The sequence below is a fragment of the Methylobacterium litchii genome, from assembly GCF_038442315.1.
Classification (GTDB): Bacteria; Pseudomonadota; Alphaproteobacteria; order Rhizobiales; family Beijerinckiaceae; genus Methylobacterium; species Methylobacterium litchii.
In genome coordinates this window covers 169388-225261 of sequence record NZ_JBBXMY010000007.1, presented here as the reverse complement: position 1 = coordinate 225261, position 55874 = coordinate 169388, and the positions used below count along the sequence as shown (strand labels likewise).

The 55874-nt window shown below is 69.3% G+C and carries 56 protein-coding genes (2 of these 56 running past the window's edge); 29 read left to right on the top strand and 27 right to left on the bottom strand.

The window, feature by feature from the left end; translation table 11 throughout:
• Window positions 1-556, bottom strand: partial view of a histidinol dehydrogenase gene (hisD, locus tag AAHF99_RS15110; protein WP_342165223.1) — the start only. It extends 740 nt beyond the left edge of the window; 556 of the gene's 1296 nt are visible here — the first part of the coding sequence; its start codon is at window positions 554-556; the stop codon falls past the left edge of the window.
• Between the two features lie 18 nt (window positions 557-574).
• Window positions 575-1018, bottom strand: a complete 444-nt coding sequence (locus AAHF99_RS15105) for a DUF2948 family protein (RefSeq protein ID WP_342165221.1) — start codon at window positions 1016-1018, stop codon at window positions 575-577.
• Window positions 1019-1207: 189 nt separating this feature from the next.
• On the opposite strand from AAHF99_RS15105, the gene AAHF99_RS15100 reads away from it, so the two are divergent.
• Complete coding sequence (locus AAHF99_RS15100; protein ID WP_412759891.1) at window positions 1208-1513, top strand: hypothetical protein; 306 nt, start codon at window positions 1208-1210, stop codon at window positions 1511-1513.
• A 42-nt stretch (window positions 1514-1555) separates the two neighbouring features.
• Here AAHF99_RS15100 and AAHF99_RS15095 read toward each other — a convergent pair whose 3' ends face one another.
• From AAHF99_RS15095 to AAHF99_RS15080, 4 genes are all read right to left on the bottom strand, one after another.
• Complete coding sequence (locus tag AAHF99_RS15095; protein WP_342165218.1) at window positions 1556-1978, bottom strand: helix-turn-helix domain-containing protein; 423 nt, start codon at window positions 1976-1978, stop codon at window positions 1556-1558.
• Entirely contained in the window at window positions 1975-2259 is a 285-nt protein-coding gene (locus tag AAHF99_RS15090) for a type II toxin-antitoxin system HigB family toxin (protein WP_412759890.1), read from the bottom strand. The genes AAHF99_RS15095 and AAHF99_RS15090 overlap by 4 nt, the downstream gene beginning before the upstream one ends.
• A gap of 76 nt (window positions 2260-2335) precedes the next feature.
• Complete coding sequence (gene murA, locus AAHF99_RS15085; RefSeq protein ID WP_342165217.1) at window positions 2336-3625, bottom strand: UDP-N-acetylglucosamine 1-carboxyvinyltransferase; 1290 nt, start codon at window positions 3623-3625, stop codon at window positions 2336-2338.
• 134 nt (window positions 3626-3759) lie between these two features.
• On the bottom strand, window positions 3760-3996 hold the full coding sequence (locus AAHF99_RS15080) for a hypothetical protein (RefSeq protein WP_342165216.1): 237 nt from the start codon (window positions 3994-3996) through the stop codon (window positions 3760-3762).
• Window positions 3997-4048: 52 nt separating this feature from the next.
• Between AAHF99_RS15080 and hemA the strand changes: the two genes are divergently transcribed.
• The 8 genes from hemA (at window position 4049) to AAHF99_RS15040 (ending at window position 10712) form a co-directional block, all read left to right on the top strand.
• The gene (gene hemA / locus AAHF99_RS15075) at window positions 4049-5344 is read left to right on the top strand and encodes a 5-aminolevulinate synthase (protein WP_342165215.1); all 1296 of its coding nucleotides are present in this window, start codon (window positions 4049-4051) and stop codon (window positions 5342-5344) included.
• Between the two features lie 200 nt (window positions 5345-5544).
• The gene (locus AAHF99_RS15070; protein ID WP_342165214.1) at window positions 5545-6345 is read left to right on the top strand and encodes an inositol monophosphatase family protein; all 801 of its coding nucleotides are present in this window, start codon (window positions 5545-5547) and stop codon (window positions 6343-6345) included.
• A gap of 68 nt (window positions 6346-6413) precedes the next feature.
• Window positions 6414-6959: an adenine phosphoribosyltransferase gene (locus tag AAHF99_RS15065; protein ID WP_342165212.1), complete on the top strand. Its 546-nt coding sequence runs from the start codon at window positions 6414-6416 to the stop codon at window positions 6957-6959.
• A 183-nt stretch (window positions 6960-7142) separates the two neighbouring features.
• Window positions 7143-7277 carry a 50S ribosomal protein L34 gene (rpmH, locus tag AAHF99_RS15060; protein WP_238205808.1) on the top strand — a complete coding sequence of 45 codons (135 nt, stop codon included), beginning with the start codon at window positions 7143-7145 and terminating at the stop codon, window positions 7275-7277.
• 77 nt (window positions 7278-7354) lie between these two features.
• Complete coding sequence (rnpA, locus tag AAHF99_RS15055; protein WP_342165210.1) at window positions 7355-7816, top strand: ribonuclease P protein component; 462 nt, start codon at window positions 7355-7357, stop codon at window positions 7814-7816.
• Window positions 7806-9674, top strand: a complete 1869-nt coding sequence (yidC, locus tag AAHF99_RS15050) for a membrane protein insertase YidC (RefSeq protein ID WP_342165209.1) — start codon at window positions 7806-7808, stop codon at window positions 9672-9674. The genes rnpA and yidC overlap by 11 nt, the downstream gene beginning before the upstream one ends.
• Window position 9675: 1 nt before the next feature.
• On the top strand, window positions 9676-10338 hold the full coding sequence (yihA, locus tag AAHF99_RS15045; RefSeq protein WP_342165208.1) for a ribosome biogenesis GTP-binding protein YihA/YsxC: 663 nt from the start codon (window positions 9676-9678) through the stop codon (window positions 10336-10338).
• A complete protein-coding gene (locus tag AAHF99_RS15040) occupies window positions 10335-10712 on the top strand; it encodes a DUF423 domain-containing protein (protein WP_412759889.1) in 378 nt (125 codons plus the stop codon). Before yihA ends, AAHF99_RS15040 begins: the two co-directional genes overlap by 4 nt.
• On the opposite strand, the gene AAHF99_RS15035 is transcribed toward AAHF99_RS15040, so the two are convergent.
• The 6 genes from AAHF99_RS15035 to tpiA all read right to left on the bottom strand — a co-directional run bounded on the left by AAHF99_RS15035 (window position 10709) and on the right by tpiA (window position 16892).
• Window positions 10709-12226: a S10 family peptidase gene (locus AAHF99_RS15035; RefSeq protein WP_342165276.1), complete on the bottom strand. Its 1518-nt coding sequence runs from the start codon at window positions 12224-12226 to the stop codon at window positions 10709-10711. The two genes, AAHF99_RS15040 and AAHF99_RS15035, sit on opposite strands and share 4 nt — an antisense overlap.
• Window positions 12227-12240: 14 nt before the next feature.
• On the bottom strand, window positions 12241-12693 hold the full coding sequence (locus AAHF99_RS15030) for a DNA polymerase III subunit chi (protein WP_342165207.1): 453 nt from the start codon (window positions 12691-12693) through the stop codon (window positions 12241-12243).
• Between the two features lie 73 nt (window positions 12694-12766).
• Window positions 12767-14395 (bottom strand): CTP synthase, encoded by a 1629-nt coding sequence (locus AAHF99_RS15025; RefSeq protein ID WP_342165206.1) that lies wholly within the window; start codon window positions 14393-14395, stop codon window positions 12767-12769.
• 165 nt (window positions 14396-14560) lie between these two features.
• Window positions 14561-14986, bottom strand: a complete 426-nt coding sequence (secG, locus tag AAHF99_RS15020) for a preprotein translocase subunit SecG (protein WP_342165205.1) — start codon at window positions 14984-14986, stop codon at window positions 14561-14563.
• Between the two features lie 139 nt (window positions 14987-15125).
• Entirely contained in the window at window positions 15126-16040 is a 915-nt protein-coding gene (ppk2, locus tag AAHF99_RS15015) for a polyphosphate kinase 2 (RefSeq protein WP_342165203.1), read from the bottom strand.
• Window positions 16041-16130: 90 nt separating this feature from the next.
• Window positions 16131-16892: a triose-phosphate isomerase gene (gene tpiA, locus AAHF99_RS15010; RefSeq protein ID WP_243955348.1), complete on the bottom strand. Its 762-nt coding sequence runs from the start codon at window positions 16890-16892 to the stop codon at window positions 16131-16133.
• A gap of 196 nt (window positions 16893-17088) precedes the next feature.
• Here tpiA and AAHF99_RS15005 point away from each other — a divergent pair, with 196 nt between their 5' ends.
• From AAHF99_RS15005 to AAHF99_RS14975, 7 genes are read left to right on the top strand one after another with little or no spacing between them, the layout of a single operon-like run.
• Window positions 17089-18990: a peptidyl-prolyl cis-trans isomerase gene (locus AAHF99_RS15005; RefSeq protein ID WP_342165202.1), complete on the top strand. Its 1902-nt coding sequence runs from the start codon at window positions 17089-17091 to the stop codon at window positions 18988-18990.
• On the top strand, window positions 18990-20510 hold the full coding sequence (gene trpE / locus AAHF99_RS15000; protein ID WP_342165200.1) for an anthranilate synthase component I: 1521 nt from the start codon (window positions 18990-18992) through the stop codon (window positions 20508-20510). The genes AAHF99_RS15005 and trpE overlap by 1 nt, the downstream gene beginning before the upstream one ends.
• A gap of 59 nt (window positions 20511-20569) precedes the next feature.
• Complete coding sequence (locus tag AAHF99_RS14995; RefSeq protein ID WP_342165199.1) at window positions 20570-21184, top strand: anthranilate synthase component II; 615 nt, start codon at window positions 20570-20572, stop codon at window positions 21182-21184.
• A gap of 32 nt (window positions 21185-21216) precedes the next feature.
• Complete coding sequence (gene trpD / locus AAHF99_RS14990) at window positions 21217-22254, top strand: anthranilate phosphoribosyltransferase (RefSeq protein ID WP_342165198.1); 1038 nt, start codon at window positions 21217-21219, stop codon at window positions 22252-22254.
• Window positions 22251-23120: an indole-3-glycerol phosphate synthase TrpC gene (gene trpC, locus AAHF99_RS14985; RefSeq protein WP_342165197.1), complete on the top strand. Its 870-nt coding sequence runs from the start codon at window positions 22251-22253 to the stop codon at window positions 23118-23120. The genes trpD and trpC overlap by 4 nt, the downstream gene beginning before the upstream one ends.
• On the top strand, window positions 23117-23605 hold the full coding sequence (gene moaC, locus AAHF99_RS14980) for a cyclic pyranopterin monophosphate synthase MoaC (protein WP_342165195.1): 489 nt from the start codon (window positions 23117-23119) through the stop codon (window positions 23603-23605). Before trpC ends, moaC begins: the two co-directional genes overlap by 4 nt.
• Before the next feature lie 11 nt (window positions 23606-23616).
• Entirely contained in the window at window positions 23617-24846 is a 1230-nt protein-coding gene (locus tag AAHF99_RS14975; protein WP_342165194.1) for a molybdopterin molybdotransferase MoeA, read from the top strand.
• Here AAHF99_RS14975 and AAHF99_RS14970 read toward each other — a convergent pair.
• Window positions 24843-26609, bottom strand: a complete 1767-nt coding sequence (locus tag AAHF99_RS14970; RefSeq protein ID WP_342165192.1) for a hypothetical protein — start codon at window positions 26607-26609, stop codon at window positions 24843-24845. The two genes, AAHF99_RS14975 and AAHF99_RS14970, sit on opposite strands and share 4 nt — an antisense overlap.
• Before the next feature lie 119 nt (window positions 26610-26728).
• Here AAHF99_RS14970 and AAHF99_RS14965 point away from each other — a divergent pair, with 119 nt between their 5' ends.
• The 3 genes from AAHF99_RS14965 (at window position 26729) to AAHF99_RS14955 (ending at window position 31752) form a co-directional block, all read left to right on the top strand.
• Window positions 26729-27928, top strand: a complete 1200-nt coding sequence (locus AAHF99_RS14965; protein ID WP_342165191.1) for a glycosyltransferase family 87 protein — start codon at window positions 26729-26731, stop codon at window positions 27926-27928.
• A 64-nt stretch (window positions 27929-27992) separates the two neighbouring features.
• The gene (locus AAHF99_RS14960; RefSeq protein ID WP_342165190.1) at window positions 27993-29495 is read left to right on the top strand and encodes an NAD(P)/FAD-dependent oxidoreductase; all 1503 of its coding nucleotides are present in this window, start codon (window positions 27993-27995) and stop codon (window positions 29493-29495) included.
• Window positions 29496-29640: 145 nt separating this feature from the next.
• Window positions 29641-31752, top strand: a complete 2112-nt coding sequence (locus AAHF99_RS14955; RefSeq protein WP_342165189.1) for an ABC transporter ATP-binding protein/permease — start codon at window positions 29641-29643, stop codon at window positions 31750-31752.
• A 7-nt stretch (window positions 31753-31759) separates the two neighbouring features.
• Here the strand turns inward: AAHF99_RS14955 and eda are convergent, their stop codons facing one another.
• The 3 genes from eda to AAHF99_RS14940 all read right to left on the bottom strand — a co-directional run bounded on the left by eda (window position 31760) and on the right by AAHF99_RS14940 (window position 35451).
• Complete coding sequence (eda, locus tag AAHF99_RS14950; protein ID WP_342165188.1) at window positions 31760-32389, bottom strand: bifunctional 4-hydroxy-2-oxoglutarate aldolase/2-dehydro-3-deoxy-phosphogluconate aldolase; 630 nt, start codon at window positions 32387-32389, stop codon at window positions 31760-31762.
• Window positions 32390-32403: 14 nt separating this feature from the next.
• The gene (gene edd / locus AAHF99_RS14945) at window positions 32404-34227 is read right to left on the bottom strand and encodes a phosphogluconate dehydratase (protein ID WP_342165187.1); all 1824 of its coding nucleotides are present in this window, start codon (window positions 34225-34227) and stop codon (window positions 32404-32406) included.
• Between the two features lie 114 nt (window positions 34228-34341).
• Window positions 34342-35451: an asparaginase gene (locus AAHF99_RS14940; protein ID WP_342165186.1), complete on the bottom strand. Its 1110-nt coding sequence runs from the start codon at window positions 35449-35451 to the stop codon at window positions 34342-34344.
• Between the two features lie 137 nt (window positions 35452-35588).
• Between AAHF99_RS14940 and AAHF99_RS14935 the strand changes: the two genes are divergently transcribed.
• Window positions 35589-35798 (top strand): hypothetical protein, encoded by a 210-nt coding sequence (locus AAHF99_RS14935; protein ID WP_342165184.1) that lies wholly within the window; start codon window positions 35589-35591, stop codon window positions 35796-35798.
• On the opposite strand, the gene AAHF99_RS14930 is transcribed toward AAHF99_RS14935, so the two are convergent.
• The 6 genes from AAHF99_RS14930 to AAHF99_RS14905 form a co-directional block, all read right to left on the bottom strand.
• Window positions 35795-36718 carry a DMT family transporter gene (locus AAHF99_RS14930; RefSeq protein ID WP_342165182.1) on the bottom strand — a complete coding sequence of 308 codons (924 nt, stop codon included), beginning with the start codon at window positions 36716-36718 and terminating at the stop codon, window positions 35795-35797. The genes AAHF99_RS14935 and AAHF99_RS14930 overlap by 4 nt on opposite strands.
• A gap of 28 nt (window positions 36719-36746) precedes the next feature.
• Window positions 36747-38012, bottom strand: a complete 1266-nt coding sequence (locus AAHF99_RS14925) for an arsenic transporter (protein ID WP_342165180.1) — start codon at window positions 38010-38012, stop codon at window positions 36747-36749.
• A 36-nt stretch (window positions 38013-38048) separates the two neighbouring features.
• The gene (locus AAHF99_RS14920) at window positions 38049-39308 is read right to left on the bottom strand and encodes a metallophosphoesterase family protein (protein ID WP_342165178.1); all 1260 of its coding nucleotides are present in this window, start codon (window positions 39306-39308) and stop codon (window positions 38049-38051) included.
• Between the two features lie 10 nt (window positions 39309-39318).
• Entirely contained in the window at window positions 39319-40629 is a 1311-nt protein-coding gene (locus tag AAHF99_RS14915; protein WP_342165176.1) for an MFS transporter, read from the bottom strand.
• Between the two features lie 134 nt (window positions 40630-40763).
• Window positions 40764-42143: a sigma-54-dependent transcriptional regulator gene (locus tag AAHF99_RS14910; protein WP_342165175.1), complete on the bottom strand. Its 1380-nt coding sequence runs from the start codon at window positions 42141-42143 to the stop codon at window positions 40764-40766.
• Window positions 42128-43588 carry a sensor histidine kinase gene (locus AAHF99_RS14905; RefSeq protein WP_342165174.1) on the bottom strand — a complete coding sequence of 487 codons (1461 nt, stop codon included), beginning with the start codon at window positions 43586-43588 and terminating at the stop codon, window positions 42128-42130. The genes AAHF99_RS14910 and AAHF99_RS14905 overlap by 16 nt, the downstream gene beginning before the upstream one ends.
• 149 nt (window positions 43589-43737) lie before the next feature.
• Here AAHF99_RS14905 and AAHF99_RS14900 point away from each other — a divergent pair, with 149 nt between their 5' ends.
• Complete coding sequence (locus AAHF99_RS14900) at window positions 43738-44067, top strand: Hpt domain-containing protein (protein WP_342165173.1); 330 nt, start codon at window positions 43738-43740, stop codon at window positions 44065-44067.
• On the opposite strand, the gene AAHF99_RS14895 is transcribed toward AAHF99_RS14900, so the two are convergent.
• From AAHF99_RS14895 to AAHF99_RS14885, 3 genes are all read right to left on the bottom strand, one after another.
• On the bottom strand, window positions 44064-45257 hold the full coding sequence (locus AAHF99_RS14895; RefSeq protein ID WP_342165172.1) for a sensor histidine kinase: 1194 nt from the start codon (window positions 45255-45257) through the stop codon (window positions 44064-44066). The two genes, AAHF99_RS14900 and AAHF99_RS14895, sit on opposite strands and share 4 nt — an antisense overlap.
• 298 nt (window positions 45258-45555) lie before the next feature.
• The gene (locus tag AAHF99_RS14890; RefSeq protein ID WP_243955399.1) at window positions 45556-47187 is read right to left on the bottom strand and encodes an ABC1 kinase family protein; all 1632 of its coding nucleotides are present in this window, start codon (window positions 47185-47187) and stop codon (window positions 45556-45558) included.
• 118 nt (window positions 47188-47305) lie between these two features.
• On the bottom strand, window positions 47306-48511 hold the full coding sequence (locus AAHF99_RS14885) for an amino acid aminotransferase (RefSeq protein ID WP_342165171.1): 1206 nt from the start codon (window positions 48509-48511) through the stop codon (window positions 47306-47308).
• A 213-nt stretch (window positions 48512-48724) separates the two neighbouring features.
• Here AAHF99_RS14885 and AAHF99_RS14880 point away from each other — a divergent pair, with 213 nt between their 5' ends.
• From AAHF99_RS14880 to AAHF99_RS14870, 3 genes are all read left to right on the top strand, one after another.
• Entirely contained in the window at window positions 48725-49846 is a 1122-nt protein-coding gene (locus AAHF99_RS14880; protein WP_342165169.1) for a branched-chain amino acid ABC transporter substrate-binding protein, read from the top strand.
• 220 nt (window positions 49847-50066) lie between these two features.
• The gene (infA, locus tag AAHF99_RS14875; RefSeq protein ID WP_238250273.1) at window positions 50067-50342 is read left to right on the top strand and encodes a translation initiation factor IF-1; all 276 of its coding nucleotides are present in this window, start codon (window positions 50067-50069) and stop codon (window positions 50340-50342) included.
• A gap of 1 nt (window position 50343) precedes the next feature.
• The gene (locus AAHF99_RS14870; protein ID WP_342165168.1) at window positions 50344-51300 is read left to right on the top strand and encodes a DMT family transporter; all 957 of its coding nucleotides are present in this window, start codon (window positions 50344-50346) and stop codon (window positions 51298-51300) included.
• Here AAHF99_RS14870 and AAHF99_RS14865 read toward each other — a convergent pair.
• Window positions 51258-51563, bottom strand: coding sequence for a hypothetical protein (locus AAHF99_RS14865; protein ID WP_342165167.1), 306 nt, complete (start codon window positions 51561-51563; stop codon window positions 51258-51260). The genes AAHF99_RS14870 and AAHF99_RS14865 overlap by 43 nt on opposite strands.
• Before the next feature lie 139 nt (window positions 51564-51702).
• Between AAHF99_RS14865 and AAHF99_RS14860 the strand changes: the two genes are divergently transcribed.
• From AAHF99_RS14860 to AAHF99_RS14840, 5 genes are all read left to right on the top strand, one after another.
• Complete coding sequence (locus tag AAHF99_RS14860) at window positions 51703-52308, top strand: sulfite oxidase-like oxidoreductase (protein ID WP_342165275.1); 606 nt, start codon at window positions 51703-51705, stop codon at window positions 52306-52308.
• A 64-nt stretch (window positions 52309-52372) separates the two neighbouring features.
• On the top strand, window positions 52373-53035 hold the full coding sequence (locus AAHF99_RS14855; protein ID WP_342165273.1) for an FAD-binding oxidoreductase: 663 nt from the start codon (window positions 52373-52375) through the stop codon (window positions 53033-53035).
• An 85-nt stretch (window positions 53036-53120) separates the two neighbouring features.
• Window positions 53121-53351 (top strand): hypothetical protein, encoded by a 231-nt coding sequence (locus AAHF99_RS14850; protein WP_342165166.1) that lies wholly within the window; start codon window positions 53121-53123, stop codon window positions 53349-53351.
• 144 nt (window positions 53352-53495) lie between these two features.
• Window positions 53496-53732 carry a DUF6894 family protein gene (locus AAHF99_RS14845; protein WP_342165165.1) on the top strand — a complete coding sequence of 79 codons (237 nt, stop codon included), beginning with the start codon at window positions 53496-53498 and terminating at the stop codon, window positions 53730-53732.
• 225 nt (window positions 53733-53957) lie between these two features.
• Window positions 53958-55685, top strand: coding sequence for a DEAD/DEAH box helicase (locus AAHF99_RS14840; RefSeq protein WP_342165271.1), 1728 nt, complete (start codon window positions 53958-53960; stop codon window positions 55683-55685).
• Between the two features lie 4 nt (window positions 55686-55689).
• Here AAHF99_RS14840 and AAHF99_RS14835 read toward each other — a convergent pair whose 3' ends face one another.
• Window positions 55690-55874, bottom strand: the 3' end of a protein-coding gene (locus AAHF99_RS14835; protein ID WP_342165163.1) for a hypothetical protein. The gene runs 727 nt beyond the window's last position; only the last 185 of its 912 coding nucleotides appear in the window; its start codon lies beyond the right edge, outside the window — the gene reads right to left on this strand; it ends in the stop codon at window positions 55690-55692.

The following is a 55874-nucleotide window of genomic DNA, read 5'->3' as shown; positions in this document are numbered from 1 at the left end:
AGATCTCGTCCACCCCGGCGAGATGCGCGGCGGCGAGCACCAGCGGGTTCAGCACGCCATCGGGGGTGGGCACCACCATGACGATGCGCGGCACGCCCGCCACCCGCGCCGGGACGGCGTTCATCAGCACGGAGGACGGGTAGCTCGCCGTGCCGCCCGGCACGTAGAGCCCGACCGATTCGAGGGCGGTCCAGCGCCAGCCGGACGTGACGCCCAGCGCGTCGGTGGCCTTGTGGTCGGCGGGCTTCTGCGCCTTGTGGAAGGTCTCGATGCGCTCGGCGGCGAGCCGGAGGGCGTCCAGGGCCTCCGGCGGGCAGGCGGCGACGGCGGCCTGAACTTCCTCCGGCCCGATGCGCAGGCGCTCGGCCGAGAAGTCGGCGCCGAGCCGGTCGAAGCGGCGCGTATACTCGACGAGGGCGTCGTCGCCCGTTGCCACCACGTCGGCGATGATCCTGCGGACGGCATCGTCCACATCCTCGGAGATCTCACGCTTCATGGTGAGCAGGTGCGCGAAGGCCTTCGCGAAATCCTGATCCCGGCTGTCGATGCGGACCATGATCGTCCCCCCTCCGTGTCAGGCCGCCGGCCCGGTCGTGTCGTCGTGGCCCGGGCGCCCGCCGGCTTCCCAGACCGGGCCGAGGTCGCGCATCCGCGCCTCGATGCACTCCACCTCAAGGCGGATCGTCCCGTTGCCGGAGAACAGGATCTCGACCTGCCCCGAGGGCGCGTCGCCCGGCGTGAAGGTGATCGCCAACAGGCTCAGCGGCATGGCCTCCGGTCCCTGCTCGAGTCCGCGCGTGCGCACCGCCAGCACCCGCTCGAAATGCAGCCCGCTCAGCCGCCGCTGGGGCGGCGCCTTCGGACCCGCAGACCAGTCGAACCGGCGCAGCACCAGGGCGAAGCGCTTCTCGCCCTTCAGATAGGTCAGATCCTCCGGCCGCAGGATCGCGTCCTGCAGATGGGCCGAGATCACGGTGAGGTCTTCGGCGTCCAGGGCTGCGAGCTTCAGAAGCTCCATCGAGGGGTTCCGGTCGGGTGAGGGTGCCCAAGTCGGGGCGGCATGGCGTCAGTAGCGGCGCCGGCTTGTCCGGGCAACGCCGCTATGGTCGGATCGCACCGCCTCATGCACCGTTCATGATGGCACGCCTAAGTTGCAGGCGACCGTGGCCGCCGGAACGCGGCCGAACGATTGAGCAGGACGATGACGGTGAAGCGCATCACGCTGGCGGTGTTGACCGCCCTCGCGCTCGCTCCGGCGCTGGGTACGCCGGCGAGCGCGCAGTATTACCGCGACGAATACGATTACCGCCCGCGCCGGCCCCCGCCGCCGGATTACTATGACGACCGCCCGCGCCGCTTCCAGCGCGACGATTACGATTACGGCCCGCGCCGCTTCGGCCGAATCTGCGTGACGGCGCGTGGCAATTGCCCGACCCGTCCGGGCCCGTTCAATGCCCCCTGCGGCTGCGAGATCCCCGGGTTCGGCCTCAAGCGCGGCGCCATCGGCGGCTGACGCGACAGCGGTGGCGGGCGGCTCGGGCCGTCCGTCGCCGTTTCAGGCCGCGTCCCGATCCAGGCGATAGGGCGCCGCCAATGCCGCCATTGGCAGATGCCACGCTTCGCTGATCAGACGGATCTGCGCGAGGGTGAGGTGCCGCTTCCGGTTCAGGATCTCCGACGCCCGCGCCCGCGATCCCAAAAGCTCCGCCAGCCCGGCCTGCGAGCGACCCATGTCCTCGATGGCGAAGTGCAGCATGTCGACCGGGTCGGCCACGGGGATGGGATAGTGCTCGCTTTCATAGGCGGTGATGAGCGCCACCAGAACAGCGAAACGATCACCATCCGGCGAGCCGATTTCGGGTTCGTTCTCGAAATAGTGGCTTGCCTCCGCAAGCGCCCATTGATGATCCGCATCGGTCCGCAAGGCCCGAATGTTGTGAACGGTCCGAGCGGCGCTGGAGATTGTCATCTCATTCATTTGCGGGCGATCTCCACGGTAAGAGGATCGATCTCATCGTATTCGCGATGCGTTCCAACAAACTTGATCTGACATGATTTGAATTTGTAAGAGAAGTGGACGATGAGGCGGTACTTGTTGCCGCCGATGTCGAAGATCGCGCGATTATCGCCAATGAAATCAACGGTTGTACCAAAAGCGCGCTCGATCTCCTGCGGGCCAGTCCATGTCTCGCGTGATGCGAGAAGGTACCACGCCTGCAGGGGGCCTTCCGATCTCGGATGACGAGACCAGAAAGCCACGAGACTCGAGCGCGCAATGACATTCACAAACGAACGATAGCGTGTTCCCAATCCGGGAACAAGCCTAGTGAAAGACTTACCCCCGCACGCGTTCGATCTGCGCGCCGCAGCGGTTGAGCTTGGCTTCGAGCGCTTCGAAGCCCCGGTCGAGGTGGTAGACGCGGTTGATCTGCGTCTCGCCCTCGGCAGCCAGTCCGGCGATGACGAGGGAGACCGAGGCACGCAGGTCGGTCGCCATGACCGGCGCCCCGCGCAGGCGGTCGACGCCTTCCACGATCGCCATGTCGCCGTCGAGGCGGATCTTCGCGCCGAGGCGGGCCAGCTCCTGCACGTGCATGAAGCGGTTCTCGAAGATCGTCTCGCGGATGTGCGACTGGCCCTTGGCCAGGGTCATCAAAGCCATGAACTGCGCCTGGAGATCGGTCGGGAAGCCGGGGAACGGATCGGTGGTGACGTCCACCGCTGCGATCCCGCCGCCGTTGCGGCGGACGCGGATGCCGCCATCGACCGGAGTGATCTCGGTGCCCGTCGTCGCCAGGATGTCGAGGGCCGAGTGCAGCAGATCGGCGCGGGTGTCCTTGAGGATGACGTCGCCGCCGGTCATCGCCACGGCCATGGCGTAGGTGCCGGTCTCGATCCGGTCGGGCAGCACCTCGTGGCGGGCGCCGCCGAGGCGGGCCACGCCCTCGATCTCGATGCGCGGCGTGCCCGCGCCCTTGATCCGCGCGCCCATCTTGTTGAGGCATTCGGCGAGGTCGACCACCTCCGGCTCGCGGGCGGCGTTCTCGATCACGCTCGTGCCGTAGGCGAGGGCAGCGGCCATGAGGGCGACATGCGTGCCGCCGACCGTGACCTTCGGGAAGGACACCTGCCCCCCGCGCAGACCCTTCTTCGTCTTCGCAATAACGTAGCCGCCGTCGATCTCGGTCTCGGCGCCGAGCTGCTGCAGGGCCATGATGAGCAGATCGACCGGCCGGGTGCCGATGGCGCAGCCGCCGGGCAGCGAGACCTTCGCCTCGCCGAACCGGGCGAGCAGCGGCGCGATCACCCAGAAGCTCGCCCGCATGGTCGAGACGAGGTCGTACGGCGCCGTCGTGTCGATGATGTTCGAGGCGGTGAGGCGGATGGTCTGGCCGGTCTCCGAGGTCTGGCCCGGCCGCTTGCCGACGACCATCTGGTCGACGCCGTGATTGCCGAGGATGCGGAGCAGGGCGGTGATGTCGGCCAGACGCGGGACGTTGATGAGCTCCAGCGTCTCGCCGGTCATCAGGCTGGCGATCATCAGCGGAAGCGCCGCGTTCTTGGCGCCCGAGATCGGAATCGTGCCGTTGAGCGGCGCGCCGCCGGTAATGTGGATGCGATCCATCGGGTCCGTCCTGGCGCCCCCGCAGCGGCGGCGGGAGCTTGAAAACTGTATCGGGCGGGGAACGCCCAGGCTTAAGTGAAGCCTGCTATAGACCGGATTTGTCGGAATCGGGACCGCGAGCCGAGAATGACGGCTCAGCTTCGCTCGCGCGACGCATCGTCCCGCTCGGTGGTCGGCTTGTCCGGCGCCGCACGGCCACGCTCCTGAGCCTTGCGCCGACGCAAATTCGCTCTGAGCGCCGCCTTCAAACGCTCTTCCCGCGCCGCCGGTTTGTCCTCGTTCATCGATCTGGATCCAGGGAGGGTTGCAGGGCGCAATGGGCCGACCTTCGACTTGTAGCGGTTCCAGAGCGGCGGGAAGTCGGTATACATCGCCCGACCTTACGACAGCCAACCGGCGGCGACCCCCTCAGAAGGACGCGCGATGCCTGCTCACCGGAACCTCGACAAGACACTCTCCCCCGTGGCGGAGGTGCGGGCGGGTGCCGGCTACGACTCGTATTTCCGTAAGGCTTTGGACGGCCTGCACAGCGAGCGCCGCTACCGCGTCTTTGCGGACATCGAACGCATCTCCGGTCGGTTCCCGGTGGCGAAGTGGCGCCGCCCCGACGGCTCAGTCACCGAGATCACCGTGTGGTGCTCGAACGATTACCTCGGCATGGGCCAGCACCCGGACGTAGTCGGCGCCATGACCGAGACCGCCGCGCGCTGCGGCGTCGGCGCGGGCGGCACCCGCAACATCGCCGGCAACACCTCGCCGCTGGTCGATCTCGAGCGCGAACTCGCGGACCTGCACGGCAAGGAGGCGGGCCTCGTCTTCACCTCCGGCTACGTGTCGAACCAGGCCGGCATCTCGACCATCGCCAAGCTGATCCCGAACTGCCTGATCCTCTCGGACGCCTTCAACCACAACTCGATGATCGAGGGCGTGCGCCATTCCGGCTGCGAGAAGAAGATCTTTCGCCATAACGACCTCGCCCATCTCGAGGAGCTGCTGCGCGAGGCCGGCGACCGGCCGAAGCTGGTCGCGTTCGAATCGGTCTACTCGATGGACGGCGACGTGGCACCGATCGGCCGGATCTGCGACCTCGCGGAACGCTATGGCGCCATGACCTATCTCGACGAGGTCCACGCGGTGGGCCTCTATGGCGAGCGCGGCGCCGGCATCGCCGAGCGCGACGGCGTGATGCATCGGGTGGACGTGATCGAGGGCACGCTCGCCAAGGGCTTCGGCTGCGTCGGCGGCTACATCACCGGCTCGGCGGCGCTCTGCGATGCGGTGCGCAGCTTCGCGGCGGGCTTCATCTTCACCACGGCACTTCCGCCCGCCGTCGCGGCGGCGGCGACAGCCTCCGTGCGCTACCTGAAGCACTCCAACGCGGAGCGCATCGCGCATCAGCGTCAGGCCGCCGCGACCAAGGCGGCCCTCGATGCGGCCGGTCTGCCGCTGCTGGAGACCCAGACCCACATCGTCCCGGTGATGGTGGGCGATGCCGAGCTGTGTAAGGCGGCGGCCGACCATTTGCTCGAACGGCACCGGATCTACATCCAGCCGATCAACTACCCCACCGTCCCGCGCGGGACGGAGCGCCTGCGCATCACCCCGTCGCCGTTCCACGACGCCGCCCAGATCGCGCGCCTCACCGAGGCGCTGAAGGAGACCTGGGCGACGCTCGGCCTGCCGCGCGCGGGCACGGTGTTCGTGGAAGCGGCCGAGTAGGAAGCCTTTCGGTCTTTCACCCACGCCGTCATTGCGAGCGCAGCGAAGCAATCCAGGGCAGCGGAACGCGTCATGGCGAAGCGCATCCCTGGATCGCTTCGCTGCGCTCGCGATGACGGTCCGCTGTCGATGGCCTCGCCATCGCAGCCTCCTGCCTGTAACCACCGTCGCAAATCCGCGACGCAAGAGTCCAAGACGCTATGATTTCCTCGCCCCTCATGACCGTGATGGTCGATGCCGCGCGCAAGGCCGCCCGCAGCCTGCGGCGCGACTTCGGCGAGGTCGAGAACCTCCAGGTCTCGCGCAAGGGGCCGGGCGACTTCGTCTCCGCCGCCGACCGCAAGGCCGAGGAGGTGGTGCGCGATGCGCTGTTGAAGGCGCGCCCCGGCTACGGCCTCGTGCTGGAAGAAAGCGGCATCATCGAAGGCACCGACAAGAGCCACGTCTGGCACGTCGATCCCCTCGACGGCACCTCGAACTTCCTGCACGGCGTGCCGCATTTCGCGGTCTCCATCGGGCTGGAGCGCGAGGGCGTGATCGTCGCGGGCGTGGTGTTCGATCCAATCAAGGACGAGCTGTTCGTCGCCGAGCGCGGCAAGGGCGCCTACCTCAACAACCGCCGCATCCGGGTCGCGGCCCGCACCGAGATGGCGGATGCCCTCGTCGGCTACGGCACGCCCTATCTCGGGCGCGGCAGCCATCCGCGTCTGCTGCGCGAGATTTCCGCCGTGATGGCGGTCTCCGGCGGCACCCGCCGCATGGGTTCGGCGGCGCTCGACCTCGCCTATGTCGCCTGCGGACGCCTCGACGCCTACTGGGAGCGCGATCTCCAGACCTACGATTTCGCCGGGGGCGTCGCCCTGGTGCGAGAGGCCGGCGGTTTCGTAACCTCGGCGGACGGCGCGGCCGAGCCCCTGGCTCCCCGCTCGGTGTGCTGCGGCAACGAGAGCCTGCAGCGCGACCTGCTGGCGATCCTGAAGAAGGCCCAGGGCGCCGGCTGAGGGGCGCCAACTGGCATCGCGCCAACCCATCTGCTTTAACCGCCCCGTTCGTCAGGGAAGATCGCCGCATGGAAGCCCGCCGCCACGTCGCCCTGAAGGAATCGATTCGCTCGATTCCCGATTATCCGAAGCCCGGCATCATCTTCCGCGACATCACCACCCTCCTGTCGGACCCGCGCTCCTTCCGGCGGGCGGTGGATGCGCTGGTGCACCCCTATGCCGGCGGTGGCATCAAGCAGGTGGCGGGAATCGAGGCGCGGGGGTTCATCCTCGGTGGCGCCATCGCCCACCAATTGTCCTGCGGCTTCGTGCCGATCCGCAAGAAGGGCAAGCTCCCGCACAAGACCGTCTCGATGGCCTACGCCCTCGAATACGGCACCGACGAGATCGAGATCCACGTCGATGCCGTCGGCCCCGGCGACCGGGTGCTGCTGGTGGACGACCTGATCGCCACGGGCGGCACCGCCATCGCGGCGATCAACCTGCTGCGCAAGATCGGCGCGGAAGTCGTGGCGGCCTGTTTCGTGATCGATCTGCCGGAGATCGGCGGCGCCAAGCGCCTGCGCGACCTCGGCGTGGACGTGCGCACCCTCATGGAGTTCGACGGACACTAAGGAATGGCCCGAAGGGGGCTGCAAAACGTTGACTTGTGCCGACCCTTCCGCCATAAGCCGGCCACCCGCGACGGGGCGCCCCACTTGGGCGCCCTTCGTGTTTGCGAGACATGCAGGACGCGTGAAGGTCGGGAGCGGCATAGCCGCCCGCGAGCGCGCCTCGACCTTTGAAGGCCATTCGTCATGAAGAGAACCTATCAGCCGAGCAAGCTCGTCCGTAAGCGTCGCCACGGCTTCCGTGCGCGGATGGCCACGGCCGGCGGTCGCAAGGTGCTGGCCCGTCGCCGCGCCCACGGCCGCAAGCGCCTGTCGGCCTGAGCCCGGCGGGTCGAGACCCGCCGCCGCGCCCCTGGCGCGGCCCCTTCCGGGGCACTGAAGCCGGGATCGAACGGTCGATGGCGACGATCGAACGGCTCAAGAAGCGGCCCGACTTTCTGGCCGCTGCCGCGGGCCGCCGTTTTCATACCGAACGGATGACGGCGCAGGGCATCCTGCGCGCTGAGGAAGCCGGTGGCCTGCGCCTCGGCTTCACCGTCACCAAGCGCGTCGGTCACGCGACCGAGCGCAACCGCATCAAGCGGCGGCTTCGTGCCGTCGTTGCCGAGGTCGCCGCCGGCTTGCCCGCCGACCTCGCCGGTCGCACCGCCGACATCGTGCTCGTCGCTCGCCGCCCCGCGCTCCATGCGGATTTCGCGGCCCTCGCTGACGATCTCCGCAAAGCGATTCCCGCGGTGGCCCGCGCCGGCAAGCCGGAATCCGGCGGCAGGCCGAATCCCCCTTCATCCCGACGCGGAAAGCGCCCTCCGGCGCCGCCCGCCTCCCCGAACAAAGGCCTTGGTGTCCCCAATGGGCAATGACAAGACCAACATGTTCGTGGCCATCGGCCTGTCGCTGCTGGTGCTGCTTGGTTGGCAGTACTTCGTGGCCGGGCCGCGCCTCGAGCAGCAGCGCCAGATCGAGGCCCAGAACAAGGCGGCGCAGGCGCAGACCCAGCCGCCGGGCGTGACGCCGGACGGCGTGCCCTCGCCCTCGCCGAAGGAGGGCGGCCCGGCCGCCCCGGCCCCCGGCACCGCGCCGACGCCTCCCGGCGGCCCGGTCAGCCGTGAGGCGGCGCTCGCCCGCGCTCCTCGCGTGAAGATCGAGACCCCGGCCATTTCCGGGTCCATCAACCTGAAGGGCGCCCGCATCGACGATGTGGCGCTGAAGAACTACCACGAGACCATCGACCCCAAGAGCCCCGAGATCGTCCTGTTCTCGCCGGCCGGGACCGAGACGCCCTATTACGCCGAGTTCGGCTGGGTCGGCGCCAACGCCAAGCTGCCGAACAGCGAGACGGTGTGGACCTCCGACGGCAAGACGCTCTCCCCGGGCATGCCCGTGACCCTGACCTGGGACAACGGCGAGGGCCTGACGTTCAAGCGCATCGTCGCGGTCGACGACAAGTACATGTTCACCGTCCGCGACTCGGTCGAGAACAAGGGGTCGGGGGCGGTCACGCTCTATCCGTACAGCCTCGTCTCTCGCTGGGGTAAGCCGCACACCCAGGGCTATTACGTCCTGCACGAGGGCATGATCGGCTATCTCGGCGACGACGGCCTGCAGGAGATCACCTACGACAAGCTCGCCAAGGAAGGTGCCTATGGCGGCGCCAACACCAAGGGCAAGGCGTTCAGCAACGTCACCGGCGGCTTCCTCGGCATCACCGACAAGTACTGGGCGGCGGCCGTCATCCCCGAGCAGAACGCGCCCTATACCGGCGCCTTCACCGACCGCACCGACGGCGCGACCAACGTCTATCAGGCCAGCGCCCGTGGCGACGCGGTGAACCTCGCCGCCGGAGCTTCGGCCACGACCACCCAGCGCCTGTTTGCGGGCGCCAAGGAGGTCAACGTCATCAATGGCTACCAGAAGGAGTTCGGTCTCCGGCACTTCGATCTGATGATCGATTGGGGCTGGTTCTGGTTCATCACCCAGCCGATGTTCCGGGCGCTCGACTTCATCTACCGCCTGTTCGGCAATTTCGGTGTCTCGATCCTGATCGTGACCCTCGGCCTGAAGCTGCTGTTCCTGCCGATCGCCAACCGCTCCTACGTCTCGATGGCCAAGATGAAGGCCGTCCAGCCGGAGATGACCTCCATCCGGGAGCGGTACAAGGACGACAAGGTCAAGCAGCAACAGGCGATGATGGAGCTGTACAAGAAGGAGAAGATCAATCCGGTCGCCGGCTGCTGGCCGGTGCTGATCCAGATCCCCGTCTTCTTCGCGCTTTACAAGGTGCTGTTCATCACCATCGAGATGCGGCACGCGCCGTTCTTCGGCTGGATTCACGACCTCGCGGCGCCGGATCCGACGAGCATCGTAAACCTGTTCGGCCTGCTGCCCTTCACGCCCCCGGAATACATCCCGATCCACCTGGGCGTGTGGCCGATCATCATGGGCATCACGATGTTCGTGCAGATGAAGATGAACCCCGCGCCGCCGGACCCGGTCCAGGCGCAGATCTTCACCTTCATGCCGATCATCTTCACCTTCATGCTCGGCTCGTTCCCCGCCGGACTGGTGATCTACTGGGCGTGGAACAACTCGCTGTCGGTGCTGCAGCAATACGTCATCATGCGCCGCAACGGCGTGAAGGTGGAGCTGTGGGACAACCTGCGCGGTACGTTCAAGCGAGGCTCCAAGACACCGGCCAAGACGGCGCCGACCAAGGGCTGACGTGACCACACCCGATACGACAGACGACGAGACGGCCGGCCTCACCGAGGCCGGCCGTCTGCTGTTCGCCGGCAGCGCCGACTTCTACGCCGCCGCGCAGACCCTCGACCGGCTGCCGCCGATGGAAAGCCTCGAGATCGCCTTCGCCGGGCGCTCGAATGTCGGCAAGTCGAGCCTCATCAACGCCTTGACCGGGCGCAACACCCTGGCGCGCGTCTCGCACACGCCGGGCCGCACGCAGCAATTGAACTTCTTCCGGATCGGCGACCGCCTGTCCCTGGTGGACATGCCGGGCTACGGCTACGCGGCCGTCGAGAAGGCCAAGGTCGAGGCCTGGACGAACCTCATCCATTCCTACCTGAAGGGCCGCGCCAACCTCGCGCGGGTCTTCGTGCTGATCGATTCCCGCCATGGGCTGAAGAGCATCGACACGGATGTGCTCGACGGGCTCGACAAGGCGGCGGTGAGCTATCAGGTCGTGCTGACCAAGGCCGACGCCCTCAAAAAGAGCCAGATGGAGGCCCGCCTCGCCGGTATCCGCGAGGCCCTGGCCAAGCGCCCCGCCGCCTATCCCGAGGTGATCCTGACCTCCAGCTGCGACGATTACGGCGTGGCCGACCTGCGGGCGGCGGTGGCCCGGCTGCTCGCCGAGCGCGGCCAGTGAGGCTGGCGCCGCCGGACCGCGCGCTCGGCGCCTTCGCCTGCCTCTGCGGCCTCCTCGGCGTCGCGGCGAGCGCGGCCGCAACTCATATCCCCGGTGCCGATTCGCTGAAGACCGCCGCGCAGTTCCTGCTGTTCCACGCCCCCGCCATCCTCGCCCTCGTGGCCTTGGGCGCGGCAGGGCTGGTGCGGGCCCCGCTCGCCCGCATCGCGGCCGCGTTGCTTGCCGTGGGGCTCTGCCTGTTCTGCGGCGATCTCAGCCTGCGCGCGTTGGCAGGCCACGCTCTGTTCCCGATGGCCGCCCCGAGCGGCGGCTTCGCCCTGATGGGCGGCTGGCTGCTCGGGATCGTCGCGCTGCTCGTCCCGGCGCGGGCCTAGCGGTCCTTCAGCGCCGCGCCGTAGAGCGCGGCGGCATCCTTGTGGAAGGCCGCCCGCGAGGCATCCCGCCCGTAGAACATGTGCCCGCCGGGATAGACGGATAGGTTGAGCCGGCCGCCGCCGTAGGGGGGCACCTGCGCGATCTGCAGCTTCGACGCGAAGTAGGGCGTCACCAGATCGGTCGCGCCGTGGACCACGAGCACGCGGAATTTGCCGTCCAGCGCCAGCGCACCCTTCAGGGCCGTCAGGGCCTCCGGCGCCTGCCGACGCGAACCCCAATTCCAGCCGCTGTTCACCGCACCGTTCAGCAACTCGTAGCGCATGTTCGGCACCGGCCATTTCAGTGTCCGGGCGTAGAGGTCGAGCATCGCGCTGGTGAGCGGCGCGTGCATCGCCGTGAGTTGCGGATCCTCGAAACGGGACGAGAGCGAATCGGGCTCCGGGTCCCAGCCGGTGATGCCGGTGTCGTAGAGGCTCGTCACCCGGCCGTTGTCGCGGCCGTATTCGCGCTGCACGCCCCGCCCCGAGGGACGGCCCGCCTGTCGGCGCAGGAACTCGCGGTCGAGCCCGGTGAGGGGTGCGAGCCGGTCGGCCATCCGGTCGACGGCCTGCGTGTCGCCCGGCCCTTTCAGCAGGTCGGCGAAATAGGCGCCCGTGGCGTAAGCCTCGGCGTCAGCGAGGGAGGCCGAACTCGGGTCCTTGCCGCCGCGTTCCTGCGCCGTCGCCGCCAGGGAGGGCAGGCGCAGCACGAAGCCCCAGGGATCGGTGCGCGGCCGTTCGAGCGACGCGAAATCGAGGACCGGCGAGAGCAGCACCATGCCCGACAGCCCGACGCCGATCTCTTCCTGCAACTTGGCGGCGATGAGCGGCCCCCGGAAACCGCCGTAGCTTTCGCCGACGTAGAATTTCGGACTCGCCATGCGGTTGTTGACCCGCAGGTAGCGGGCGATCACCGCCGAGAGGATCGACGCGTCCGAATCGACCGACCAGTACTTCTTCGGATCGCCATCGGTGGCGCGGCTGTAGCCGGTGCCGATGGGGTCGATGAAGACGAGGTCGGTGAAATCGAGCCACGTCCCGTCGTTCGGCACGACGGAGACGCCCTGCGACGGGCTGATGCTGTCCTTGCCGAGCGGGAGGCGCCACGGCCCGATGGCGCCGAGGTTGAGATAGGCCGACGACGCGCCGGGGCCGCCATTGATGGCGAAGGTGACGGGCCGCTCGCGGCCCCCTTCGGCGGGGCGGGTGAAGGCGATGAAGCCGATCTCGGCCTGAAGCTTCCCGCTCTCGTCCACGATGGGCAGGCTGCCGGCGGTGGCGGTGAAGTCCAGCTTGCGTCCGTCCGGGAGGGTGAGGCTCTGGCTCGTGACCGAATCGGCCGGCAGGCGCCGGCCTTCGGGGCCGGAGGATTGCGCGCGGGGCGGCGGGCCCTGATGGGCCTCCTGCGCCGCGAGCGGCAGGGGCAGGGCGAGGGTCAGGAGGAGGGCGCCCGCGAGGCGGCCGGCTCTGTGCATCGTCATGGAGGGCGTCACGCCTTCTTGTTCCAGCGGCCGGATTCGTCCTGCTGCCAATAGGCGACCGTGTGGCCCGCCTCCTTGGCCTGCTTCCACTGCTCCCGGGCGCGCAGAAGCGCCTCCTGATCGGTGCCGTCGAACAGGATGCAGATGCGGGCATACGCGCCGGCATCCGCCGGGAGGTCGGCGCCTTCCACGAGGAAGCGGATCGAGGCCGCGTTCGGGTTCGCGTCCTTGAGGGTCAGCACGACGGGCTGGCTCGCCGCATCCGGCTCGCGGTCCGTGCCATGCGGCAGGAAGCTCTCGTCGGCATAGGTCCAGAGCTGGTCGTCGAGGGCAGACAGCCGTTCCTCGCTCGCCGCCTGGATGGCCGCCTGCCAGCCGCGTTCCAGCGACCGCTCGACGAGGGTCGGCAGCACCCGTTCGAGGGGCTGGTGCTGGAGGTGGTAGAACAGGATCTCTGTCACGGTCAGCGTAAGATAGGGCTGCGCCGTCCCTCAGCGAAGGACGGCGGCAGGATCACGCAGCGCGACCGATCCATCACACGAGGCGGCTCTGCTCGATGGCCGCGCCGACGAAGCCCTTGAACAGCGGGTGCGGATCGAACGGCCGGGACTTCAGCTCCGGGTGGAACTGCACGCCGATGAACCACGGGTGGCCGACATGCTCCACCGTTTCCGGCAGCAGCCCGTCCGGCGAGAGGCCGGAGAAGCGCAGGCCCTTGGCCTCCAGCCGCTCGCGATAGGCCATGTTGACCTCGTAGCGGTGGCGGTGGCGCTCGGAGATACGCTCCGAGCCGTAGATCTGCGCGATCTTCGATTCGGGGTTGAGATGTGCCTCGTAGGCGCCGAGCCGCATCGTGCCGCCGAGATCGCCCTCCGCCCGGCGGCGTTCCAACTCGTTGCCGCGCAGCCACTCGGTCAACAGGCCGACCACCGGCTCGGCGGTCTCGCCGAACTCGGTGGAGTTCGCCTGCGGAATGCCGGCGAGCGAGCGCGCCGCCTCGATCACCGCCATCTGCATGCCGAAGCAGATGCCGAGATAGGGAATCTTCTTTTCGCGGGCGTAGCGGGCCGCGCGGATCTTGCCCTCGGCGCCGCGCTGGCCGAACCCGCCCGGCACGAGGATGCCGTTGAGCCCTTCGAGGAACGGGGCCGGGTCCTCACGCTCGAACACCTCGGCCTCGATCCACTGCAGGTTCACCTTCACCCGGTGGTTGATGCCGCCATGGGTCAGGGCCTCGATCAGCGACTTGTAGGCGTCCTTCAGCCCCGTGTACTTGCCGACGATGGCGATGGAGACCTCGCCCTCCGGGTTGCGCACCCGCTCAGCGATGGTCCGCCACCGGGCAAGATCCGGCTCGTCGCCGTGCTCCAGGCCGAAATGGCCGAGCACTTCCCGGTCGAGCCCGGCGGTGCGGTAGGAGAGGGGAACCTCGTAGATCGAGGCCACGTCGCGCGCCTCGATCACCGCCGTCTCGCGCACGTTGCAGAACAGGGCGAGCTTGCGCCGCTCCTCCACCGGGATCGGTCGGTCGCAGCGGCAGAGCAGGATGTCGGGCTGGATGCCGATGGAGCGCAACTCCTTCACGGAGTGCTGCGTCGGCTTAGTCTTCAGTTCGCCCGCGCTGGGGATGTAGGGCAGCAGCGTCAGGTGCACGAAGGCGGTGGTGCCGCGCGGCAGTTCCTGGCCGAGCTGGCGGATCGCCTCGAAGAAGGGCAGGCCCTCGATGTCGCCCACCGTGCCGCCGATCTCGACCAGCACGAAGTCGAACGCATCGTTCCCTTCGAGGACGAAGTCCTTGATGGCGTTGGTGACGTGCGGGATCACCTGGATCGTGGCGCCGAGATAGTCGCCCCGCCGCTCCTTGGCGATGATGTCCTGATAGATGCGGCCGGTGGTGATGTTGTCGGCCCGCGAAGCCGGCACGCCGGTGAAGCGCTCGTAATGCCCGAGGTCGAGGTCGGTCTCGGCGCCGTCGTCGGTGACGAAGACCTCGCCGTGCTGCGTCGGGCTCATCGTGCCCGGATCGACGTTCAGGTAGGGGTCGAGCTTGCGCATCCGCACCCGGTAGCCGCGGGCCTGAAGCACCGCGGCCAATGCCGCCGAGGCGAGCCCCTTACCGAGGGAGGAGACCACGCCGCCGGTGATGAAAACGTACCGCGTCATGGGCCTCGATCCATAAAGAAGGCAGCCGCGTTTGCCAAACGGAGAACCGTCGCAGACCGGCGGTGGCTGGGGATGAAACGCGAAACGGCCGCGGGTTCGGAACCCGCGGGCGTATCCGTGCGAAACTCGGGCGAGACGCGGGCCGTGAACGACCCGCGCAAGACGTCAGCGCGACTGCGGCGCGGTCGGGACACCGGATTCCGGCGCTGGCGAGGCGGGCGCCTGCTCGGGCGCCCGGTCCTCCGCCCTGCGCAGCGTGTCGAGGAGGTTGTCCGCCCCCGCCGGAGCCTTGGCGGCCGGAGCGCCGGGCACGGCCGGGGCGCCCGTGTCGAGGATCGACTTCGGCGCCGCCGTCCCGTGCGACATGACCGCGAGGGTCATGCTGGTGACGAAGAACATGGCTGCGAGAATCGCGGTGGCCCGCGTCAGCGCGTTGGCCTGGCCGCGGCCGGTCATGAACCCGCCGACGCCGCCCCCGCCGCCCCCGCCGCCCCCGCCGAGGCCAAGGCCGCCCTCGGACCGCTGCAACAGCACGACGCCGATGAGCGAGAGGACGATAAGAAGGTGGACGACGATCAGGACGGTCTGCATCGGGGATCCGGTTCACTCGCCCACGCCGACCGGGTGCGGTCTAGGCAGGGGCGCGGGGCGGCGTCCGGCGCCGCTCCATCGAGAAGCACCGGGCCTTACACTATGCGGGCGCCAGCGCCAACCACGCCCGCGTCGCGTCTCAGTAGCGATCCGGCACGTGCATCTCGGGCGGGATCGGCGCGCGGAGGTAATCGGCGTGCCGCACCCGCGCCGGCAGATGGACCGGCGGGTGCTCCACCTCGCCGTAGGGGATCTGGCCGAGGAGGTGGCTGATGCAGTTGAGCCGCGCCCGCTTCTTGTCCACCGCCTCGACGACCCACCAGGGCGCCTCGGGGATGTGGGTGCGGGCCAGCATGTCCTCCTTGGCGCGGGTGTAATCCTCCCAGCGCCGCCGCGATTCGACGTCCATCGGCGAGAGCTTCCACTGCTTCAGCGGATCGGTGATCCGCATGGTGAAGCGCAGGGCCTGCTCCTCGTCGGTGATCGAGAACCAATATTTCAACAGGACGATACCGGAGCGCACCAGCATGCGCTCGAACTCCGGCACCGAGCGGAAGAACTCCTCCACGTCGGCCTCGGTGCAGAAGCCCATCACACGCTCGACGCCGGCCCGGTTGTACCAGGAGCGGTCGAACAGCACGATCTCACCCGCCGCCGGCAGATGCGCAGCGTAGCGTTGGAAGTACCATTGCGTCCGCTCGCGCTCGTTCGGCGCGGGCAGCGCCGCCACGCGGCACACGCGCGGGTTCAGCCGCTGGGTGATGCGCTTGATGACGCCGCCCTTGCCGGCCGAATCGCGCCCCTCGAAGATGACGACGACGCGCAGCTTGTGGTGCTGGACCCAATCCTGCAGCCGGACCAGTTCGTGCTGAAGGCGCAGGAGTTCGCGGAAGTAGAAGCGCCTGTCGAGCGCCCCGTGGCTTTCGGCCGGGCCGAGGGCGTCCAGGCGGGATTCCTCGAGATCCTGCTCAAGTTCCTCGTCGTAGCTGTCGAGGATCTCCCGGCGGATCATCTCCACCAGGGCGGGATGGGCGGAACTCAGATCCTCGGACATGGGGCGCTTTCGGACGGGACTCTCCCGCCCTCAAGACCAAGTCAGTGTGACACCCATGCGAAGCCCGGGGCGTGGCGCCCCGGATTCGTCTCAGGCGTAGGCTTTGCAGATCCCCAGGAAATCGTCCGCCACGAGGCTCGCACCGCCGACCAAAGCGCCGTCGACGTTCTCGACGGAGAGGATTTCGCGGGCGTTGCCGGGCTTCACCGAGCCGCCGTAGAGGATGCGGATCTTGTGCGCTTCCTCGCCGGCCAGCTTGTCGAGCATGTCGCGGAGCGAAGCGTGGACCTCGGCGATGTCCTTCGGCGTGGGCGTGCGCCCGCTGCCGATGGCCCAGACGGGCTCGTAGGCGATCACCGTGTCGGCCGATGTCGCGCCCTTGGGCAGGCCGATGGCCAACTGCGCGCGCACGATGTCCAGGGCGCGGCCCTGCTCGCGCTCCTCGATGGTCTCGCCGACGCAGATGATGCCGCAGAGCCCGGCGCGGCGGGCGCCGAGCGCCTTGGCGTGGACGCCGTCATCGGTCTCGTGGTGGTAGGCGCGCCGCTCGGAATGGCCGACGATCACGTATTTCGCCCCGAGGTCGGCCAGCATCTCGGCCGAGATCGAGCCGGTGAAGGCGCCGCTCTCGCGGGCGTGCAGGTTCTGGCCGCCGATGGCGATGTTGGACCCGTAGGCCGCCGCCACGCAGGACCCGATCAGGGTCGAGGGCGGGCAGATCAACACGTCGATCCGGGAGCACAGATCGGGCGACAGGCCGTCGCGAATCTGTTCCACCACCGCGATCGAGGACCGCGTGCCGTTCATCTTCCAGTTGCCAGCGACCAGGGGCCGCCGCCCGCCCTGCGTCATTCCCCGCCCCACTCCTCACCGCTGCGTGATCCGGCGGCCGTACCAGAGCAAGCTTAGGCGCGCAAACCGCGCGCGAGCCCTTTCCCCACGCGGCGCGCGGGGATGGTGACGCGAGCGAGCCTTTGTTTCACCGCGCGAATGGTCTATCGCGAGCCGCGACGAAGCATTTTCCAGACCGGCGTTTCCAAGACACACCATGCTGCAGGGCATCCGCGCCGCCACCGAGCACTGGCTCGGCAAGATCGTTTTGGCGATCATCTTCTCGCTGCTGATGTTCGGCATCGGCATCTACGGCGTCGAGGATCTGATCCGCGGCGGCGGGACGAGCTCCGTCGCCACGGTGGGCAACACCAAGATCTCGTCCGAGCAGGTTCGGCAGGCCTACCAGAACCAGCTCGAGCGCTATCAGGTGCAATTGAAGCGCGCCCTCTCGCCCGAGCAGGCGCGGGCGCTCGGCCTCGACCGGCAGGTGATGTCGCAGCTCATCACCGAGGCAGCCCTCGACCAGAAGACCCGCGACCTCGGCCTCGCCGTGCCCGACAGCGCCGTGCTGCGGGCGATCCACGAGGAGAAGTCGTTCCAGACCGCGCAGGGCCAGTTCGACCCTCAGCTTTTCTACCAAACCCTTCAACGCGCCGGCCTGAACGAGCAGCGCTTCGTCAACGAGCAGCGCTCGGTGATCGCCCGCATCCAGTTGGCCGAGGCGGTTTCCGGCGGGATCAGCGTGCCGACGGCCCTCCGCGAGTCGGTGCATCGCTACACGACCGAGCGGCGAGCGGTGTCCTTCCTGTTCCTGCAGCCCTCCGATGCCGGCCAGATCCCGGCCCCGACCGACGAGGAGCTGAAGACCTGGTACGAGGGCAACAAGGACAAGTTCCGCGCCTCCGAGTACCGCACGGTGAACTTCCTCGTGGTCGATCCCGAGACGGTGGCGCAGTCCGAGCCAGTCTCGGACGAGGACGCGCGTAAGGCCTACGACCTCAACAAGAGCCGCTACGGCAGCCCCGAGAAGCGCACCATCCAGCAGATCGTCTTCCCCGACGCGGCCTCGGCCGAGGCGGCGCGCAAGGAGATCGAGGAGGGCGCTAAGACCTTCGATCAGGTCGCCGAGGCACGCGGCACCAGCGGCAACGAACTGACCCTGGGAACGCTCTCTCGCGACGAATTGTTCGACAAGACCGTGGCGGAGGCGGCGTTCAGCCTGCCCGAGGGCGGCGTGAGCCAGCCGGTGAAGGGCCAGTTCGGTCAGGTGTTGCTGCGCGTCACCAAGATCGAGCCCGGCACGGTGAAGCCGTTCGAGGAGGTCTTGGGCGAGATCCGCAAGTCCCTCGCCCTGCAGCGGGCGAAGGACAAGATCGAGGACATCCGCGACGCCATCGAGGACCAGCGCGCCAGCGCCAAGTCGCTCGCCGACATCGCCGCCGAGCGCAAGCTCAACCTCGTGGCGGTGCAGGCGGTGGACGGCCAGGGCAAGGCGCCGGACGGCACCCGCATCGGCACCATCCCCGATGCGGACACGACCCTGCCGGCGGTGTTCCGCGCCGAGATCGGCGGCGACAACGAGCCCCTGCGCACGAAGAGCGGCGGCTACATCTGGTACGACGTCACCAAGATCGACGGCGCCCACGACAAGCCGTTCGACGAGGTGAAGGACGCGGTGAAGGCCGGCTGGATGCAGGCCGAAACCGCCAAGCGCCTCCAGGCCAAGGGCCGCGAACTGGTCGAGAAGCTCGACAAGGGCATGAGCATCGAGGACGCGGCCAAGGAAGTCGGCGTGAATCCGCAGGAGACGTCGGACCTCGCGCGCAACCAGCCGAAGGACATGCTCACCGCCGACGTGGTGAACCTGATCTTCGCGACGCCGGTGGGTAAGTCCGGCAGTGCGGCGTCGGGCGATTCGCGTGCCGTGTTCAAGGTGACGTCGGCGACGATGCCGGCCTTCGTGGCCGACAGCCCCAGCGACAGGACCGTCACGCAGAACTTCCAGTCGGCCATCGCGGACGACGTGCTCTCCCAGTACATCACGGACGTGCAGAAGAACGCTGGTGTGAAGGTCGATCAGGCGGCGCTCCGCAAGGTCTTCGGCGGCGAGTACTGATGTCGGACCTGCCCGATTTCGACGCCTTCCGGGTCGCCTACGAGGCCGGGCGTCCGAGCCTGATCGAGATCGCCCTGGTGGCCGATCTCGAAACCCCGGTCGCGGCGTTCATGAAGCTCCGCGCCCGGCATGCCGGGCCCGCCTTCCTGCTCGAATCGGTCGAGGGCGGGGCGGTGCGCGGGCGCTACTCGATGATCGGGCTCGACCCCGATCTGATCTGGCGCTGCCGCGACGGCGAAGCCTCCCTTGCGCGCCAACCCGATCTCACCGCGTTCGAACCCGATGAGCGTCATCCCCTCGCGAGCCTGCGCGGGCTGATCGCCGAGAGCGCCATCGGCGCCGACGAGGACCGCGACCTGCCGCCGATGGCGGCGGGGCTGTTCGGCTATCTCGGCTACGACATGGTGCGCGCCATGGAGCGCCTGCCGGCCCCGAACCCGGATCCGCTCGGGGTGCCGGACGCGATCCTGATGCGCCCGCGCCTGATGGTCGTGTTCGACTCGATCCGCGACGTCATCACCGTCGTGACGCCCGTTCGCCCGGCCGAGGGAACCTCTGCCCGTGCCGCCTACGAGGCCGCTCTCGCGCGGATCGACGGCGTCGCGGCCGCCCTGGAAAGCCCGCTGCCCATCGAGGCGCGGATCGATCTCGCGACGGTCGCCGCGCCCGAGCCGGTTTCGAACACCACGCCCGAGGAGTTCGCCGCGATGGTCGCGCGGGCGAAAGAGTACATCGTCGCGGGCGATGTCTTCCAAGTGGTGCTGTCGCAGCGCTTCGAGGCGCCGTTCACGCTGCCGGCCTTCGCGCTCTACCGCTCGCTCCGCCGCACGAACCCGGCGCCGTTCCTCTGCTACCTCGATTTCGACACCTTCCAGATCGTCTGCTCGTCGCCGGAAATTCTCGTGCGGGTGCGCGAGGGCGTCGTGACGATCCGGCCCATCGCCGGCACCCGCCGCCGGGGCGCGACCCCGGCCGAGGACCGGGCGCTTGCGGAGGAACTGCTCGCCGATCCCAAGGAGCGGGCCGAGCACCTGATGCTGCTCGATCTCGGCCGCAACGATGCCGGGCGCGTCTCGCGGATCGGCAGCGTGCGCGTCACCGATCAGTTCTTCATCGAGCGCTACAGCCAGGTGATGCACATCGTGTCGAACGTCGAGGGCGACCTCGACACGCGGCACGATCCCCTGGACGCGCTCACCGCCGGCTTTCCGGCGGGTACCGTCTCCGGCGCGCCGAAGGTACGGGCCATGGAGATCATCGACGAGCTGGAGAAGCAGAAGCGCGGGCCCTACGCCGGCTGCATCGGCTATTTCGGCGCGGGCGGCGAGATGGACACCTGCATCGTGCTCCGCACCGCCGTTGTGAAGGGCGGGCGGATGCACGTCCAGGCGGGCGCGGGCATCGTCTACGATTCCGACCCGGCGTCCGAGCAGCAGGAATGCGTCAACAAGGCGAAGGCGTTGTTCCGCGCGGCGGAAGAGGCGGTGCGCTTCGCGGCGCAGGCGCGGCGCGGGCAATAGCGCGCCATTGACCCGCCCGCCCCGACGCGCCACACCGCGCCAGGGTTCGGATCCGCGCCATGTCCAAAGTCCTCGTCATCGACAATTACGACAGCTTTACCTTCAACCTCGTCCATCTGATCGGCCCGCTCTGCGACACGATCGAGGTGGCGCGGAACGATGCGCTGTCGGTGGCCGACATCCGCGAGAAGGCGCCGGACGCGCTGGTGCTCTCGCCGGGCCCGTGCAGCCCGAACGAGGCCGGCATCTGCCTGGACGTGGTGCGCGACCTCGCGGGCGAGATCCCGATCTTCGGCGTGTGCCTCGGGCTGCAGGCCATCGGACAGGCGTTCGGCGGTGACGTGGTGCGCGCGCCGATCCCGCTTCACGGCAAGGTCTCGACCATCCGCCACGGGGCGAGCGGCCTGTTCCGGGGCATCAACGACAGTTTCGAGGCGACGCGCTACCACTCCCTGGTGGTGGACCGGGCGACCTGCCCCTCGGCGCTCGCCGTGACCGCCGAGGCGGATGGGCTCATCATGGGCCTGCAGCACGAGGCGCTGCCGGTGCACGGCGTGCAGTTCCATCCGGAGAGCATCCGCTCGCAGCACGGCGCGGAGATCGTGAAGAACTTCCTCGATCTTGCCAGGGCCTGGAACGCGCAGCGTGACAGGCCCGCCGCCGACGTGCATTGACGCCGGCAGCCCCGCTTCTCGCGACGATTCCGATGGACAGCTTCAGACCGCTTCTCGCCAAGGTCGCCGGGGGCCAGCCCCTCGAGCGCGCCGAAGCGCGTGCGGCCTTCGACCTGCTTCTGTCGGGGGAGGTGACGCCCGTCCAATCCGCCGCCTTCCTCACCGCCCTGAAGATGCGCGGCGAGGATGTGGAGGAGATCGTCGGCGCCGCCGAGGCGATGCGGGCGCGGATGGTGCGCGTGACGGCGCCGGCCGGCGCGGTCGATGTCGTGGGGACGGGCGGCGACCATTCGGGCAGCGTCAACGTCTCGACGCTCGCCGCCATCCTCGTCGCAGCCTGCGGCGTGCCGGTGGCCAAGCATGGCAACCGCGCCGCGACCTCGCGCTCCGGCGCGGCCGACGTGCTCGCGGCGCTCGGTGTGGCGCTCGGGCTCGATCCGGCGGGGCAGGAGCGCTGCCTCGCGGAAGCCGGCCTGTGCTTCCTGTTCGCTCAGACCCATCACGGCGCGATGCGCCACGTGGCGGGGGTGCGGGCCGAGTTGCCGGTGCGGACGATCTTCAACCTGCTCGGGCCCTTGTGCAATCCGGCGGGCGTCACCCGCCAGCTCTTCGGCGTCGCGGATGGCGCCCGCGCCGAGCCCCTGACGCGGGTATTGGCCGAACTCGGCAGCGAGCGGGTCTGGACCGTGCACGGGTCGGACGGGCTCGATGAGATCACCGTCACCGGCCCGACCGGCGTCGTCGCGCTGGAGGACGGCCGGATCACGCGGTTCACCATCGATCCGCGCGATGTCGGCCTGACCCTGCGCGCCCCGGAGGAGCTGCGCGGCGGCGATCCGGCGCACAACGCCAAGGCCCTCGAAGCGGTGCTCGCTGGCGAACGAAACGCCTACCGCGATATCGCGGTTGTCAACGCGGGCGCGACCCTCGTCGTCGCGGCCAGCGCCCGGACCCTGGCGGATGGGGTCGCCCGGGCGCAGGATGCCATCGATACCGGCGCGGGCCGTGCCACCCTCGCGCGTCTGGTGCGCGTGTCGCAAGAATGCTCGAAGGGGCAGGAGAGCCGATGACCTCGCTGACGCAAGAGGCCACGCCCGACCCCGCCGCCGAGGCGCCCGAGCGGCCGAACGTGCTCGCGCGGATCGAGGCGTACAAGCGCCGCGAAATCGCCGAGGCGAAGCTGCGCGTGCCGCTGGCGAAGCTTGAGAAGAAGGTCGCGCAGGCCGACCCGCCGCGTGGCTTCGCGGCGGCGATCCGCGCCCACCGGGCGGAGGGGCGCACCGCCCTCATCGCCGAGGTGAAGAAGGCCTCGCCCTCGAAGGGGCTGATCCGCGCCGATTTCGATCCGGCCACCCTCGCGGCGGCCTACGAGAAGGGCGGCGCCACCTGCCTCTCGGTGCTCACCGACGAGCCGTCCTTCCAGGGCAAGCCCGATTACCTGATCGCCGCGCGGGCGGCCTGCCGCCTGCCGGTGCTGCGCAAGGACTTCATGTTCGAGCCGTATCAGGTCTACGAGGCGCGGGCCTGGGGGGCCGATTGCATCCTGGTCATCATGGCCTGCCTCGATGACGACGAGGCCGCCGCGCTTGTCGAGACCGCGCACGACCTGAAGATGGACGTGCTCGCCGAGGTGCACGACGAGGCCGAACTGGCCCGCGCTCTGCCGCTCGGCACCGCCCTCGTCGGCGTCAACAACCGCAACCTGAAGACCTTCGAGGTCTCGTTCGACAACGCCTTGCGGCTGAAGCCCGGCATCCCGGACGACCGCATCGCCGTGGCCGAGAGCGGCATCGGCAGCCATGCCGACGTGGAGACGTTGGCGAAGCACGGCCTCGACACGGTACTGGTGGGCGAGAGCCTGATGCGCCAGGGCGACGTCACCAAGGCGACCCGCGCGCTGCTGTTCGGGGACACGGGCAAGAAGTCCAAGGCATGAGCGAAGGACTCACCCATCTCGACGCGTCCGGCGCGGCCAACATGGTCGATGTCACCGACAAGCCCGCCACCACCCGCACCGCCTGCGCGGAGGGGTGCGTGGTGATGCTGCCGGGAACCCTGGCGCTGATCCGCGAGGGCGACGCCAAGAAGGGCGACGTGATCGGCACCGCCCGGCTCGCCGGGATCATGGCGGCCAAGCGCACGCACGAACTCATTCCGCTCTGCCACCCGCTGCTCCTGTCGAAGGTGCGGGTGGAGTGCGAGGAGGATGCGAGCCTCCCCGGCCTGCGCCTCACCGCCGAGGTGCGGGTGCAGGGGCCGACCGGCGTGGAGATGGAGGCGCTGACCGCCGTCTCGGTCGCGTGCCTCACGGTCTACGACATGGTGAAGGCGGTGGATCGCGGCATGCGCATCGAGGGCATCCGCCTCCTCGCCAAGGATGGCGGGCGCTCCGGCGCCTACAGGGCAGACGCAGCAGAGTGAGGCCGACGCCGATGAGCGGCTTGATCCCCGTCGCCGAGGCGCTGTCCCGCATCCTCGCCAGTGTCGCCCGGCCCGTCGAGGCGGAGAGCGTGCCCCTCGCCCGCGCCGCCGGCCGGGTGCTCGCGGCGCCGGTCGCGTCCACCCGCACGCAGCCGCCGTTCCCGGCCTCCGCCATGGACGGCTACGCCGTGCGGGCCGCCGATGCGGGCGCGGTCGGCGCGCGCCTCACGTTCGCCGGCACCAGCGCCGCCGGCCACGGCTTCTCGGGCACGCTCCAACCGGGTGAGGCGGTTCGGATCTTCACCGGCGCCCCGGTGCCGGAGGGCGCCGACGCCATCCTGATCCAGGAGGATGCCGACGCCGAGGGCGACGCCGTCCACGTCCGCGAGGCGGTGGAGCAGGGCCGGTTCATCCGCCGGGAAGGGCTCGATTTCGCGGCGGGGCAGGTGCTCCTCGCTGAGGGCATGACCCTCGACGCGCGCCGCCTCGCCCTGGCGGCGGCGGCAGGGCATCCGCGTCTCGACGTGCGCCGCCGTCCGCGGGTCGCGATCCTCGCCACGGGGGACGAGTTGGTCGAGCCCGGCGCGACGCCGGCCTGGGACCAGATCGTCGCCTCGAACAGCCTCGCGCTGGCTGCCCTCGCGGAGGAAGCCGGTGCCGAGGCTATCGATCTCGGCATCGCCGCCGACGATCACGCGGCGCTCGAAGCCGCCTTCCGCCGGGCGCGCGAGGCGAAGGCCGATCTGCTCATCACCCTCGGCGGCGCCTCGGTGGGCGACCACGACCTCGTGCAGGCGGCGCTCGCCCGCGAAGGGCTCGAACTCGGCTTCTGGCGGGTGGCCCTGCGGCCGGGCAAGCCGCTGATGCACGGCCGGCTCGGCGACATGCTGGTGATCGGCCTGCCGGGGAACCCGGTCTCGTCCATCGTCTGCGGGCTGCTCTTCGTGGTGCCGGCGATCCGGGCGATGCTGGGCGATCCGCAGGCGGGGGCCGACCGTACCGAGCCGGCAACGCTCGGGCGCGACCTGCCGGCCAACGATGGCCGCGCGGACTACATGCGCGCCGGCCTCACATCGGAAGCGGGGCAACTGCCCGTCGCCACCCCCGAGAACCGGCAGGATTCGTCCATGCTCGCCGTGCTCGGCCGCTCGGAAGCGTTGCTCGTCCGCGCACCGCATGCCCCGCCCGCGAAGGAAGGCGAGCCGTGCCGGATCATCCGGCTCGACCGGCGGCTGGTCTAGGGCGTCACCCGCCAGATCTTCAGTGGTCCCTGCGAGGGCTCGGGGCGCAGCCACGCCGCGCTCGTCTCGCCGCGCGTGAGCCGCGTGGCGAAGGCGGTCTCGGCCTGAAGGTCGTCCGCCGGCCGCGTCGGGCAGGTCACGAGGTAGGTCGCGCCCTGCGAGGCCGTCGCCCGGCGCAGATCCGCCTCGGTGCCGCCGAGCCCTTCGAGGGAGGCGGCGATCTGCGGCACCGCCCGGTGATAGGGCGCGGCCACTATGGAATGAGCTGTGTTCAGCAGGATCGACGGCCCCATGAAAACGGGTGCCAGCACCGTGCCGCGCGGCAGGATCGCGAGATCCCGCAGGGCGGTGTCGGTGAGGCAGACCCTGGCGCCTTCGGGGTCCTTGGCGGTGCGCGTCCAGGGCAGCAGCGTCTCGCCGAGGACGGCGGGCGCGATCCAGACGGTGCTGACGAGGCCCGCGGCCGTCACCGCCGACAGTTTCTTCCAGCGGAAGCCGGGCGAGCCGAGCGCCCGGTCTATGAAGCCTCCCGCCACGAGGGGCACAAGGCCGCTGGCGACATAGAGGCCCCGGACTTCCATCAGCCCCATGACGAGCCCCGGCCACAGCAGCATCGCGGCGACCGCCCATTCTCGCCCGCGCCGCGCGAGGCAGGTGGCGGCGAGCGTCGCGAGGATCAGCACGGGGTAGAAGACCAGCCCCTCCCACTGGCCCCGGGCGATGAACGTCGCCGCGCTGGTCATCTCATTGACCTTCAGCAGCCAGTGATCGCGCACCACGGCCGTCATGCCGGTGAAGGGCCCCGCGAGGCAGACGGGAAACAGAGCCGCGAAGCCCGCGACCACAACGAGGCCGAGCCCGGCCACCCCGGCGAACCGCGCGGCGGGATGCGCCAGCACCCGGTCGAGGCCCGCGCAGGCCAGGGTCAGGGCGAGCCCGCCTGCCGCGAGCATCAGCCACGGCGGCGACAGGGCATCGCAGGCGGTGATGCCCCAGCGGGCCGGATCGGTCTGCACGCCGAACAGGATCGGGGCCGTCAGCCCGAGCCCGAGGCCGAAGCCGACGAGCGCAGCCAGCGCCGCCCGCCCGCGCAAGCACCAATCTCCGCAGAGGAACAGCGCCCCCACCGCCACGTAGGGCAGCCCTTCGAGCCCCACCGCCATCGAGGCGGCGGCGAGCATCCCCGCAACGAGCCCTGCCCGGCCACCGCCCCGCATCAGCGCCAGCGCCATGGCGAGGATGATGGTGAGTTGCAGCCCGTGGTGATCGACCCGCCCGGCGGAGAATTGCACGGTGACGCCGACGGTCTGCGTCGCGACCACGAGGGCGATCAGCCCGGCCCGGTGTCCGAAGGTAGCCCCGGTCCCGCGCATCAGCACGACGGCGTAGAGGCCGAACAGCGCGATCGGCCCGAAGGCGGCGGCGAGGCCGACCGCCATGCCCTGGCCGGTGAGGGGGGTGAGAAGGAGAATCAGCCCGGCCAGCGGGGCATCCACGAGCCGCGACCAGTGGCTGACGATCCCGGCGGGCGGCCCGAAGCGGTACTGGACGAGATCGAACCAGCCCTGTCCGTTCAGGAGGTCGCGCACCTCCACGAGGCGCATGGCGTCGTCGGGATCGGGCACGCGCAGATGGTGGACGACCATGCCGATATCGGCCGGCGCGATCATCGTGGCGAAGCCGAAGACCGCCAACAGCCAGAGAAGGACCGCCGGGGTGATGCGCCGCGCGGGCAGTTCGGCCGGCGAGGCTCGGTCCGGCATCGTCGTCTCGTCTCCCCGCCCGGAGGGGGCGCCGGGCCGCGCCTCAGGATGAAGCATTGTTGGGTTAACCAATCGTCAGCCGTTGCTTCCTAGGGTTGTGCCCGCGCGGAGCCGACCTGATGTTCACACCGACATTGCAGCGACGGGAGATCGCGATCCTCGTCGGCGGCGCGTTCATCTCGGCGCTGTCGTGGCTCGCGATGCAGCCCTGGAACATTCATGGATGGATGATCGGCGCGCCGCTCGGCCGCGACTTCGTGAACTTTTGGATGGGCCCGCGTCTCGTGCTCGCGGGGCAGGAGGCGATGCTCGGCGACCTGCCGGCCTACGGCGCTGCGATCAAATCCATCTTCGGGCTCACGCGCGATCCCGGCCTGCTCTTCGTCTATCCGCCGCACGCGATGCTCGTCTTCGCGCCGTTCGCGCTCATGCCCTTCGCGCCGGGCGTGTTTCTCTGGACCGCCCTGAACCTCGCCGCGCTCGCTCTGACGACGCGAATGCTCTTACGCGGCGCGCCGCTCCTCGGCCCGGCGCTGGCGGTGTGCCTCTCGCCGCCCGCCGTGGCGATGGTGATGTATGGACATTTCGACGGCTTCCTGGCGCTCGCCGCCACGGTGGCCCTCACCCAGGCGGGGCCGCGCCCGGTGCTCTCGGGGCTCTGCCTCGCTTTCCTTTCCATCAAGCCGCAATTCGCCGCCGCCATCGGGCTGATGCTCCTGCTCAACGGGTACTGGCGTTGCCTCGTCGCGGGCGCCATCGCGACGCTCGCCCTCGTCGGGCTCTCGGTGGCCGTGTTCGGCATCGACGTGTGGAGGATCTTCCTCACCGTGCTGATGCCGGTGCACAGCGCGTTCATCACCGAGTTCAACGCCAAGATGATCGAAACCTCGGTTTCGGCTTACTTCGCAGCGCGCTTCTCCGGCGTGCCCGGCAACGTCGCCTGGGCGATCCAGGGGGTCGTGAGCGCGGCGGCGCTCGCCTTCGGCGCGAAGGCGCTCCGCCGTGGCGCAGGCGAGCCGGGTACGCTGGCGGTCATCCTCATCGCTGCTTTGGCGATGCAACCTTACGTGTCCCACTACGACCTCGCCATCGCGGCGCCCGCCGTGACGCTCCTCGTCCTTGGGCGTGCGCCGGGCGCAGCGCCGTTCACGGTGGCGGCGTGGGTGCTGATGCCGTTGGCGCGCATCCTCATCGTGTTCGATCTGCCGATCCTCGGCATCCTCGTGACGGGCTCCCTGTTCGCACAGGCAAAGCGTCTGTTCCGGCAGGAAGATGCACCGATCATTGATGTTGGCGGCCTTGCGGCAGCGAAGTCTTAACCCTGCCCGGACATGAATCGGGCGGACGCGCGCTGACATGTATCGATCCGGGCCGGAGCGACTGATGAGTCATCACACCGAGACGCTGGTGATCGGCGCGGGGCCGGCGGGTCTGACGGCCTCCTACCTGCTGTCGAAGCACGGCCACGCGGTGACGGTGCTGGAAAGCGACCCCGCGCAGGTCGGCGGCATCTCGCGCACCGTCTCGCATAACGGCTACCTGTTCGACATCGGCGGCCACCGCTTCTTCTCGAAGTCGAAGGCGGTGGTGGACCTGTGGGACGAGATCCTTCCGAACGACTTCATCGAGCGCCCGCGCCTGTCGCGGATCTATTACAACGGCAAGTACTACGCCTATCCGCTCAAAGCCTTCGAGGCACTGAAGAATCTCGGCCTCGCGACGAGCGCGGCCTGCGTCACCTCCTACCTCTACGCCCGCGCGCGGCCGGTGCAGGAGCCGAAGAACTTCCACGAATGGGTGCGCAACCAGTTCGGCGAGCGCCTGTTCTCGATCTTCTTCAAGACCTACACTGAGAAGGTGTGGGGCATGTCCTGCGATGCGATCTCGGCCGATTGGGCGGCGCAGCGCATCAAGGGGCTCGATCTCGGCGCGGCGATCCTCGACGGGGTGAAGCGCTCCCTCGGCCTGCGCAAGCGCCAGAAGGCCGGCGGCCCGGTCATCAAGACGCTGATCGAATCGTTCCGCTATCCGCGTCGCGGTCCCGGCATGATGTGGGAGGCCGCCGCCGCCAAAACGCAGGCGCAGGGCGGTAAGGTGCTCCTCGACCGCCGGGTCGATTCGCTGTCCTACGACACGGGCACCGGCCTCTGGACCGTGTCCGCGAAGCGCGGCGACGGCAGCCGCGAGACCTTCACCGCCAAGCACGTCATCTCGTCGGCGCCGGTCCGCGACCTCGTGAACGCCATCCGCCCGCGTCCGCTCAGCACGTTCAACGCGCGGGCGCTCGCCTATCGCGATTTCCTTACGGTCGCGCTCATCGCCAAGTCCGACAGGAACTTCCCCGACAACTGGATCTACATCCACGACCCGTCCGTGAAGGTCGGCCGCGTGCAGAACTTCCGCTCGTGGTCGCCGGAGATGATCCCGGACGAGGCCCATACCTGCCTCGGCCTCGAGTATTTCTGCTTCGAGGGCGACGGGCTCTGGACCGCCTCGGACGCGGATCTCGTGGCCCTGGCCAAGGCCGAGATCAGCCGCATCGGCCTGATCGACCCGGCCGACGTGGTCGATGCCTGCGTCGTGCGCCAGCCGAAGGCCTACCCGGTCTACGACGAGGATTATTCAGCCCACGTCGCCACCGTGCGCCGGGAATTGCAGCGGGATTACCCGACCCTGCACCTCGTCGGCCGCAACGGCATGCACAAGTACAACAACCAGGACCACGCCATGATGACGGCGATGCTGACCGTCGAGAACATCCGCGCCGGCACCCGCCTGCACGATGTCTGGCGGGTCAACGAGGACGCCGAATACACGGAAGCGGGGATTTCCGGGGCGCAGGACGCGCTCGGCAGCGAGCGTCTGGTGCCGCGCAAGGTGGCCTGACGCGCCAGCGACATAACCGCCGAAACCGAACCTGTCCGAAGTTTCACGCGACAGGTTCCTCCCCTGCCGCTATCTCGCCACGTCCCGCGGCCATGTCCGCGGGTCCCGTCCGTCCGCGGTCGGGGGGACGTGAAGGGAGATGGGTGTGGCGGCGATCAGGACCGGACTCGGTATCCAGGCCGTAGTGACCGCGCTGTGTGCGCTGGTCCTGCTGGCGTTCCCCGGCGTTCCCAGCCCCCCGCTCTACGTCTCGCTGGCGGGCTTCGCGATGGCCGCGATCCTCGTCGCGTCGAACACCATCTCGGCCTATCTCAAGGTCTTCGTCTCGGTCTACGGCGTCGGCTATCTGCTGCTCGCGGGATCGCGGGCGCTGGCCGAGGCGGGCGTGCTGCCGCCGTTCCTCGCCGCCCTCCTACCGCCGGCTTTCGCGGCGACCGGCGCCGTGGTCTTCGCCGGCATCGTGCTCGGCATTTCCTATCTCGAACCTATCCGCGCGATCACGATGATCGCCGATCCGTATTTCGCCAACCGTGACGCACCGACCAAGGAAATCCGCCTGTTCAGCTGGTTCGGCAGCACCGAGGGGCGCATCGGGCGCAACCTCGTCGCCCTGTCGATCTTCGTGAACTTCGCCGACGTCGCGCTGACGCTGCGGTTCAACTTCTTCTACCGCGACATGTACAACTCCCTGCAGGAGTACAACGCGGAAGCCTTCTGGCATCAGCTGCTGTGGATCTTCGTGCCGCTGGCGGCGCTGAACATCGCCATCGGCATGTTCGACCTGTTCGTGGATTCCTCCCTGCTGATCCGCTGGCGGACGTGGCTGACGCACAGCCTCACTGGCCGCTGGCTGGGGGAGGGCACCCATTACCGCATCCCCTTCACCGACGAGGAAGCGGACAACCCCGACCAGCGTATCCAATCGGACGTCGATGCCTTCATCCGGCAGACGGCGAGCCTGTCGATCCGGCTGCTGAGCCAGGCGGCGCAGCTCGTCTCATTCATCGTCATCCTCTGGACGATCTCGAAGGACTTCGTGCTGCCCTTCACCGATACGGTCGTGCCGGGCTTCCTCGTGTGGCTCGTCATCGCCTACGCCGTGGTCGGTACGTGGCTGACGCACCTCATTGGCCGCCCGCTCATCGGGCTGAACTTCCGCCAGGAGCGCGTCGAGGCCGACTTCCGCTTCTCGCTGGCCCGCAACCGCATCTATTCGGAGCAGATCGCCCTGCTGAGGGGCGAGAAGGCCGAGGCCAGCCGCCTCTCCTCGCTGTTCCACATGGTGGTGGCCAACTACACCGGCATCATCTTCCGCCGGATCAAGCTGATCGCCTTCACCTTCAGCTACCGGCAGGCGAGCGTCATCTTCCCCTATCTGATCGCGGCGCCATCCTTCTTTGCCAAGAAGATCACGCTCGGGGCGCTGCAGCAGACCGGCAACGCCTTCGGTCAGGTGCAGACCTCGCTGTCCTTCTTCGTGGACGCCTACACCACGCTGGCGGCCTACAAGGCCAACACGATTCGTCTCGGCTCCTTCCGCCGGGCGATGACCAAGGCCGAGGCCATGGCGACGACCGGCGGCGGGCTCATGCAGGGCAACGCCACGTCCGGGGGCGTCACCGCCACGGGTCTCGCGCTTGCCTTGCCGGATGGGCGCGAGATCGTCGCCGCCGACACGCTCTCGCTGCCGAAGGGCGTGGCGACCCTCGTCACCGGCCCCTCGGGCTCGGGCAAGTCGACGCTGTTCCGCGCTATCGCCGGCATCTGGCCGTTCGGCCGGGGCCGCATCGACGTGCCGGCCGGGCAATCGGCCCTGCTCCTGCCGCAGCGGCCCTACATCCCCCTCGGGACGCTCCGCGATGCGGTGGTCTATCCGAACGAACGGTCACGATTCTCGGATGGCGAAATCCGGCAGGCGCTTACCGACGCGCAATTGCCCGGCCTGATCGACAAGCTGGATGAGGACGACGTGTGGGAGCGGCGGCTCTCCGGCGGCGAGCAGCAACGTCTCGCCATCGCGCGGGCGCTGCTCGCCAAGCCGGCGTGGCTGTTCCTCGACGAGTCGACGGCCTCGCTGGACGAGCCCTCGGAGGCGAAGATCTACCGGATGCTGCGCGAGCGGCTGCCGGAGACGACCATCGTCTCCATCGGCCACCGCTCGACGCTGGAAGCCCTGCACGACCGCAAGGTGGTGCTGGAAAAGGAGGGCACGCATTTCGTGCCCCGCGAGTCCATGCAGGCGATGCCGGCGGAGTGATCCGCCCTCAGGCGGACGTCCGCAAACCGGAGGCCGCCCGCGCCGCCGCCTCGATGGCGGCGGGATCCGGCACACCGGGCTTCACCACCCAGCTCCCGCCGACGCAAAGCACGGAGGGGAGGGCGAGCCAATCCGGGGCGGTGGCCTCGGTGATGCCGCCCGTTGGGCAGAAGCGCACCTGCCCGAACACGGCCGATTGCGCCTTCAGTGCCTTGATCCCGCCCGCCGCCTCGGCCGGGAAGAACTTGAACCGGTCGAGCCCGTGGTCGAGCCCGCGCATGATGTCGGCGGCGGTGGTGACACCCGGCAGGTAGGGCACGCCGTTCGCCTTGGCGGCCTCCGTCAGCGGTGCTGTGAGTCCCGGCGAGACGATGAACTCGGCACCGGCCTTCATGGCGGCGTCGAGATCGCGCGGGTTCAGCACCGTTCCGGCGCCGACCACCGCGCCCTCGACCGTCGCCATCTCCCGGATCACGTCGAGGGCGGCAGGGGTGCGCAGGGTAACTTCAAGGGCGGTGAGCCCGCCCTTCACCAGCGCCTCGGCGATGGGACGAGCCTGGGCGACGTCATCGATCACCAGAACCGGGATGACCGGCACGGAGCGCATCAGCGTGTCGATGCTGGCGAGGTCGTTCATGGTATGAATCCCTCTCAGAGGCCGGCGGCGGCGAGCATGGCCGAGGCGCCCTGCTCGGCCCCGTCGGCGCCGACGCGCATGAAGGCGAACAATTCCCGGCCCGTGCCGGCCTGCGGCTTCGGAGTCGGCGCGAGGTCGCGGGCAGCGAGGTCGGCCTCGTCCACCAGCACCTCCAAGCGACCCTCGGGGGCCGAAAGGCGCACCATGTCGCCGTCGCGCAGCCGGGCGATGGTACCGCCGGCCAGGGCTTCGGGGGTCAGGTGGATCGCGGCGGGCACCTTGCCCGATGCGCCGGACATGCGCCCGTCCGTCACCAGCGCGACCTTGAAGCCGCGATCCTGAAGCACGCCGAGCGGCGGGGTGAGCTTGTGCAGTTCCGGCATCCCGTTGGCGCGCGGACCCTGGAAGCGCACGACCACCACCACGTCCCGTTCCAACTCGCCGGCCTTGAACGCCTTCAGCACCTCGTCCTGATCGTCGAACACCCGCGCCGGGGCCTCGATGACGTGGCGCTTCTCATCGACGGCGCTGGTCTTGAACGTCGCCCGGCCGAGATTGCCCTTCACGAGGCGCATCCCGCCGTCCGGCTGGAACGGACGATCCGGCCGGCGGATCATCGTGTCGTCCAGGCTTTCGGGCACCGCGTCCTCGAACACCAGTTCCTCGCCCGACAGCTTCGGGTCGCGGGCATGGTCGCGCAGGCGCGCGCCGGAGACGGTGAGGATGTCGTCGTGCAGCATTCCGGCATCGAGCAGGGCGGACATCACGAAGCTGATCCCGCCCGCCGCGTGGAAGTGGTTAACGTCGCCCGCACCGTTCGGATAGACGCGGCAGATCAGCGGCACCACCGCCGAGAGCCGGTCGATGTCCTCCCAGTCGATGACGATGCCCGCCGCGCGGGCGATGGCCGGCAGGTGGATCGCGTGGTTGGTCGAGCCGCCCGTGGCGAGCAGCCCCACGGTGGCGTTCACGATGGCCTTCTCGTCCACGCACTTGCCGAGCGGCCGGTAATCGTTGCCGTTCGCGCCGATCTCGGTGAGCCGGTGGATCGCCGCGCGGGTCACGGCCTGCCGCAGCTTCGTGCCGGGGTTGATGAACGAGGCGCCCGGCATGTGCAGGCCCATCATGTCCATCATCATCTGGTTGGAGTTGGCCGTGCCGTAGAACGTGCAGGTGCCGGCCCCGTGATAGGAGGCGGATTCCGACTCGAGCAGTTCCTCGCGGCCGACCTTGCCCTCGGCGTAGAGCTGGCGGATCCGCACCTTCTCCTTGTTGGCGAGGCCCGAGGGCATCGGCCCGGCCGGGATCAGGATCGTCGGCAGGTGGCCGAAGCGCAGCGCGCCGATCAGCAGGCCGGGCACGATCTTGTCGCAGATGCCGAGCAGCGCCGCGCCGTCGAACATGCCGTGGCTGAGCGCCACCGCCGCCGAGAGGGCGATGGTGTCCCGCGAGAACAGCGACAATTCCATGCCGCGCTGCCCTTGGGTGACGCCGTCGCACATGGCTGGCGTCCCGCCCGCGACCTGCGCCGTGGCCCCGCGCTCGCGGGCGAAGACCTTGATCTGGTCCGGGTAGCGTCCGTACGGCTGATGGGCCGAAAGCATGTCGTTGTAGGCGGTGACGATGCCGATGTTCATCGACCGCCCGGCCCGGATCGCCGCCTTGTCCTCGCCGGAGGCCGCGAAGCCGTGGGCGAGGTTGCCGCAGGCCAGCGTCGGCCGATGGACGCCGGATTCGCGCTCCCGCTCGATCAGGTCGAGATAGGCGCGGCGGCTGTCCCGCGAGCGCTCGACGATGCGCGCGGTGACGGCCGCGACTTCCGGATGAAGGTCGCTCATGGGTGTTTCTCCTGCGGCATGCAGGTGAGACTTTACTCCAAAAATTGCCAGGGGATCACGACCGCATCGCCATCCGCCCCGCGTGACGCGCATGCCGGGCGGGGGCGGGAGAGGTCAGTATTCCCAGAAGATGCGCTGAAGCTCCTTCGTGTCGCTCGTCTTGGTGAGCGCCACGGCGGCCAGAAGCTTGGCCTTCTGCGGGTTGAGATCGTGGGAGACGACCCAACCGTACTTATCGTCGGGCTGCTCGGCGTTGCGCACCACGAACCCATCCGGCACCCGCGCCGAGCGGATGATGATCGTGCCCTTGGCGCTGATGTCCTTCAGCTTGTCCACGAGGTAATCGGCCACCGAGCCGTTGCCGGTGCCCGCGTGGATGATCGCCTTGGCCCCCGCCTGGACCTCCGTATCGTAGACGGCCGGAATCATGTTGCCCGAGCCGTAGACGATGCCCACCAACGGCAGGCTGTCGATCTGGTCGATGTCGAACTCGGAGCTGGTGTTGTGGCGCTTGGCAAGCGTCCGGTAGAAGTAGGTCTTGCCCTCGACCACCATGCCCAGCGGGCCCCACTGGCTGAAGAACGCGTTCGGGACGACGTTCGTCCGCTTGGTCACGTCGCGACCGCTCTGGATGTAGTCGCCCATCGTTACCGTGACGCCCTTGCCGATGGCCTCCTTGCTGCCGGCCACCGTCACCGCGTCGAGGAGGTTCAGGGCGCCGTCCGCCGAGAGGGAGGTGGAGGGGCGCATCGAGCCAACCACGACGATGGGCTTGTCGCTCTTCACGACGAGATCGAGGAAGAACGCGGTTTCCTCCAGCGTGTCGGTGCCGTGTGTGATGACCACGCCGTCCACGTCGTCCTGCTTCAGCAGCGTCGAGACGCGCTTGGCAAGCTGGATCAGCTTCGCGTCGGTGAAGCTCTCGGAGCCGATCTGGAAGGCCTGCTCGCCGCGCACGTTGGCGATGGTGGAGATTTGCGGCACGGCGGCGATCAGCTTGTCCACCGGCACCTTGGCCGCCACGTAGCTCGCGCTGTTCGTGGCGTCGGCGCCCGCGCCGGCGATGGTGCCGCCCGTGGCGATGATGACCACATTGGGCTTGCGCGCTTCGGTCGTCGCCTGGGAATCCGGCATCTCCTTCGCCCCGAGCGGTGCGGCCTGAAGGCCGAAGGCCAGGGCCAGCGGCAGGGCCGCCGACAGGAGGAAGCGACGACGAAGCTGCATGTAGAATCTCCCGCGACGAGCTTTCGCAGTGCGGTGATCGTAGCCGTAGCCTCGACCCTGGCAAGCGGCCGGGCCGGTTTTGGATCGCTATTCAAGCTTAGGCGTTATTCTTTCTCGGACAGAGAATGGAGGTTGCCATGCCTGATCTTTCCGATCTGATGGACGAGCTTCAGGGCAGCGAGATCGCCCGCGAGGCAATGGCGCATCTGGAAGCGGCCCTCGCCCACCGGAGCGACGCCGAGCGCGGCGCCTTCTGGCGGGCGGTGGACCTCTACTACTTCTCGCGCAAGGCGCCCCCCGAACCGGTGATCGCGGCCGAGGAGGTGGTCTCTCCGCTGCCGGCCTAGAACACCGAGATCAGGACGATGCCGGCCACCATTACGGCGGCGCCGACGAGGCGGGCCGGGCCGGCCTTCACCTGCTTCATCCCGAGCCAGCCGAAATGGTCGAGGGCGACGGAGGTGAGCAGGTTGGCGGTGATGAGCAGGCCGTTGAACGCGCCGGCCCCGACCTTGTCCACGAAGAGCAGGCCGGCGAACACCGCCACCGCCCCGGTGATGCCGGCGAGCGGCATGTACCAGCGCACGCCAGCGAGATCCTCGCGCTTGGGCAGCGGGGTCGGACGCAGCAGGAAGATGAAGGCGAAGACGAACACCACCGGCACGAAGGATACGGTGGCGGCGAGCCAGGGGTTCACCAGGGCGCCGCGCAGCTGCGCGTTCCAGACCACGCCGACGGCCATCAGCATGCCGGCCACGATGATGAACGGGTAGAGCAGCTTGCCGGCGGTGCTGGTGTGCTCGTCGCCATCCTTCTTGCCGCCCGAGCGGGCAATGAAGACGACGCCGACGGCCATGAGCAGGCCGCCGAGCCACGGCAGCGGCTTGAAGCCGGCCGCCTGCAGGCCGAACAGGCCGAACGCATCCATCGCGAGGGAGGTGATGATGTTGGCGGTGAGCGTCAGGCCGTTGAACGGCCCGGCGCCGACCTTGTCGATGAAGGCGAGGCCGCCGAACACCGCCACCGCCCCGGCGACGCCGCCGAGCGGCGCGTACCACGGCATCTTGGACAGGCTGTCCAGGCTCGGCATCGGTGTCGGCATCGTGAAGAACAGCGTCGCGAAGACGAAGACGATCGGCAGGAAGGACACCGTGGCGGCGAGCCACGGATTGACCACCTTGCCGCGCAGCTGCGCGTTCATGGAATTGCCGAGGGCCTGAAGGCACCCGGCGACGATGATGAAGGGATAAAGAAGGGTCGCAGTCACGCCGCGTGGTCTCCGGTCTTCGACAGGGTCAGAGGTAGAGAAGCGCGGCCAGCGCCAGGATCAGGGCCGGCGGCATCACCAGCACCCCAAGCTTGAGGAACTGGCCGGCGGACACGTCCTGGCCCTCGCGGCGGATCGCCGTGAGCCAGAGGATCGTGGCCAACGACCCGGTGACGGAGAGGTTCGGGCCGACATCGACGCCGATGAGGATGGCGCCTGCCACCTTCTGCGAGACCTCCGCCGTCTGCACCGCCGCGCCCGCGAGCAGGCCGGCGGGCAGGTTGTTGACGAGGTTCGAGCCGAAGGCCACGGCCGCGCCCCCCGCCCAGGCCGTCGCCGTCGGATCGGCGGAGGCGTAGGATTTCAGCGTGTCGGCCAGCAACTTGAGGACGCCGGTCTTTTCCAGGGCTTCCACCAGCACGAACAGTCCCGCCACCAGCGGCAGCACGCTCCACGACACGTCCTTGGCGACCTCGACGACGCCGCCGCGCTTGATCGCGAGCACGACGATGGCGGTGGCGAGGCCGGCGATGAAGGTCGGAAGACCGAGTTCGATGCCGGCCGCCGAGGCGCCGATGAGCGCGGCGCCGGTGAGGACGATGCCGAGGCCGGCGACCTTGCCGCCGGTCTCCAGCGGCTTCGTCTCCACGTCGGCCTCGATGTCCTGCTTGAGGGAAGAACTCTGGGTGACGCGCAGGACGAGGTAGGTCGTCACGATGGCCAGCAGAGAGGGCAGGGCGAACAGGCGCAGCCACGTCCCGAGCGGCGGCATGTTCTGCGCGAACACGACGAGGTTCGCTGGGTTCGAGATCGGCAGCACGAAGCTCGCCGCGTTGGCGATGAAGGCGCAGATGAACAGGTAGGGCAGGGGGTCCTTCACCTTCGCCGTCTTGGTCGCGGCGTAGACGGCCGGCGTCAGCACCACGGCGCAGGCGTCGTTGGAGAGGAACACCGTCACCACCGTGCCGACGATGTAGACGAGAAGGAACAGGCGCGTGGCCGAGCCCTTGGCGGCGCGCACCGCGTGGCTCGCGAGCCAATCGAACAGGCCCTCCTTCCGGGCAATCTCGGCGAGCAGCATCATGCCGATGAGGAAGAGGTAGACGTCCGTCCCCTTCGCGATGCCGTCGATGGCGACCTGCCAGGGCAGCAAGCCGAGCACCACGAGAAGCGCGGCGCCGAGCACCGCCCAGATCGCCTCAGGCCAGGAGAAGGGGCGCAGGATCACGCCCAGCGTCGCCAGGGCGGCGATGCCCCAGGTCGCGAGGTTCGGTGTCAGGGTCAGGGCACCCATCGCGGCGTCGGTCTTTCGGTCAGAAGGAAAAGGAAATCACCAGTCGCGACCGGCCCGGTTCGGGCCGAGCTGGTCGCCCCGCACGCCCTTGTCGAGCCAAGCGCCTAGGCTGCACGCATCGCTGCCGGGCCGGTCGGGGCGCATCGGGCCGACGAAGACGCTGCTCGCCGGTTCGATCACGTCGCGGTCGATGTAGTCCGGCCCGTATCCCGGCCAGCGGGGATCGATCGCCTCCACCGTCAGGCGGCGGGCGCCGTAGGTCCATGCGACGGAGGCCGTGTAGGCCGGTCCGTCCGCGATGCGCTCCATCCCCTGCCACGGCCCGTCATCGACACGGCAGCGGCAGAGCGAGGGTGCCTCGTCCGACAGCACGACCGCCCGCACGGCGATGCGGCCTGCCTCGTCGCCGCGCAGGCCGTGCGTGGCGAGGCGCCGGTCGGCGGGGCTGGTGATGAGGACGAACGGGCCGACCCTGTCGAGGGGGCGGAAGCGCCAGCTTACCTCGCCCGCATCGATGGCGCCGACCGCGTAGCCGACGGAGCCGTCCTCGTTCTGCCCGACGGAGCGGGCGGCGGCGTAGGTGGTGCGCCCGTCATGGGCCAGCTCGTTGTAGTGGGTGTGGCCCATCTCCACGAGGCGCACGCCCTGGCTCCAGAAGAGGCCGGCGACCTCCGCCGCTTCCTTCTTCTCCAGATCGTCGGGATAGGCGTGCATGAAGACCGCGCAGGTCTTCCCCTCGCGCCGGGCGCGCACGACCTCCGCGCTGAGCCAGTCCATCTGCGTGGGGCCGATGCGGAAATCGAGGCCCTTGCCCTTCTGGCCGAACCCCGCGCTGATCATGTCCACGAACAGGCAGCGCACCGCGCCGTAATCGGCGGCGTAGTAATATTGTGGGATCGACGCGCGCTGCGGATCGACCCCCGGTCCCGCCGGGGGCTGTAGGAGGTCGTTCGCCACGCTTGGATGGCGCCCGGCCATGACCGCATCGTGGAAGCGGGCGAAGTCCTCCATCGAACCGTATTGCCGGTCATGGTCGCCGGGAATGAGCAGGACCGGCAGGGAGGGCTGGCTCCGAAGCGCCTCCTCGATCAGCGCGTATTCCCCGGCGGCGCCGTTCTCGGCGATGTCGCCCGGCAAGTAGACGAAGTCGTAGGCATCCCGGCCGAACGAGGCGATCTGGTCGAGAATCGCGACGAGATCCCGGTGGTGGGGCGCGTCCCGCACCGTGAGGTGCTGGTCGCCGACATGCAGGAAGACGAAGGGCCGGGACGACCCGTCCGAGGGAAGCGTACTCATCTCGGCGTACTCAGGCGGTCGCGGCAGCGCGGGGCAGGGTGTCGTTGCCGGTCGCCCGCAGATCGTCCCGCGTTTCCGGCATCAGCATGAGGTACAGGGCGAAGCCGACACCTGCGATGGCCGCGAGGGACAGGAACGCTGCCGAGTACCCGGCCGACACGATGATGACGCCGGCCAGCGTGGCGCTGAGCGAGGCGCCGACACCTTGCGCGGTGGCGACCGCACCCTGCGCGGCGTTGAAGCGTCCGCCGCCGCGCGTCAGGTCGGCCACGACGATGGGGAACAGCGCGCCGTAGATGCCCGCGCCGATGCCGTCGAGGAGCTGCACGCCCACCAGCCAGAACGGACTGTCCGAGAAGGTGTAGAGCACGCCCCGGATCGCCAGGATGCCGAAGGCAACGAGGAAGATCGGCTTGCGGCCGATGGCGTCGGCCTTGGCGCCGACGAAGATCGCGGTCGGCACCATCACGCATTGCGCCGCCACGATGCAAATCGCGATGAGCGAAGTCGCGTGGTCCTTGCCGGAGATGTGGGTGAGCAACTGGCCGACCGAGGTCAGCATCGCCGCGTTGGCAAGGTGGAAGATCGCGCAGAGCACCGCGAACAGCAGCAGGCCCTTGCTTTTGAGCAGGGTCTTCAGGCTCGATGGCTCCTCGTCGTTCTTGGTCTCGGGGGTGGTCATGCCCCGTGCGAGGTCGTCGTCGATCTCCTTGGCCGGCACGAGCAGCATCGCGCCGATGGAGAGAGCGGCCAGGATGCCCATCAGCCAGAACACCACCACCGGGCCGAAGAAGTAGGCGAGGCCGCCCGCCGCCGCCGCCGAGACGGCGTTGCCGGCATGGTTGAAGCCTTCGTTTCGGCCGATCCGCTTCGAGAACATCTTAGGCCCGACGAGGCCGAGGGTGATCGCGGCCAGGGCCGGCGCGAAGATCACGCCCGCGACATGGGCGAGGGATTGCGTGGCGGTGACGACATAGAAGTTCGAGACGAAGGGCAGGACGAGGCAGCTCGCCGTCACCGCGATGGCGGCGATGATCACCACCGCCCGCTTGTGGTTGGTCTTGTCGATGAAGGCCCCGGCGGGCGTCTGCATCACGAGGCCGAGGATGCCCGCGATGGTCATGACGAGGCCGGTCGTCGCCTCGTTCCACCCCTGGTCCGGGCCGCGCACGGCGATGAGGTAGATCGCCAGATAAGGGCCGAGGCCGTCTCGCACGTCCGCGAGGAAGAAGTTGAGGGCGTCGAGGCCGCGCAAAGCCTTCGCCGAGGGAGCCTTCGTGCTCCCGCCCCGCGTTTCGTTCGGCAAAGCTGCCCCGGCCATGGATAAAATCCTCGATAGTCCGCCCCCGCGGACCGAGCGCCACCAAGACGCGCCACGTCAGGTGCAGTTCCGGTTGGTAGTCTCCGATGACGATTAGTTGAGCAGAACGGCCGGAACCGGCAACTTTCACCCCATTACGGTGAGTCTTCGCTGTCTGATTTAGCGACGTCCTCTGTCGTGTTTCGCGACAGTGCCGGGTCATCCACGGCGAGGCCGTAGCGTTCGATCTTCGCGTAGAGCAGTTGCCGCTGGATGCCGAGTCGCTTGGCGGCGCGGGTGCGGTTGCCGCCTTCATCCTCGAGCGCCCGCGCGATCATCCGGCGTTCGAGCCGCGCGACGGCTCCCGGCAGGTCGCCGGCCTCGTCCTCGGCCGCGTCCATTGCGGCGGGTGCGCTGCCCGGCAAGTCGATCTCGTCGGCGGCGATCATCCCGCCGCGCACCAGAACGGCGGCGCGCTCCACCACGTTGCGCAACTCTCGAACGTTGCCGGGCCACGGATAGGCGAGAAGCCGCGCCGCCGCCCCGGCGCTGAGGCGCTTGCCGAAGGCGGCGAGGAAATGCTCGGCCAGCGGCACGATGTCGGCGAGGCGGTCTCGCAGGGGCGGCATCACGATCGGTACCACGGCGAGCCGGTAATAGAGGTCGGCGCGGAAGCGGCCTTCCGCTACGAGAGCCGGCAGGTCGCGATGGGTCGCTGCCACGAGGCGGACATCGATCCGTAGCGGCCGCCCGCCGAGGGGCGTGACCGTGCGGTCCTGGATCACCCGCAGGATCTTGGCCTGCATGGCGGGGGCCATGTCGCCGACCTCATCGAGGAACAGCGTGCCCCCGGCGGCCTGGGCGAAGGCGCCGCTCCGGTCGGCCGTGGCGCCGGGGAAGCCGCCGCGCGCATGGCCGAACAACTCGATCTCCAGGAGGTCGGGCCGGATCGCGGCGCAATCCACCGGCACGAACGGCCTCTCGCGCCGGGCGGAATAGGCGTGGATGGCGCGGGCGACCTCCTCCTTGCCGGTGCCGGTCTCGCCGCCGATCAGCACCGTCGCCGGGTTGTCGGCGACGAGGCCGATGGTCTTCTGCACCCGGCGCATCGCCTCGCTCGAGCCGACGAGCCCGCCCGCCGGGCGCTTGCCCCCCTGCACGGGATCGGGCCGCGCGCGCTGAAGCATCCCGTCCAGGGCGGCAGCGAGGTCGGCCCGGCCGACCGGCTTCGTGAGATGGTCGTGGGCGCCGAGCCGCATCGCCTCGATGGTATTGGCCGGGCTCGCATAGGCGGTGAGCACGAGGACCGGCGGCGGCTCAGCTTGCGCGCGGATGCGGGCGAGGGTCGCCATGCCATCGAGATCACCCGGCATCCGCAGGTCGAGGAGCACGGCGTTCACGCCCCCCGCCGCGAGACGTGCCAGGGCTTCGCTGCCGCTCGCCGCGACGACCGGGCGGTGGCCGAGATCGCCCACCGTCTCGGCCAGACCCTCGCGCAGGGCGGCGTCGTCATCCACGATCAGGACGGTCGCCATGGCAGCTCCATGAGGAAGGTGGCGCCTTCGCCCGCCAAGGACGGCGCCAAGATCACGTCGCCCCGGTGCGCCCGCGCGATCTCGCGGACGATGGCGAGGCCGAGGCCGGTGCCGCCGGGGCGCGCGGTGGCGAAGGGCTCGAAGATCGCCGCGCGCAGATCAGGATCGACGCCTGCGCCGGCATCCGAGACGGCGATGCCTAAGAGCACGTTGCCGTCCCGGACGACACGCCGGGCCTCGACGCGGACGGTGCCGCCGTCGGGGCTGTGCTGGATCGCGTTGAGGATCAGGTTTTCCACCGCACGCACGATCTGCGCCCGGTCGAGATGCGGATCGTCCCCCGGCGGCAGGCTGTCCGTCTCGACGGCGATGCGGACATCACGCGCCTCGGCCAAGTCCCGGTGGTCCTGCGCGCATTCCGTCAGCAGCGGGCCGACCGGCACCGGGCTGCGGGCGATGGAGCGTAGCTGCGTGAGGTTCAGGAGATCGCGCAACAGGGCATCGACGCGGGCGATCTGCCCGATCACCGATCTCAGGGCGGTCGCGGCCCGTTCGGGTTCGCCGTTGGCCAAGGCGTTCTCGGCCTTGAGCCGCATGGCGGCGATGGGGTTGCGGATCTCGTGGGCGAGGTCGGCGGCGAGTCGCCCCACCGCCGCGAGGCGTTCGGCGGCCACGGCCCGCTCGCGGGCGGCGCGCAGCCGCCCCCCGGCGGCGTTCAGGGCATCGACCAACCGGTCGAGTTCCGATTCTCCCGTCCGCTGCAGGTGCGGCAGTTCCTCGGCCTCCGCGAGGGGCGAGGCGAGGGCAGCCTCCAATTGCGCGATCCGGCGGGAGAAGCCGATGAGGAACCGCCCGAGGAAGATCGCGGCGCCGACCACCGTCACCGCCAGGAAGCCGAGGCCGACGAGCAGCCGCGTGTAGGACGGTCCCTCGGCCACATGGGCGCGGATCATCGTCCAGGCGGTGGCGTCGGGGCCGTAGGCGCGCAGCGGACAGCCCTGGAGCACGAGCACCTGCGTCCGGTTCGGTCGCCGGAGCGTCACGGCGTGGTCCACCTGCAGAGCCTCGGTCGTCACCGCCGCGATGACCGGGCGCTCGGCCTCGGGCAGGTCGGTCTTCGGGCCAGTGCCCTCGTAGGTCGGGAAGGCGTAGGCGACCGAATCGCCGGAGGCCGTCCAGATGCCGCCCTCGACGCCGGGCAGGGCTTCGAGGGCCAGGGCGACGATGCGCTCCGGGGCGGTACCCGGCGGGAGCGGACCCTTTCGTCCGGCCACCCGGTCGATGATCTCGCGGCATCCGCGCGTCACCGCCACCTCGGCTTCGGCCACCTGCACGGCGGTCGATTGGCCATAGAGCCCGTAAAGCAGCAGCCCCGTGGCCGCGCCGGAGGCGAGCAGCATCATCCAGAGCGCGGACAGGCGCGCCCGCAGGCTGTTCGTCCTCAAGGGCGGGCTCCGCGCGGCACCGTCGGGCTCCGGGATCCGCCCCGGAGCGACATCGTGACCGGTGGGGCCCGGAGGGGTTGGATGATGACGGTCAGCGGGGCATCCTGTGACCTGTGAAGTCAACCGATGTATGAAAAGGGACAGTGCCATTGTCCACGCCCGCCCTCGTCAATGCGAGCACGCTCTCCGAACTCGGTGACGTGATCGGGCGGGAACGATTGGAGAAGCTGGTCGCCCGCTTCTCTCAGGCCCTGGCCGACGCCTTTCCGGAGGGCGAACGCCCGACCGTCGAGATCGGGCGCGAGGCGCACACCCTGGTCTCGATGTCCGGCATGCTCGGCTGCGACGCCTTCAGCGCCGCCTGCCGCATTCTCGAGCGCGAGGCGAAGGCGGGCGATGGCATCGCCGCGCCCCTCGCCGAAGCGCGGCGCCTGCGTGACGCCACCCTCGGCGCCCTCTCGGAGAACAGCCTCGCCTAGCTCGCCCGCTGGAAGATCTGAGCCTCGGCGGGCAGGGGCGGCAGGGGGCTCTCGAAGGTGAGCACCGCACCGCTCGCGGGGTAATCCAGCGTGACCGCGCCGCCGAAGCTGTGGGCGAGGCTGCGGGCGATCAGCCGCGTGCCGAAGCCCGTGCGCGTCGGGGGCGCGACCCGCGGCCCGCCGATCTCCTCCCAGCGGAAGCACAGGACCGGATCGCCCTCGGGCCGGGCCTCGACCACGTGCCACGTCACCGCGACATGGCCGGCGGGGGTGGAGAGCGAGCCGTACTTCGTGGCGTTGGTGCCGAGTTCGTGCAGCATCAGCGCCAGCGTCATGCCCTGGTGGGCGTTCAGCGTGACGTCCGGCCCCTCCACCCGGAAGCGGCCCGGCACGCCGTCGCCGTGCAGCGACACGGCCGTGCCCACGAGGGCCGAGAGCGAGGCGCTGGCGAAGGAGCCCTGCACCAAGACGTCATGCGCCTGCGCCAGCGCGAGGAGCCGCGCGGAAAGCGAATCCGAGGCGGTTTCGAGGGAGACGGCGTTGCGCAGGGTCTGCGCCGCCACCGCCTGCACCAGCGCCAGCGTGTTCTTCATGCGGTGGGCGAGTTCCTGCATCAGCAGGGTTTGCCGCGCCTCGGTGGTCTTCAACTCCGTGATGTCGCGGGCGACCGCCAGGATCCGCTCCGGCCGCTCGTCGGCCCCGTGGATCGACGTCACCGCGATGTCCCACCACGTCGAGATCCCGCGCACCTCCAGTTCCGCCTGGAACCGGTTGGCGCGGCCGAGCCGGGCCGAGTGCAGGCCGGAGAGCACGGCGTTGCGGCTGTCGGGGCAGATCCAGAAGTCGACCCAGAGCTGGCCGAGCGCCCCCGCCGCGCTGACGAGGCCGAGGATCGAGGGGCCGTTCTCGCTGAGCGTGATCAGCCGACCGTCGAGATCGAGCACCGCCACGAAATCGTTCGTGGTCCACAGCAGGCGCCGGTTGAATTCCTCGCTGGCCTGGAGCTTCGCGTTCAGTTCCTCGGCGCTGGCGAGGCGGGTGGCGCTGTGCTCGGCGGCGATGCGACCGCTCTCGACCATGCGGTTGAGGCGAGCGTTGCGGCGCATCTCGCTGTCGGCGAGTTCCGTCGCCTGACTCAGCAGGAGACGCAGCCGCGCGTTCTCGGCCTCGAGATCTTCGCGGCGGACCACGACCGGTTCCAGGTCAGTCAACGCAACAAGCAGATCCATCGCAGCGCCCCCGCCGTACCCCACCGGAGGCCCCGTCACGGGGCTCGAGCCCCGCGAAGGCGCGGTCGGCGACGGTCAGATCGGAGCGAAGACGGCGGTGGCGGACTGGGTCCGCTTCTTGGTCGCCGCCCCCGCCCGCAACCACGCGATTCGAGGGGTGCTCGACCGTATCATGCGGCCAAGCTGCCGCAAGCGAAGACTGTGTCAGCTCGCTTGCGACAAAAGCGACGGATCCCGAGAATTGTATTCGATGAGACGGTCAGCGTTTTCGCATAAGCAATACCAACCACCCAATACCGAGAATAAATACGACGAGTCCGATTGACACAAAAACCGGAGTGCCGAGGTCGATGAGCCGGGGGGCGAGCTGAGTAGCGAAGGCCGCGACCACGAGGGCCACCGCGACGCGGGCGGCGGCGCGCTCGATCCCGCGCGTGACCTTGTCGAGGCCCTTGATCTCGATCTCGACGGTGACGCGGCCCTGCTTCAGCCGCACCAGCATCAAGTGGATGAGCGTCGGCAGTTCGGAGGCTGCGCCGTAGAGGCCCGCGCCCAGGGCCTCGGCCTTCTGCTTCAGCCCATCGAGGGAGAATTGCGAGCGCATGCTCGCCCGCACCGTCGGCGCGGCTGCGGCGAAGAGGTCGAAGTTCGGATCGAGGTGGCGCATCACGCCGTCCGCCGTCACGAGACCCTTGAACAGGATCGCGAGGTCGGTCGGCATCGCGAGGTCGTTCTCGCGGGCCATGTTCATGAAGTCTGTGAGGACAAGCCCGAGGTTGAGCGGGATCGTGGAGTGGCTTTCCACGAAGGCCTGCGCCGAGACCTGGAGCTTTGTGAGGTCGGGGTTGCTCGTGCCGGTCCAGTCGAGCAGCACGGCCATCAGGCCGTCCGCGTCCTGCTTCAGCATCGCGCCGATCAGCACGAGGAGCTGGTTGCGCCGCCGCTGCGACAGGCGGCCGATGATGCCGAAATCGATGAAGCCGATCCGGTTGCCCGCCATCGCCAGCATGTTGCCGGGGTGCGGGTCGGCGTGGAACTGCCCCTCGATCAGGGCCATCTGCAGGAAGGCGTCGGTGCCCTTCTGGGCCAGCATCTTCTTGTCGATGCCCGCCGCCGCCAGGGCGGCCTCGTCGTTGGGCGGGATGCCGTGGATGAAATCCTGCACCAGCACCCGCTCGGAGCAATACTCCCAGTGGATGCGCGGGAACACGATGTCGTCGCGCCCCTCGAAGATCTGCGCCAGCTGCTCGCAGTTGCGGGCCTCGTTGAGCAGGTCCAGCTCGCCGTTCAGGCCGTCGGCGAGGTGGCGCATCTGCTCGCGGGGCTGGTAGCGGGCCATGTCCGGCCACTCCGCCTCCACGATGCGGGCGCCGTGCGCCATCAGCCGCAGGTCGGCCTCGATGATCTTGCGCAGGTTCGGCCGCACCACCTTGACGATGACGTCCTCGCCCGAATGCAGCCGCGCCCGGTAGACCTGGGCGATGGAGGCCGAAGCGAGGGGTTCGATGTTGAACTCGGCGAAGATCTCCGCAGCCGGGCCGCCGAGGTCCTGCTCCAACTGGTCTTTGATCTGCTCCCACGGCACGGGAGGGACCTGGCTGTGCAGCTTCTGCAACTCCTCCGTCCAGGCGGGGGAGAGGAGATCGGGCCGGCTCGCGAGGATCTGGCCGAACTTGATGAAGGTCGGCCCCAGCGCCTCGATGGCCCGGCGCATCCGCTCGGGCTCGGAGAGACGGGTGACGTCGACACGCGGCTGGCGGCGCGGCAGCAGCGGAAGCGCACGCAGCCCGAGACGGTCCACGACGCGGGTGACGCCGAAACCGATCAGGATCGAGGCAATCTCCGACAGCCGCTGGCGGTCGCGTGCGGCAACGAAGGCGGTTTTGAGCATGAGGCTGGCGGCATTCCTGAATGGGGCTTCACCGCAGCCCGATCTTAAGGACTTTTTTGGGACCTACTTACGCAGATCCGCTGCCGGCATCGCCGCAGGGCGATGCCGGCGTGGCGGTTCAGCCCTGCACGGCGCCGTCGATGGCGTCGAGAACGCGGTCGATGTTGTGGGTGTTCAGGGCGGCGACGCAGACGCGGCCGGTCTCGAGTGCGTAGACCTCGTGCTGCTCGCGCAGGCGGACGGCCTCGTCCGGGCTGAGGCCGGTATACGAGAACATGCCCTTCTGCACCTTGATCGCCTCGAAGCCCCGGTCGGGGTGACGCTGGTGAAGGCTGTCGGCCATGCGCACCCGCATCTCCTGAATGCGCTCGCGCATCTGGCCGAGCTCCTTCTCCCAATCGGCCCGGAGCGCCGGATCGGTGAGCACGATCTCGACGATGGCGGCGCCGTGCGTCACCGGGTTGGAGTAGCTCCACCGCACCAGCCGCTTGGCCAGGGCCTCGACCTTGGCGCGCATGGCCGGATCGGCAGCGACGATGGTCAGGGCGCCGACGCGCTCACCGTAGAGCGAGAACGACTTCGAGAACGACGAGGCGACGAAGAACTCCTGGCCCGATTCGGCGAAGCGGCGCACCGGCCCGGCATCCGCGTCGAGGCCCAGGCCGAAGCCCTGGTAGGCGATGTCGAGGAAGGGGATAAGCCCGCGCTTCTGCATCAGCGGCACGAGGTCGGCCCATTCCTCGTCCGTCAGGTCGGCGCCGGTCGGGTTGTGGCAGCAGGCGTGCAGCACGACGATGGAGCCGGCCGGCATCGTCTCGAGGGCCGCGCGCATGGCCGGGTAGTCGGCACCGCCGGTCTCATTGTTGAAGTAGGGGTAATCCACCACGGTGAAGCCGGCCTGGGTGAACAGGGCGCGGTGGTTTTCCCAGGTCGGGTCGCTGACGGCGACGGTGGCGCCGGGCTTCAGCTTGGCGAGCACGTCGGCGCCGATCTTCAGGGCGCCCGTCCCGCCGACGCTCTGGAGCGTGGCGGCGCGATTCTGCGAGAGGATCGCCGCGCCCTCGCCGAACAGCAGCGCCTGCACCGCGTCGCGGAACGGCTTCGTGCCCTCGATGGGCCGGTAGGTCTTCGGCAGGCCCTTCTCGATCCAGCGCTTCTCGGCCTCCTGAACCGCCCGCAGGCGCGGCACCTTGCCCTCCGCGTCGGTGTAGACGCCGATGGCGAGGTTCAGCTTGCCCGGACGGGTGTCGGCATTGAACGCCTCGAACAGGCGCATGATGGGGTCGAGCGGCGCATCCTGGATGCCGGCGAACAACGAGGTCATGGAATTGGTCCCGAAACGGCTGAGGCGACCCGCCGGGGACGATGCTTCGCCGCCGCGGTACTGCGGATCGGGACGCCTTATCGCGCAGATCGCGCGGGACCGCGACCCTGTCTGGACGCAGGGCTGGTCGAAAATCCGTGACGACTATCGCCGCGCGTAGGTGAGGCTGCGTATACTCGCGCAAGTTCGTATCCGCCGAGGCCGCCCCGGACCATGAGAGCCCTCGCCCTGGCCCTGTGCTTCCTCGGGACGCTGCCCGCCGCCGCGCAGGTCTCGCCACCGGTTCGGATCGGCCTGTCCGCGCCGCTCTCGGGGCCGGATGCCGGCTTCGGGCAGGGCCTGCGGGCGGGCGCCGAGCAAGCGGTGGCCGATCTCAACCGCGCGGGCGGGCGTCGCTTCGCCCTCACCGCCGCCGACGATGGCGGTGATCCGAAACAGGCCGCCGCCGTCGCCGCGCGGTTCGTGGCCGACGGGATCGGCGCGGTCATCGGCCCATTCGAATCCGCCGCCGTGGCGAAGGCGGCGCCGATCTATGAGCGGGCCGGCACGGTCCTCGTCGCGCCGGGCGTCACCTACGGGCCGCTGACGGGGCGGGGATTGTGGAACCTGTTCCGCCTCGGCCCGAGCGATCCGCAGCAGGCCCGCGCTGCCGCCGATTATCTCGCCAGGGTCTATGCGGGGAAACCCATCGCCATCCTCAACGACCGCACGACGTTCGGGCGCGGCCTCGCCGACGCGGTCGCCGCGCGGCTGCACGACCTCAACCAGCACGAGGCGGCCTTCGAGGGGATCGAGCACGGCAGCCGCGATCTCTCGGCGCTGGTGAAGCGCCTCGCTGCGGCCAAGGTGGCGGCAGTGTATTTCGGGGGCACGGGCGCCGACGCCGCGACCCTGGTGCGGGCGATGCGGGAGGCTCACCTCGCGGCGCCGCTCGTCGCCAGCGACGGCATCCTCGCCCAGGCCTTCGCCGCGAGCGGCCCGGCGGGGGAGGGCACGGTGATGACGCTGCCCCCGGATCCGCCGCGCCTGCCCGACCTCAAGAGCAGCAAGGCGGCACCGCGCACGCCGGAGGCGGATTCGGCGGCAGCCGGCGCCTATGCCGCCGTGCAACTTCTCGCCCAGGCCCTCGACAGGGGGCAGGCGGCTGATGCGAAGGGCAAGGTCAACGGACGCAAGCTTGCCGACGCCCTGCGCACGGGCAAGTACAAGACCGTCCTCGGCGATCTTTCCTTCGATGGGCGGGGCGATCCGGCCGCCGGGATGGTGTTGCTGCGCGTCTGGCGCCGGACGCCGGACGGGCGGCTCGATTATGCCGGGCAAGAGCCGCCATCCTGAGGAAGAAAGGTGAAAACGGATTGTATTGCGGCACCGGGAACGTCGCAGCCGACTTGCGGCTGTGTTCCATGGCGACTAAATCCGTGCTTCGCCGCCGGGCAGAAGTGATCCCCCCTTTCGGATCGGACCGTCGTGCTCCGGCGTTTTTCAGACGACACGGGTTGTCGAACGCTGTTTTGCCGGAACGCCTGCTGCCGGACGGTCCGACTGGAGAAGGTGTATGGCCAAAGAAGAGTTGATGCAGTTCGACGGTCTCGTGATCGAGATCCTTCCCGATGCCCGCTACCGGGTGCAGCTGGACCAGGGCCACGAGATCGTCGCCTACACGGCCGGCAAGATGAAGAAGAACCGCATCAAGACGCTGGCCGGCGACCGGGTGACGGTCGAGATGTCGCCCTACGATCTGGAGAAGGGCCGTCTCGTGTTCCGTCACAAGGACGAGCGCGCCTCCGGTCCCCGTCCGCCGGTGCGCGGCGGTCAGTTCCGTCGCCGCTGAGGTGACAAAGCCGGGCGGCGCCGCCGCCGCGGCTTACCCCCTCCTGACGCTCACCGCGCTGCTCTGGGCGGGCAACGCCGTCACCAGCCGGTGGGCCCCGGGCCATGTGTCGCCGCAGGTCATCACGACCCTGCGCTGGCTCGTGGCCTGCACGGTGCTCATGCCGTTCGCGGGCCCGCGCATCCTGGCCGAATGGCCGATCCTGCGGCGTCACTGGCTGCGCATCCTGCTCATGGGCGGGCTCGGCTACACCGCCTTCAATTGCCTGTTCTACGCGGCCGGCACCTATACGGGTGCGGTCAACCTCGCCCTGTTTCAGGGCTCGATCCCGGTCATCGTCATCCTGGCCAACCGCATCGCCTATGGCGTGCCGGTGGGCGGCGGACAGGCGGTCGGGGTGGTGCTCACCCTGGCAGGCGCGGCGATGGCCGCGAGCCATGGCGACCTCTCCGTGCTCACGAACCTCGCCTTCAACCGGGGCGATGTGCTCGTGTTCGGGGCCTGTCTGCTCTACGCGGGGTATACGGTGGTGCTGCCGATGCGGCCGAAGGTGTCGGCGCTGGGCTTCTTCGGCGCCATGGCCGTTGCGGCCTTCGTCACGTCCCTGCCGCCGCTCGCGGTGGAAATGGCCACGGGCCACGCCGTCTGGCCGAGCCACGAGGGGTGGGCGATGGTCGCCTTCGTCGGCCTCGGACCCTCGCTGCTGTCGCAGCTCTGCTTCATGCGCGGTGTCGAACTGATCGGCCCCAACCGCGCGGGCCTCTTCGTGAACCTCGTCCCGATCTTCGGGGCGGGGCTCGCCGTCCTGGTGATCGGCGAGCCCTTCGGCCCCGTCCAGGCGGCGGCCCTGGCGCTCGTGCTTGGCGGGATCGCCTGCGCCGAGCGCTTCAAGCCACAGCCCGTCTCAGAACCGGATCACTCGCAGACGCGGACGCGGCGGACCAGCACGTCGCCATAGGCATCGACGTAGCGGCGACGCTCGAAATGGCAGACCGGGCCGTAATCCTCTTCCACGTAGACCGGGGGTGGGGCCCGGTAGACGGGACGGCCGGGGTAGTAGCCGTTGTTGGCCGAACCGGCGATGGCGCTGCCGACCGCGAGGCCGCCGATGGCGCCGAGCGCCGCGGCGCCCGCCGGGCCGATGCCGTCCCGCGCCTGTGCGGCGGGGGCGAGGGTGATGACGCCGGCCAGTAGCGCGGCGGTCGCGAAGGTCGTCCGCATGTCCGTTCCTGTGATGAGTCCACGCCTTTCGACGTTGAGCCTATCTCACATGCGCTTTCGGGCGATTATTCGGCGAAGTCACGGCGCTTGACGGACGGCATTTCGCGTTCGAAACCGGGCCATGAGTGAGGAAACCGGTATGGTGACACGCGGCTTCGTCGGGCGACGGCAACCTCCAGAGACCGGAGCGCGGCTTCCGCCGGGCCAGTACCTGACGCAGGATTTCCCGATCCTGCAGATTGGGCCCAATCCGGTGATCGAGCTGTCCACCTGGCGCTTCACGCTGCGCGAGGGATCCCGGCCCATCAAGGCGTATAGCTGGGAGGAGTTGGATGCCCTGCCGCGCACCAAGTGGCACGGGGACATCCACTGCGTGACCAAGTGGTCGAAGTTCGACACGGCGTGGGAGGGCGTCACCATCGACGACCTCCTGGCCGATGCGAACATCTCGGCGCCGACCGCCTACCTGCTGGCGGAATCCTTCGACGACTACACCACCAACGTGCCGGTCGTGGATCTCCTCAACGGCAAGGCGATGATCGCCACGCGCTACGCGGGTGAGCCGATCCATGCCGACCATGGCGGGCCGGCGCGGCTCTTCGTGCCGCACCTGTACTTCTGGAAGAGCGCCAAATGGCTGAAGGGCCTGCGCTTCACCAACACCGACACCGCCGGCTACTGGGAACTGCGCGGCTATCACATGTACGGGGACCCTTGGCGTGAGCAGCGGTACATCGGAGATTGAGCCGGCGACGGCCGAGCCCATCGTTTTCCGCTGGCACGAGGCGGAGGTCGCCTCCGTCACGGTGATGACGCCCCATGTGAAAAGCGTGTGCCTGCGCTGTGCCCTCGCCGGTCGGCAGCGGGCGGGGCAGCATGTCGACGTGCGCCTCACCGCCCCGGACGGCTACCGGGCGAGCCGCAGCTATTCCGTCGCCTCGGTGCCGGACGACAGCGGGACGCTCGAACTGCTGGTCGAGGGACTGCCCGGCGGCGAGGTTTCCGGCTGGTTCTTCGAGTCCGCCGAGGTGGGGGACCGGCTCGAACTGCGCGGACCCATCGGCGGATCGTTCTCCTGGGACGGGCCGGACGGCGGGCCGCTCCTGCTGGCCGGCGGCGGTTCGGGCGTGGTGCCGCTCCTCGCCATGCTGCGGCGGCGGGCCGAGGTGGCGCCGGAGATCCCGGCGACGCTGATCTATTCGGTGCGCAGCCGCGCCGAGGCCATCGCCCTCGAAGAGCTCGAAGCCCGCCACCGCGACGAGCCGAACTTCTCGCTGTTCCTGCGCACCACGCGGGAGGGCGAGGGGCGGCGGATCGATGCCGGGCTGGTGCAGGCGGCCCTCGCGAGCATCGGCTCCCCCACCAAGGTGTTCCTCTGCGGCTCGAACCGCTTCGTCAGCCCGGCCGCCGACCTCATCATGGCGGCGGGAGTTCCGGCCACGATCATCCGCACGGAGCGGTTCGGCGCCTGAGCCGCGACGCGCGGAACCGGGCGTCGGCGTGACCGTTCGATTCCCGCCGGCAGTTGTGCCGTCGTTGGAGGTCTCGATGCCTGGGATGTTGTCTCGCCTTGCCCTCGTCACCCTGGCCGTCGGCGGTTTGACCGGCACGGTCGCCGCCAAGGACGCGGCGGCGCACAAGAAGAACGGTCACACCACGACCCTCAATGGGTTCAAGCCCGCCTATCAGGTCAACACTCAAGTTTCCGGCACGGCGCGGCCTTATACTTGGCCGGTCTCCGAGCGCTACCGCCCGGTGTCTCAGCCGTATTTTGGCCGAGCTTACTGAGGTCGATCTGCGCGAATGGAACAGCGGCGGTCCCGAGGACCGCCGCCCTGCGTCGATCCAGCCACGAACATTGCCGGCTCGGTAACTGCGTAGAAACAACGGAGGCGCATACGTAGGGTCCACCGGTTGGACCCGATCCGCGCAGTGCCCCGCTTCTTCATCGACCTCCATGACGGCAGCAACCTCGTCCGCGACAAGGAGGGGTTCGATCTTCCCGATCTCGACGCCGCCCGCGCCCAAGCCGCGCGGATCATGACGCGCATCGCGCAGGGAATCGTCGAGGGGCCGGAGCGGCAGGATTACGTGCTGGCCGTGCGGACGGAGGACGGTATCGTCCGTTTGCGAATGCGCATGTCCCTGGACCCCGAGCCCTCGGAATAGTCCGCACGCGCAAGCAGGCCCCTCATGCCCGGGGTGGAGTGGTCAGCCCGCCCCACAACCGTTACCATGCGCGCCTCGGACCAAAACGGGCGGCCTTCGGATGGACGCTCTCAAGCGTCCCGCGCGGGCCATGAGCGCCGCGTGTCTGTCCTGATGATACCGCGCCGTTCGATGCCGACTGGGCTTTGCCCCGGCGGACGGCGCCTTACCGAAAGCCTGACCGAAGTGCCCTTCCCGAACTTGCCCGCTCCCCTCTCGCGGGCCCTGGCCGAGCGCGGCTATGCCGAGCCCACCCCCGTGCAGGCGGCCGTACTCGACGCCGCCGGCGGCGGTCGCGACCTGCTCGTCTCCGCCCAGACCGGCTCCGGCAAGACCGTCGCCTACGGCCTCGCCATGGCCGACATGCTCGTCGGCGAGGACGAGACCATGCCGGCCCCGGCCGCGCCGCTCGCCCTGGTGATCGCCCCCACCCGCGAACTCGCGCTGCAGGTGCAGCGGGAACTCGAATGGCTCTACGGCGCCGCGCATGGCCGCGTCACCGCCTGCGTCGGCGGCATGGATCCCCGTCGCGAGGCCCGCCGCCTCGCCGAGGGTTCGCAGATCGTCGTCGGCACGCCGGGACGCCTGCGCGACCACCTGGAGCGCCGCTCCCTCAACCTCTCCACCCTGCGGGCCGTCGTCCTCGACGAGGCCGACGAGATGCTCGATCTCGGCTTCCGCGAGGACATCGAGTTCATCCTCTCGGCGACGCCGCAGGAGCGCTCGACCTACCTGTTCTCCGCGACGCTGCCGAAGGGTATCGAGGCCCTGGCCGAGCGCTACCAGCGCGACGCACTGCGGCTGGCCGTGAAGAGCGAGACGCGCGGCCATGCCGACATCGCCTACAAGGCGGTGCGGGTGGTGCCGCGCGAGATCGAGCACGTCGTGCTCAACCTCCTGCGCGAGGCCGATGCCCCCACGGCCATCGTGTTCTGCAACACCCGCAACGCGGTGCGCCACCTGCAGGCGAACCTGACCGAGCGCGGCTTCTCCGTGGTCGGGCTCTCGGGCGAGATGGGGCAGGGCGAGCGCAACGCCGCCCTCCAGGCCCTGCGCGACGGCCGGGTGCGGGTCTGCGTGGCCACCGACGTGGCGGCGCGCGGCATCGATCTGCCCTCGCTGAGCCTCGTCATCCACGCCGACCTGCCGCACGACGCCGAGACCCTGCAGCACCGCAGCGGCCGCACCGGCCGGGCCGGGCGCAAGGGCACCTCGGTGCTGCTCGTGCCGAACGCCCGCCGCCGCCGGGCCGAGCAGATGCTCGCCATGGCGAAGGTGCAGCCGGAATGGTGCGGCCCGCCCTCGGCCGACACGATCCGCGGCCTCGATGCCGAGCGGATGCTCAGCGATACGCTGATCGCCGAGCCGGCCGCCGAGGACGATTCGATAATGGCCCAGATGCTTCTGACCCATAAGAGCCCGGAAGAGCTGGCCAACATCGTCGCCCGCATCTACCGCACGCGACTGCCGGCGCCGGAGGAGGTCACGGACCCCGGCGAGGGGCGTGCCCGCGCGGAGCGTCCGCCCTACGATCCGATGAACCCGGAAATGATCGCGTCGATGGGCCCGGCGGTGTGGTTCCGCCTGAACCTCGGCCGCCGCGACAACGCCGACCCGCGCCGCCTGCTCCCGCTGCTGACCCGTCGCGGCGGGCTCGACCGTCAGGAGATCGGCGCGATCCGCATCTTCGACCGGGAGACCAAGTTCGAAGTGCGCGGCCACGCCGCCTCACGCTTCGCGGAAGCCTTCGCGCGGAACGGGTCGCCGGAAATCCAGGTCGAGGCGCTGCCGGCGGAATTCGCCCCGGCGCCCCGCAAGGGACCGCCCGGCGGCAAGGGGCCGGGTTCGCCCCGCGCCGACCGCCACCGCCGCAATGCCGGCAAGGGCGGGTTCAAGCCCCAGCAGCGGGGCTGAGCCCTTAGAACGCGCTGCGGACGGCGTCGCCCAGCGCGCTCACGCTGTCCTTGATCTTGCGCCCGGTGGGCGCAAGCGAGGGCAGCTTCACACCCAAAATCTCGGTCTCGTCCGAATCGGCTTCCGCCAAGGCGGTCTGCGTCACGGCCGGCTTGGCCACGGCGGGGGCAGGGGCCGTCTTGGCGGCCG

Bases quoted from the DNA above. Each gene is read 5' to 3' on its own strand.
- AAHF99_RS15105 (WP_342165221.1), bottom strand. From the start codon at position 1,018: ATGGAGCTTCTGAAGCTCGCAGCCCTGGACGCCGAAGACCTCACCGTG.
- AAHF99_RS15095 (WP_342165218.1), bottom strand. From the start codon at position 1,978: ATGAATGAGATGACAATCTCCAGCGCCGCTCGGACCGTTCACAACATT.
- murA (WP_342165217.1), bottom strand. From the start codon at position 3,625: ATGGATCGCATCCACATTACCGGCGGCGCGCCGCTCAACGGCACGATT.
- AAHF99_RS15080 (WP_342165216.1), bottom strand. From the start codon at position 3,996: ATGTATACCGACTTCCCGCCGCTCTGGAACCGCTACAAGTCGAAGGTC.
- hemA (WP_342165215.1), top strand. From the start codon at position 4,049: ATGCCTGCTCACCGGAACCTCGACAAGACACTCTCCCCCGTGGCGGAG.
- AAHF99_RS15070 (WP_342165214.1), top strand. From the start codon at position 5,545: ATGATTTCCTCGCCCCTCATGACCGTGATGGTCGATGCCGCGCGCAAG.
- AAHF99_RS15065 (WP_342165212.1), top strand. From the start codon at position 6,414: ATGGAAGCCCGCCGCCACGTCGCCCTGAAGGAATCGATTCGCTCGATT.
- rpmH (WP_238205808.1), top strand. From the start codon at position 7,143: ATGAAGAGAACCTATCAGCCGAGCAAGCTCGTCCGTAAGCGTCGCCAC.
- rnpA (WP_342165210.1), top strand. From the start codon at position 7,355: ATGGCGACGATCGAACGGCTCAAGAAGCGGCCCGACTTTCTGGCCGCT.
- yidC (WP_342165209.1), top strand. From the start codon at position 7,806: ATGGGCAATGACAAGACCAACATGTTCGTGGCCATCGGCCTGTCGCTG.
- AAHF99_RS15035 (WP_342165276.1), bottom strand. From the start codon at position 12,226: ATGCACAGAGCCGGCCGCCTCGCGGGCGCCCTCCTCCTGACCCTCGCC.
- AAHF99_RS15025 (WP_342165206.1), bottom strand. From the start codon at position 14,395: ATGACGCGGTACGTTTTCATCACCGGCGGCGTGGTCTCCTCCCTCGGT.
- secG (WP_342165205.1), bottom strand. From the start codon at position 14,986: ATGCAGACCGTCCTGATCGTCGTCCACCTTCTTATCGTCCTCTCGCTC.
- ppk2 (WP_342165203.1), bottom strand. From the start codon at position 16,040: ATGTCCGAGGATCTGAGTTCCGCCCATCCCGCCCTGGTGGAGATGATC.
- tpiA (WP_243955348.1), bottom strand. From the start codon at position 16,892: ATGACGCAGGGCGGGCGGCGGCCCCTGGTCGCTGGCAACTGGAAGATG.
- AAHF99_RS15005 (WP_342165202.1), top strand. From the start codon at position 17,089: ATGCTGCAGGGCATCCGCGCCGCCACCGAGCACTGGCTCGGCAAGATC.
- trpE (WP_342165200.1), top strand. From the start codon at position 18,990: ATGTCGGACCTGCCCGATTTCGACGCCTTCCGGGTCGCCTACGAGGCC.
- AAHF99_RS14995 (WP_342165199.1), top strand. From the start codon at position 20,570: ATGTCCAAAGTCCTCGTCATCGACAATTACGACAGCTTTACCTTCAAC.
- trpD (WP_342165198.1), top strand. From the start codon at position 21,217: ATGGACAGCTTCAGACCGCTTCTCGCCAAGGTCGCCGGGGGCCAGCCC.
- trpC (WP_342165197.1), top strand. From the start codon at position 22,251: ATGACCTCGCTGACGCAAGAGGCCACGCCCGACCCCGCCGCCGAGGCG.
- moaC (WP_342165195.1), top strand. From the start codon at position 23,117: ATGAGCGAAGGACTCACCCATCTCGACGCGTCCGGCGCGGCCAACATG.
- AAHF99_RS14975 (WP_342165194.1), top strand. From the start codon at position 23,617: ATGAGCGGCTTGATCCCCGTCGCCGAGGCGCTGTCCCGCATCCTCGCC.
- AAHF99_RS14970 (WP_342165192.1), bottom strand. From the start codon at position 26,609: ATGCCGGACCGAGCCTCGCCGGCCGAACTGCCCGCGCGGCGCATCACC.
- AAHF99_RS14965 (WP_342165191.1), top strand. From the start codon at position 26,729: ATGTTCACACCGACATTGCAGCGACGGGAGATCGCGATCCTCGTCGGC.
- AAHF99_RS14960 (WP_342165190.1), top strand. From the start codon at position 27,993: ATGAGTCATCACACCGAGACGCTGGTGATCGGCGCGGGGCCGGCGGGT.
- eda (WP_342165188.1), bottom strand. From the start codon at position 32,389: ATGAACGACCTCGCCAGCATCGACACGCTGATGCGCTCCGTGCCGGTC.
- edd (WP_342165187.1), bottom strand. From the start codon at position 34,227: ATGAGCGACCTTCATCCGGAAGTCGCGGCCGTCACCGCGCGCATCGTC.
- AAHF99_RS14940 (WP_342165186.1), bottom strand. From the start codon at position 35,451: ATGCAGCTTCGTCGTCGCTTCCTCCTGTCGGCGGCCCTGCCGCTGGCC.
- AAHF99_RS14935 (WP_342165184.1), top strand. From the start codon at position 35,589: ATGCCTGATCTTTCCGATCTGATGGACGAGCTTCAGGGCAGCGAGATC.
- AAHF99_RS14925 (WP_342165180.1), bottom strand. From the start codon at position 38,012: ATGGGTGCCCTGACCCTGACACCGAACCTCGCGACCTGGGGCATCGCC.
- AAHF99_RS14920 (WP_342165178.1), bottom strand. From the start codon at position 39,308: ATGAGTACGCTTCCCTCGGACGGGTCGTCCCGGCCCTTCGTCTTCCTG.
- AAHF99_RS14915 (WP_342165176.1), bottom strand. From the start codon at position 40,629: ATGGCCGGGGCAGCTTTGCCGAACGAAACGCGGGGCGGGAGCACGAAG.
- AAHF99_RS14910 (WP_342165175.1), bottom strand. From the start codon at position 42,143: ATGGCGACCGTCCTGATCGTGGATGACGACGCCGCCCTGCGCGAGGGT.
- AAHF99_RS14890 (WP_243955399.1), bottom strand. From the start codon at position 47,187: ATGCTCAAAACCGCCTTCGTTGCCGCACGCGACCGCCAGCGGCTGTCG.
- AAHF99_RS14885 (WP_342165171.1), bottom strand. From the start codon at position 48,511: ATGACCTCGTTGTTCGCCGGCATCCAGGATGCGCCGCTCGACCCCATC.
- AAHF99_RS14880 (WP_342165169.1), top strand. From the start codon at position 48,725: ATGAGAGCCCTCGCCCTGGCCCTGTGCTTCCTCGGGACGCTGCCCGCC.
- infA (WP_238250273.1), top strand. From the start codon at position 50,067: ATGGCCAAAGAAGAGTTGATGCAGTTCGACGGTCTCGTGATCGAGATC.
- AAHF99_RS14865 (WP_342165167.1), bottom strand. From the start codon at position 51,563: ATGCGGACGACCTTCGCGACCGCCGCGCTACTGGCCGGCGTCATCACC.
- AAHF99_RS14860 (WP_342165275.1), top strand. From the start codon at position 51,703: ATGGTGACACGCGGCTTCGTCGGGCGACGGCAACCTCCAGAGACCGGA.
- AAHF99_RS14855 (WP_342165273.1), top strand. From the start codon at position 52,373: ATGACGCCCCATGTGAAAAGCGTGTGCCTGCGCTGTGCCCTCGCCGGT.
- AAHF99_RS14850 (WP_342165166.1), top strand. From the start codon at position 53,121: ATGTTGTCTCGCCTTGCCCTCGTCACCCTGGCCGTCGGCGGTTTGACC.